The organism is Candidatus Eisenbacteria bacterium (assembly GCA_005893275.1).
In the GTDB taxonomy this organism is placed as follows: domain Bacteria; phylum Eisenbacteria; class RBG-16-71-46; order SZUA-252; family SZUA-252; genus WS-7.
This window is the reverse complement of sequence record VBOW01000020.1, coordinates 56,850-114,520: the sequence shown is the minus strand read 5'-3', so window position 1 is coordinate 114,520 and position 57,671 is coordinate 56,850. Positions and strand designations below refer to the sequence as shown.

The following is a 57,671-nucleotide window of genomic DNA, read 5'->3' as shown; positions in this document are numbered from 1 at the left end:
GCGAGGCTCACGGTCAGGCCGGCCGCGAGCAGGAATCCCAAACGGTCCGGGGCGCGACCGGCGATCCTAAGGCCGCGGAGGAAGAGGACGACGTACGCGACGAGCACCGACGCCGTGCCCACCAGGCCGAGCTCCTCGCCGATCACGGCGTAAATGAAATCGGTGTGCGGATCGGGGAGAAAGAAGAACTTCTGCATCCCCCGGCCAGGGCCTTCTCCGAGGATCCCTCCCGACCCGAGCGCGACGATGGATTGGTGGAGCTGCCAGCTCTTCCCTTGCGCGTCGACCGACCCCGTCGCCCAATGCGAAAGCCACCCCTGCACGCGGTCCATCATGTACGGATGGCGCAGGACCTGGATCAGGGCCAGAAACACCCCGGCGCCGACGAGGAGCCCCAGATGCCTCGGCCGGGCTCCCGCGAGGTGCAGCATGAGGAAGCCCGTCGTGAGGAGCGCGATGGTGCTTCCGAGATTGGGCTGCTTCAAGATCAGGACAGCGATGCCGCCGAGAACCGCCGCGGCGGGAAACACTCCGTCCCGGAACGAGCGGATTCGATCTCCTTTTCGGTCGAGGAGCTTCGCGAGGTAGATCACGCACACGCACCGCGCGACCTCGGTGGGCTGGAGCGTGAACTCCGCCACCGAGAGCCACCGGTTCGCCCCGCGCACCCCCGCGCCCCCGAGGACGACGAGCGCCGCGAGGAGCACCACGCTTCCCGCGAGGGCCCAGGGGGAGAGCGCGACCAGGCGATGGTAGTCGAGTCGCGCGAGAAAGAGCATCACGACGAGCCCGAGCAGGAGCCGCACCGCCTGCCGCTTCAGGAAGAAAAACTGCGAGTGGTAGCGGTCCGCGCCGAGAACCGCGCTCGAGGAATAGACCATGACGAGCCCGAGGGCAAGCAGGCCGACCACAGGAAGAAGGACGGCCCAGTCCAGCCTGCGGGGCGCCGCGATCGCGGTGCTCATCGGCGCGCCTTCGCCAACGAGCGCTTCATCTCGAGGACCGCGGCCTCGAAACGGGCGCCCCGTTCTTCGAAATTCCGGAACATGTCATAGCTCGCGCAACCGGGCGAGAGAAGCACCACACCCCCCTGGGGCGTGCGGGCACGCGCCGCGTGCACGGCGTCCTCGAGCGTGGGGGTCCTCTCGTGCGGGACGTCCGGCCACGATTGCTCGAGCTTCGAAGCCGCTTCGCCCACGTAGACGGCGTGGCGCACGCGCTCCATGACGAGCGCGCGGATCGCGGCGAAATCCCCGTCCTTGTCCCTCCCGCCGGCGATGAGCGTCACGGGCGGAGAGAAGGATTCGAGCGCCCGCCGGAGCGCGTCGACGTTGGTGGCCTTGGAATCGTTCACGTAGCGGACTCCGTCGATTTCCGCGACCAGGGTGAGCCGGTGCGGCAGCCCGCGAAATTCGCGAAAGGCCTTGGCGATCGCGCGCTCGGAGATGCCGACGGCGAGAGCCGCCGCCGCGGCCGCCGCCATGTTCTCGGTGTTGTGAGGGCCGGGCAGAGCCGCTTCCTCGCGGCGGATGAGACTCCCCGCCCGTCCCTCGAAGCGGAAGCGGAGCGAGCCTCCCTCGAGCCACACCCCGTCCCCCGTCGGGTCGGCGAATCCGAACCAGAGCGGCCGCGACTTCATCGGGCGAAGCAATAGTTCGATCCTCGCGTCGCCGAGGGGCTGAACGCGGAATTCCTCCTCGTTTTGAAATTCGAAGAGACGCCCCTTGAGGCCGGCGTAATGCTCCATGTTCCGGTGGCGGTCCAAATGATCCGGCGTCACGTTGAGCAGCACTCCGACCTTGGGATGGAACCGCGTGCAGGCCTCGAGCTGGAAGCTCGAGATCTCCACGACCAGGAGCCCGTCCGCCGGAACCGACTCCGCCCGTTCCGACAGCGCCGTGCCGATATTGCCGAGCACCTCCGTTTTCCTCCCCGCGGCCTTTCCGACCGCGCCCAGAAGCTCCACCGTCGTGCTCTTCCCGTTCGTACCGGTTACCGCGACGATCGGAGCCCGCGCGACCCCGAACCCGAGCTCCACCTCCGCCGCGATCGGAATGCCGCGTCGCTCGGCCTCGGTGAAGAGCGGTAGATCGAGCGGCACACCCGGGCTCACGACCACCAGGTCCCGGTCATGGAGCTCCGACGGATTCATCGAGCCGAAGTGGAGCTCCGCGCCGAGATCCCGAAGCTCCTGGGCCACGGCCCCCAGATCCTCGGCATGCCTCCGGTCCACGCCGCGAACGTTGCAACCGTGGCGCACGAGCAGTTTCGCGGCTGCGTACCCGCTCCGCGCGAGCCCCACCACCAGCACCCGCGACCCCTCGAACCAAGCCCGGACCGGTTTCGTCATTGCAGTTTGAGCGTGCTCAATCCCAGAAGCGCCGCGAGAGCCGCCGCGATCCAAAACCGAACCACCACGCGCGGCTCCGCCCACCCGCCGAGCTCGAAATGGTGATGAAGGGGCGCCATCTTGAGGATCCGCTTCCCGGAAATCTTGAACGACAGCACCTGCGCCATGACCGAGAGCGCTTCGGCGACGAACACGGCGCCGACGATGGCGAGGAGAAACTCACGCTTGATCAGGACGGCCACCGTGCCGAGAGCCGCCCCCAGGGAGAGCGACCCGGTGTCGCCCATGAAGACGTCCGCGGGATGGCAGTTCCACCATAGGAATCCCAGCGTGGCGCCGACCACCGCGGAGCAGAAGACGGTGAGCTCCCCGGCACCCTGGAAATAGGGAATCTGAAGGTACTGGGAGAATTTCACGTGGCCCGTGACATAGCACATCCCGCCCAGGGCGAGGGCGGCGAAGGTCGTCATGCCCGCGGCCAGCCCGTCGAGCCCGTCCGCCAGATTCACCGCGTTCGAGGCGCCGGTGACGACGAGGATGACGAACGGAAGATAGAGCCAGCCGAAGTCCACCACCGTGCGTTTCAGGAACGGCACGTTCGTTTCGGCCGGATCCAGGACGCCATGGCCGGGATAGAAATAGACCGCCGAGAACACGGCGATCCCGAGCACCATCTGCCCAGCCAGCTTGTAGCGTCCCAGGAGCCCCTTCCGCATGCGTTTGACGACGCGAAGGTAATCATCGATGAAGCCCACCAAACCCATCCACAGGGTCGCGAGCAGCGCGATCCAGACGTTCCTGTTCTCGAGGTTCCCCCAGAGGAGCGTCGGGATCACGATGGCGATCACGAGCAGGACCCCTCCCATCGTGGGCGTCCCGGACTTCGGGAGGTGACTCCGGGGGCCGTCGTCCCGCACCTGCTGGCCGATCTTGAGCGCCCGGAGCCTCCGGATCACCGGAGGGCCGAGCATGAACGCGAGGAGGAGCGCCGTCGCGGCCGCGTAGGCGGAGCGGAAGGTGATGTACCGAAAGACGTTCAGCGCCGGGAATTGCTCGTGCAGCGGATAGAGGAAGTGATAGAACATCCTAGTTCCTCCCCGCGGCGTGCAAGGGATCGAACGTGTCCTTCCGTCCAGGTACCAGTCGGTCCACCACCTGCTCGAGCCGCATCCCTCGCGAGCCCTTCACCAGAATCAGATCCCCGGGCCGCGCGTCCTTCTCGACGGCCGCCGCCATTTCGGGCACGGCCGCAAACTGTCTGATCCGCGCGGCCTCCACCCCCGCCGCGCGCGCGCCGCGCTCCACCGCGCCGGCGTGCTCTCCCGCGACGTAGAGCCATGCGCCGCGCGGCACCTCGCGGCCGGCCTCCTCGTGGAAGCGCTCCGAATCGGGACCCAGCTCCAGCATGTCCCCCAGCACGGCCCGGCGCTCCCCTCGGGTCTCGATCGCGGCCAGGAGCCGGAGGGCCTCGCGCATCGACGCAGGGTTCGCGTTGTACGCATCGTCGAGCACGAAGACCCCGCCCGACTCGAGAAGCTCGAGACGGTGGCGCTCCGGACGGAGCCCGCTCAGGGCCTCGGCCGCCTGCGCGCGCAGGATGCCGAAATGATCCCCCACGAGGATGGCCCCGAGCGCGTTTCGCACGTTGTGCCGCCCCAGAAGCATCAGGCGGAACTCCGTCCCGTCCGTCAGCGCGAAAGACGCGCCCCCCTGCGCGCTGAGCGAGATCCGCGCCGGGACGAGATCCGCCGCGCGATTTTCGAGGGCGTAGCTTTTTTGGGGGACCGGCCGGCCCCGGTTCATGCTCCAGAGACGCTCGTCGTCCGCATTCAGGACCAGGAATCCGTCCCGGGGCAGCGCCTCCGCGAGCTCGCTCTTCGCCCGCGCCACCTCCTCGACCGTGCGAAGCGAGGCGAGGTGTGCCGGCGCGGCGTTCGTCAGGACGCCGACGTTCGGAAGCGAGAGGAGCGCCAGCTCGCGGATCTCGCCGCGCGCGCTCATTCCCATCTCGATCACGAGCATCTCGTGCTCCGGCCTGAGTCGGGTGAGCGTCAACGGGACCCCGATGTGGTTGTTCAAATTTCCACGATTCCTGTGCACCCGGTAGCGCGCGCCGAGCACCGCGGCGATCATCTCCTTCGTAGTCGTTTTTCCGTTCGAGCCGGTGACCGCGGTCACGGGAATGCCCGATCTCACGCGGCAGTGGCGTCCCAGAGCCTGAAGCGCCCGGAGCGGATCCCGAACCACGATGACCGGCTTCCCGGACCTGGCCCAGCCGGCGTCCCGCGGCCACGCGTCCGAGACCAGGCTCCCCGCCGCCTTCCCGTCGAGCGCCGAGGCCACGAAGTCATGACCGTCGGCGCGCGTCCCCGGGAGCGGAACGAAGAGCTCGCCGCCCGAGAGCGACCGGGTGTCGATCGAGCATGCGGCGAAGGTCACGGAAGCGTGTCGCTCTTCGATGGTGTGGGCAAGCCGCCCCCAGGTCACGCGGATCACGTCCTCGAGCGTGAGCCAGGGGCTCGGGGTTAGATTCAACGTCCGAATCCTCGGTGACGGAGCGCCGCCCGCGCTACCTCCCGATCATCGAAAGGAAGCGTCCGGGCGCCGATGATCTGGTAGGTCTCGTGTCCTTTCCCCGCGATCAAGAGCGCGTCGCCGGGAGCGCACGCGTCGATCGCGGCCGCGATGGCCGAGGCCCGGTCCTCGATCGTCCGAACGTTGGCGGCCCCGCCGACCCCCGCTTCGATTTCGCGCAGGATCGAGGCCGGATCCTCGCCCCGGGGGTTATCCGAGGTGAGGATGACCTGATCCGCGAGCCTCACCGCGGCGGCCCCCATCAGCGGGCGTTTGCCCTTGTCACGGTCTCCTCCGCATCCGAAGACGCAGAGAAGCCTCCGCGGGCCGAACTCACGCACGGCGCCGAGGGCCCGGGCCAGCGCGTCCGGCGTATGGGCATAATCCACGAGCACCTGGAACGGTTGTCCTTCGTCCACCGGCTCGAGCCGCCCCGGCACCGACGCGAGCCGCTCGAGACCCGCGACGATCGTGGCGGTAGGAATTTCGAGCGCGCGCCCGGCCGCGAACGCTGCAAGCGCGTTCATGGCGTTGAACGCCCCTCGAAGGCGCAGGGAGACTCGGGCGCTTTCGCGCCGCTCCCGAATCCGAAGCTGCGTGCCGTCCGATCCCGAGCGCACGTCCTCGGCCCGGATGTCGGCTTGAGCGCCCATCCCGAATCCGACGATGGGACAGTCGGCGCGGGCCCGGATCCAAAGGCCGGCGGGATCGTCCACGTTGACGGCGCCCGAGAATCGCTTCGTCCGGTCCCCTCTCGCCTCGGCGTGGAAGAGCCGGGCTTTCGCCTCGCGGTAGGATTCCAGCGTTCCATGAAAATCGAGATGATCCTGCGTCAGGTTCGTGAAGACGCCGACATCGAACGCCACGCCGTACGTTCGCTCGAGAGCGAGCGCGTGCGATGAGACCTCCATCGCGACGGCCGTCGCGCCTCGCGCCCGCCAGGCCCGAAGCATGCGCATGAGATCGGGCGCTTCGGGCGTGGTATGGGGCGCCGACTCGCGCCGGCCCTCGAATTCGTACCCGACCGTGCCGATGAATCCGGCGCGGTGCCCCGCCTCCTCGAACACCGCCCGGATCAGATGCGCGGTGGTCGTCTTTCCGTTGGTGCCGGTCACCCCCGCGAGCACCATCTCGCGTGAAGGGTGCCCGGTTTCCTCCCCCGCCAGGATCGCGAGGGCCCGGCGCGTGTCCGCGACGAGAACTTGTGGGAGGTCGGCCTCCGGAACGAAGCGCTCGACGACCGCCGCCGAAGCGCCGCTCCGGGCCGCCGCCTCGACGTACGCGTGGCCGTCGTGCCTGAGACCCGGGACCGCGACAAAGAGATCGCGCGGGTTCACCTCGCGCGAGTCGTAGCGGACCATCTCCCACTCACCCCGAAGCGCTCCGGTCGTCTCCGAGGCGCCCAAGAGCCCCGGGAGCGCATCGGTTCGCAGCACGGCGATCCCGATCACAAGCTCCGGGGCGCGCACCGGATCGCGCAGGATTGGCCGGTCTTGATCGCCGTGCCCGGGGGTGGATCCTGCTCCACGACCTGTCCGCTCCCGGAGACGTCCGCGACGCGAATCGAGAGCGCGCTCACGCGGACCAGAGCGTCGCGCAGGGAGAGGCCACGGAGATCGGGAAATCCCAGGTCCGGCGCGGGGTCGGTCGAGAGGACGATCCGGACTACTTCGCCCGACCGCGCGTTCGCACCCGGCTCCGGCGACTGGACCGCCACGCGCGCCCCGTTTCCCTCGACGGCGCAATCCATCCCCGCGGAGCGGAGAACGAACCGGGCCTGCTCGGCCGCCATGAGCCTTACGTCCGGCACGCGGACCGCGGGCTCCTTCCGCTTGGCCGCGGTGAGGAGTGTCTGCGCCGGGAGCCGGACCGGGCCCTTGCCCAGCGTGGCCCAGGTCGCGACGATGTCGCGGAAGACGGGCGCCGCAACGGTGCCGCCGTAGTATGCGCCGCGCGGCTCGTCCAGAACGATGAGGCCCACGATCTGCGGATTACGCGCCGGAGCCATTCCCACGAACGACGACACGTAACGCCCCTGCCCGTATCCGCGCCCGCGCTCATCCGATTTTTGAGCCGTCCCGGTCTTGCCGGCGACCTCGCACCATGGAAGCGAGGCGTCCTTCGCGGTGCCCATGGTGACCGCGTCCCGAAGGAAGGAGCGGAACGTCTCCGATGTCTCCGGGGAGATCACCCGGCGCACGCGCTCCACCGGGTAGAGCCGCACAGGCTCGCCGACCTCGTTCACGAGCGCCGAGGCGATTCTCGGCCTGAAGAGGATGCCGCCGTTCGCCACCGCGCAGTAGGCCATGAGCATCTGGAGCGGCGTCGCGGTCACCTCCTGGCCGATGGAGATCGTCGCAAGGGAGCGGGCCGACCACCGGGACGGGTTGCGGATCTGCCCCGACGTTTCCCCCGGAAGCTGGATCCGCGTTGGCTGGCCGAAGCCGAACAGCCGGGCGTAGCGATAGAGCGTGCTCGCTCCGACTTTCGTCCCGATCTGCGCGTAGCACACGTTGCTCGAGAGCGCCGTCGCCTCGCGCACGGTGTACCAGCGCGTCTCCGGATGCGCGTCATGCATCGTGAACCCACCCAGATCCACCTGGCCGTGGCTTACGAAAAACGAATCCTCCGGTGTCAGGACATGCTCCTCGAGCGCCGCGCATCCGACGAGCAGCTTGAACGTCGAGCCGGGCTCGTACTGGTCCGCGATGACCCGGTTCCGTCCCGGCGAGCCCTCCGGCGGGTTCGCGCCGTCCACGGTCGCCATCGCGAAGATGTCGCCGGTGTGCGGATCGGCAAACACCGCCATTCCGGCCCGCGCGCCGGTTCGGGCCACCGCACGCTTCAACTCCATGACGAGGACCGATTGCGCATCCCGATCGATCGTCGTCACGAGGCTCAATCCCGCCTCGGGCACCTTCACCATGCTCTGCGGGAGCTGGTGCTCGAGCCCGCGCCCGTCCCTGAAGAGAGTAGCCCACCCGCTCACGCCGCGTAGCTCCCGATCGAACACGCGCTCGATTCCCTCGAGCCCTACCCCGTCCACACCCACCACCCCCACGACGGGGCGTGCCAGCTCATCCAGCGGGTAGACTCGCGCGGGGACATCCTCCACTTGTACCCCGGCGGGCAGCGCCGATTTCCTGAGGGCGATCTCCTGCTCCGGCGTAACCTGGGAGGTGATGCGGATATAGGCGCTGCGGCGTCCTTTCCGGAGCCGGTCCAGGCCGCGCGGGCCCACCGCGGCGCGTATGAAGCGCTGGGCCGCCGAGACGTTCCTCACCTCGGCGGGACGGACCGAGATCTGGCTCACGTCCACGTTGTCGGCGAGCGGGAGAAGGTGGCGGTCGTAGATGCGGCCGCGCTCGGGCTCGAGGATGACGCGCGAGGTCTGTTGCCCCCGAGCCTCCCGATCCAGCTTGCCGTGACCGAAGACCTGGATCGAAACGAGGCGGGCCAGAATCGCGCCGTAAAAGAGGAGCCCCAGAACCGCCAGGAGCTTGAGACGCCGGAGATGGAGAGGGCTCATCGGGTTACCCCGGCTTCCACGGGGGCCGCGGGCAACCCCACGACGCGCTCGGTCAAGGAGGCCGGCAGCGCCCGCCGCACCGATCCGAGAAGCCTCGCCGCCAAGCCGACCCGCGCTCGGTGGCGACCGCGGGGCTCCACGATATCGACGTCGACGACCCGGGCCGGCTCGGGGTTCTGGAAGCCGAGCTGGCCCAGGCTGACGGGGTCGATTCCGGTACGGAACGCGGCCTGCTCCTCGAGATCGTGCGTGATCCGGATTCGATTCACGAGCGTCCGCACCTCCCGGGCCAGCCGGTCGCGCTCCATCGAGAGCGAGTTCGAGACCGTGCGCTCCCAGACTTTCAAGAAGAGGAGAGCCGCGGCGAGCAGGAGGAACGCGATCATGCGCGGGCTTACGCGCCGCTTGGGCTGGGCCCGGAACGATCGCAGATACGGTCCGTGGAGCTCGCGCCCTTCATCCGGCGCGTCGTCGGCATACCCGGGCTCGACCCGCGAGCGCCGCCCCGGCGAAGGTCCGGCGCGGGGGCGCCTTGAGGCGCGCGTCGCGGGGCTCACGCCGCCTCCGCCTTGAGTCGCGCCGCGCGAAGCCGCGCGCTGCGGGCGCGGGGATTCCGGCGGCGCTCCTCGTCGGAGGGACGGATGGGTTTTCTGGTCAGTGGAACCCAGGGCGTCTCGGCCATGGGTTCCCTCGGATCATATGGACGCGGCGGGCGGAACGCATTTTTGACAATACGGTCTTCGAGCGAGTGATACGCGATGACACATAGCGTCCCGCCCGGCCGCAAAACTTGCGTGGCTTCCTGAAGGAGCGATTCCAATTCTTCGAGCTCGCGGTTCACGGCGATCCGCAGAGCCTGAAACACCTGGGAAAGGCGCCGCGGTCGCGCGGGCCCGGGGTAGAGCGGCTCGAGGGCCTTACGGAGCGTCTCGGCGGTGAGGGGATTCTCGACCGCGAGCGCGCGGCGGATCGCACGTAGAGCGGCGCGCGGTCGCGGCACCTCGCCCAGCTCCGCCAGCACGCGCGTGAGCTCGTCGTCGTCGCTCGCGCGGAGCAGCGCGTCGGCGCTCCATGGCAGCGACGGATCCAGGCGCATGTCGAGCGGACCCGAGGCGGCGTGGGAAAGCCCGCGGCGCGGGTCGTCGAGCTGCAGCGAGGAAATCCCGAGATCGGCCAGGATTCCGTCGACCTGGCCGATCCCCAGACCGCGAAGCGCGGGCCCGATCTGGGAAAAGCGCGCGCGCCCCGCCACGAACCGGGGTTCCGGCGCGGGCGGATTGGCGCGCGCGTTATCAAGTACAGCCGGGTCACAATCCAAACCCACCAGCCTCCCATCCACCCCTAGCGACTCGAGAATTGCGGCAGCGTGACCGCCGCCCCCCAAAGTCGCATCCACGTAGGTCCCGTTCGGATCTGTCAGGAGCAACTGGACGGCCTCCTCCTTGAGAACCGGGACGTGACCCGGCATTCAGCTCCTCTGATTCTCCCGCTTACGACCGAATTTCGCGGCGGCCACCAGGGAATTGCATCGTCGTGCTCGCAAACCCCGGCGGCTCGCGGTGCGGCGCTACGGCCTCCTCCACCGGCATCCACTCCAGGCGGCGCAGGGTAGGTCCCAGCCCCGCTACGTCGAACAAGCCCTTGAGATAGGCGCTCAGGCCCGCGAGGCACACATTCGCGCCTCGGTTTCCTTGCCGGGCGAGCGCGCGCGTGAACTCGGCGAGCGCGCGATAGTCAAGATGGGTGACCTGCTCGAATTCGAGGCAGACGAGGTCGCGCGGCGAACGGCCCCGGTCCGATATCGCCTCGGCGATCTGCCTGAGCTCCCGTTCTCCCAGGCTCCCGAATAGCCGCACGACGAGCGCCCCCGCCCCGCGGCGTACGTCCCACTGGAGAACCGGACGGTCAAATGCGAACGGAAGGCGCGCAGCCCCTTGAGCCGTGATCACAGGAGCAGCTCCCCGGCCATGTCCTCGTAGCTTCGGTTCGAGCTTTGGAGGTATTCCTCGAAGCGCGCCGGATCCCAGATCTCGATGTGGTCCACGACGCCGTTCACCATGGCCTCCCGCTTGAGCTGCGCATGGGCGAGAAGCCGAGGAGGGATCGCGACCCGTCCTTGGGCGTCGAGGGTTCCTTCGTTCAGATCCAGCGACATGATCCGCAGGAAGCGGCGATTGGTTTCGTCGTGAAAGGAGCGGCCGCGGAGGCGTTCCTCCATCCGCCGCCATTCATCGAGCGGATAGAGTGCCGCGCACGTTTCGAGGCCCCGGAGGATGATGAAGGTGTCGGAGGCCTCGCCGGAGAGGAGGCGGCGAAACCGCGCGGGGATGCTGATCCGACCCTTGTGGTCGATCGAATGCCGGTAGCTCCCCCGAAACGTCGCCATCCACCGTCCCTATCCGCCATCGGGCTGGCCCCCGTGGCAGTTCGGATTCCCACTATTCCCCACAAATCACCACGGCGGCATCCTACAGCCTGTAGGAAAAAGGTGTCAAGCCGATTTCATGGACAGGGCAAAATTTTTATTTCGTTGAAAAATATAGAGTTGGGCGAGTAGGGCCGGGTGGGTCGAGAAAGGCTTAGTGGGGGCGGATGGGTAGAATTTCGGAGAGAATCTCCGCGGCGTCTGACACCATGTTCCGCCGCTCCCATACGGAAAGGGATTCCTCCTGGAGGTGGGTGGAGAGGTCGGCCCCGCCGCGCCAATCGCGAAGCCACTCGAGGATCGTCCTCGCCGCCCCCTCCTCGTCCCCGGGCGGGATCACGGCCCCGGCGTTCGAGCCGCGGATCAGAGCCGCACCGGGGCCTGCATCGAGGATCCCGAGCACGGGACGACCGCTGCTCAGGTACTCGTAGATCTTCCCCGTGTAGAGGAGCGAGTCCGCTGCCCCGCCATGCCCCAGCAGCAGGAGCGCACCCGCGCGCCGCATCGATACGAGCGCCTCCACGTGCGGCTGCGAGGGGTGAAGCTCGAGCACCTCGCCCAAGCCGTATCGCTTCCGATCGCGTGCGCTCAGCTCTTCGTTCCCGCCGATGAACCGGATCCGCAGATCATCGCGGGCGCCGGGATCGCGCTCGAGCACGCGCCGCGCCGCGCCGAGGAGGGTTCGCACCGTCGGGCGGTGGGCGAGCTGCCCGGCGTGGAGAAGCACGAATCGTCGAGGCTCCCGCAAGCCGCCGGCGATCCGGTCCTCCTCCTGCGCCGCGCGCGCCGCGCGACGCCAATCATCGGAATCGAACCCATTGGGCAAAAAAATGAAACGCGAAGGGTCGACCTCGCGGTATCGCTCCCGATAGAGCGCCACCATCGCTTCGCTCACGAGCGTGACCCGGTCCGCTTCCCGAACCACGCGGCGCTCCAGGGCGCGATTCCTCGCGTCGTGCCAGGGCGTCGGAGGCCGATAGGTAACGCGCCCCACCCAGGGATCGCGAAAGTCCGCCACCCAGGGCACGCCGTGCGTCCGCTTGAGCGAGAGCCCCGCCACGTGCGCGCTCTCGGGAGAGGATGTCGTCCAGAGCGCGTCGATGCCGCCGGCTCGGATGCGCGCGTCCGCGGCGCGGCGGGCGGCGTCCGCCCACCCGCGATATCCGTCCGGGAGGAAGACCCAGCGCTGGAGCGCGCGTAGCGCCCGGAACGAGGCGGGGCGACGGGAGCCTTGCGGCTCATGGACGGGGACGCCCGCGTGCGTCAAGAGTCGGAGGACGCCCAGGGCCGTGAGCCCTCCGACCCGGATCACCTCCGCGCCCGCGGGGATCTCGGGGAGGAGGCTCGGGTCGAGGATCCAGTAGTCGCGATTCCGGGTGGTGACGACCGAAGAGCACCATCCGAGAGGCTCCAGGTAGCGCACCAGCTTGAGCGTGCGCTGGCACCCCCCGCCTCCCAGCGGTGGAAAGAAATAGGCGAGAAGAAGGACCCGTCTCAGCGCGCGCTCCCCGATCGAGCGAGCGCCGCGAGCTTTGCCTCGAGCTGCTCGAGCGTATCCGCAAAGCGCGCGCGCGCGCTCACCGCAGCACGGGCGCGGGCGCGATAGGTAACCGCCTCCGGGTCCCGCGACGCCTCGGCGATCGCGCACGCGAGGGCCTCGGGATCGCCCACCGGAACCAGGTAGCCCACGCGGCGGTGCGTCACCCACTCGCGATTTCCCGCGATGTCGCTCACGATCGGGAGCAAGCCCGCGGCCATGGCCTCGAGGAGGGACTGGGAGGTCGAGTCGGAGCGCGCGAGCGAGACGTAGAAGTCTCCTTCGCGGTGGAGCGCCCGGAGCCGGTCCGGACCGACGAATCCTTCGAGCACGACATGGCGCGCGACATCCTCGGCCCGAATCCGCGCCTCGACCGACGCGCGGAGCGACCCCTCCCCCGCCATGGTCGCGTGGAACGGGAGGCCGCGCCGCTTGAGGATGCCGAGCGCGCGAACGAAGGTCTCCGGGTCGTAAACCGGCTCGAGCTGGCGGGTCCAAAGAAGGCGGATGGTCCGGGCCCCGTTCCGCGCGGCGCGGAATTCGCCCGCGGGCCCGAACGCGCCGGCGTCCACACCCCAGGGTCTCGTCCAAACCCGCGCCGGAGGCGCGCCCAGCGCGACGGCGGCCTCGGCGAGCACCGCCGCGTCCACGTGGATGAGCCCCGCGCGGCGCAGAACGTAGCGGGCGCGCGCCCGGTGGAGCGGCGAGAGGCGCGCGTTCGTGAGGAGATCGGAGCCCCAGCAGACGAGCAGCCACGGGTGGGCTTGCGCGAGCGCCGCGAGGAACCCGTAGTTCGGCAGAAAATGCGCCACGGTCACGTCGGGCCGAAAGGCCCGCATCTCCCGCCGCACCGCGCCGAGAGCGCTCCAGTAGCGGAGAGCCTTCACGGGCCAGGGGCTGCCGACCACCCGCGCGGGGATCCCCGGGTCGGCGCATTCGTGGGCGGTCAGGAGGAGCATGTCGTGCCCGCGCTCCCGAAGCGCCGAGGCCCAGCGGCGGGTGTGGACCGAAGGCCCATGCGCGAGAAGGAGGATGCGCACGGCCGCGCTACCCCCGGAGCTTCCGGTGCGCCGAGCTCCGCCGCCCGGCCACGACGAGCGGCCGCGGTGTCGCGCCCCAGCCCTCCTTGAAGCGGATCAGGCCGGCGGCGTCGGAGGGAGAGCCGCCCAAGTCGTACTCGAGGTATCCGGCGTCGCACAGGGTCACCAAGATTCCAGCGATAAGGAAGTTGTTGGGACGCAGGGGCCAGCTCGCCTCGGAGGAGACGGTGAGCCAGTTCATGGCGACCCCCTGGTGGAACAGGTGAAGGCTCCCGGCGACCGGCGTCTCGCCGTGGTGGACCAGGTGATACCGGGCGAGCCCTTCGGGCCCGAAGGAACGATAGATCCGCTCGTAGAGGGAGTAGGGCTTCGCTTCGCCGCCGCGGCGACGAACGGTTTCCACCGCCATATCGTAGTACGCGCGCACGTCCGATTCGTCGGCCGCGGAGCGGATCGTGAGGCCGCTCTCGGCGGCTTGCCTGACGAGGCGGCGGGTGGGCGGCGCGAACCCTTGGGCCAAAGCCTCGAAATCGCGCTCCAGCTTAAGCACGTGCGTGATTCGCTCGACGGCCGGAAGCCGCGCCGGGATCTCGGCCCGGTTCCCCCGATACCAGGTCAGCTCCGAGCGCAGCGTCCAACTCCCTCCGGCGAGCTGCGCGAAGGACCCGAGCAGCTCGCGCCGCACGGACGCAGGGTCGGGATGGTCCGCGCGCACGAGCGGCCCGCCGTAGGTGCCGAAAGGCATCGAGAAAACGGCCCGGCCGATGCCCCGGTTCCGGACGATGGCGGGAACCCCGCCGGCGTATCCTTTCTCGTCCTCGAGGACGAGGGCGACCCACCGCGATCCGCGCCACTCCGCCACCCAGAGCTCCGCCCACGCCGAGGTATGGAACACCGTCGCCTCGGGAGCGCTCGCGACGAGGCCGTCCCACGCCGCGCGGTCGGGCGGGGACAGACAGGCGACCCGCGATTTGAGCTTCACCGCACCACCGCGACGCGCAGGATTCGCGATTGGCTCTTGTCCCGAAGCACGACGAGATAGACACCGGGCGGGGCGAGGCCGCCGTCCCGCTTCCTCAAATCCCAGATCTCGTTCGCGGCGGGATCGCATCGGAAACGGTGGATCACGTTTCCCGCTAGGTCGCGGATCTCTCCGTCGATCGCGTTTCGGATGCCGCCCACCTTCAGGGTTCCGAGGATCGCGCGCGAGGGGTTCGGATAGAGGTAACTCTGATCGGTGAGGCCCGGCTCTCCTCCCGTCGTGGGAACGACGCGGGAGACCCCATGGGCCGTTCCCACCCAGAGCGCCCCTCGGGCGTCATCCCAAGCGAGCGCGCGGATATCGTCATCGACCAAGCCGTCCCGCGACGTGAACACCTCGATCGCGCCCGCCCCGGCCGCGTCCGCCCGCGCCAGACCTCCCGACGTCGCGATCCACACGCTCCCCTTGGAGTCGAGGGTGAGATCGTTCACCTGCACGCTGGGAAGCCCGGGACCGCCGAACGAGGGGGCCAAGGTCAGGACGCGGGTGAAGACCCCGTTGTGGATCCGGCCCGCCCCTCCCTGTGTGCCGATCCAGGCTGTCTGGGGATCGAGCACGGCGAGCGAGGACACCTGGTCGCTGGGCTGCACGGTCACATGGGTCCAGACATCGTCCGAGTGATCCGGAGTTCCTCGGCCGTCCCAGATATCGACGCCGTTGAAGGCCGTTCCGAACCATGCCCTCCCCGCGGAGTCGAAGCGCACCCCCCGGAGGTTATTGCTCGTGAGACCCGAGTTCATAGGGGTGAGGGAGTCGAGGAGGGCTCCTGTCCCCGCGTCGAGCTCGTAGACTCCGTTCTCGTGCTCCACGCTCACGGCGTAGACCCTACCGGAGGGCGACCGGTCGATGGCCCATATGTTGTGCACCGCGGGCAGGTCCCAGGTCCCGGTTCCCGGATCATACCGATCCACGCGTGGACGCGGGCTCCCGTCCGAGCAGCAATGGCCAATCCAGAGCTTCGAGGAGCCATCGTAGAAGATCGCGAAGACGTCGGCCTCCTGCAGCGCGCCGCCGGTCGAGGCGTTCGTGAGCGCGTTCCACGACGCCCCGTCGAAATGGAGCACGACGCCGCGTCCTGAGCCGGGCGGGAAGGCGTTGCCGGTCGAGAACCAGACTCCGCGCGGATCCACCGCGGCGCGCTGCGTTCCGTTGACGAGCGGCCCGTCGGAGAGATGAGGCTCCCATGCGGCTGTCGTGGGCAGGAGGAGCCGCGCGGTGCCGCCGAGGGTGCCCACCCAGAGCCTCCCATCGGGGCCTACGCGAAAGGAGGTCACCCGCAGGCTTGGAAGCCCGGTGTTGAGGGAGCCCCACGAGGCGGTCTGCGGGTCGTACTCGTAGGCTCCGAGGGTCGTGGCCCCCGAGAAGAGGCTCCCTCCGGCCGTGTACAGAACTTGGCTCGGGAACCCGTGGCCGCTGTTCGCCGCCCGGAAGACGCCTCCGGCGTATTGATAGGGGCCCAGCGACGTGCCGGCCCAGAGCGTGTCCGCGTACAACGCGAAGGACGTCGCCGGGGACGAAAGCGTCGCCGTGCGGTCGAGCCACGCGCCGCCGGCGAAGCTCGAGAGCCCCGACATCGTCGCGCACCAGAGCGTGTCCCCGACTTGGATGAATGCCCGCACGTCGTCGCCGACGAGCGCGCCCGACGTGCTCGCGTTGGTGTAGGCGCGCGTCAGTCCGATCTGTCCGGTCGACGGGTTCTCGGTGAAGAGCGCCACCCCCGCGCTCGTGCCGACCCATACCGTATCCCCGCGGACATAGATCGTCTGGACGCGGTCGCCGGGGAGACCGTCGAAGGAGCTGAGCGTGCGGCGAAACCTCCCGTCGGGCCGGAGCCGGGCGATACCAGACTCGGCGGTCCCGGCCCACAGCGCGCCCGAAGGGGAAACTTCGATCGAGAGAACGCGGTTCGAGGGGAGCCCTCCCGGCGAGCGGAGGATTTTCGTCGCGGCGCCGGTCGCGGGATCGATCGTCACGATCCCCCCGAGGGTCCCCATGGCGAGGAGCCCCTTCCACGCCGTCAGGCTCTGGATCTCGTTCGAGTTGACGTAATTCCTCACGAAGAGCGATGTCCTGGATGCGGCCGACGCGGCTTCGCCGAGGCAGCAGGAGGCTATCGCCGCGAGCGCGAGCGCCATCCCCGGGGCCCGTCCGGAAAGGAGAGACAGGATCCACCTCAAAGGATGGTTCCCCTCGTGGCCCGGAGAAACACACGCAGGTCCTCGGCGAGCGAGAAGCGCGACAGGTAGGCGAGCTCGGCCGCCACCTTGGCCATGGGATCGCCGGAAGCCCCGTCCGGCGGCGTCACGACGCCGGGGCGGACCGACTCGAGCGCGAGCCTCGCCCAGCCGGGGACGCCGGCCCACCGGTCCGCTTCGTAGGCGCTCCGGCCGACCCAGCTCAGTCGTCCCGACCAGACCCGCCCCCAGGCTTCGGCGGGACCGTAGCGCTCGCCGCGCCCGGCGAGATACGCCCGCAGCGCACCCCAGCGAAACGGAGCGACGAAAATCGAGAGCAAAAGATCGCTCGCGCGTTTCCTCACCCGGAGCGAGAGGCCCCGGCTCGGGGAATGGAGCAGCACCGCGCGCAGCCGTCCGAGCGAGCCGAGGCTCTCTTCGGCGGCGAGCTGGGCCACCGAGCCCGCCCAGTAGACCGCCGCGCCCGAGTCGCGCAACGCCGTCGCGGCGGCGAGCAGGTACGGCACCTCGTCCGGCTGCGGCACCACGCAGACGATCTGGATCCGCTCGCTCTCGACGAGCGTCTTGAGCCTCGCGGCGGCGGCCTCCGGCGGCTCGCCGGGCTCGGCGGGCGCCGCGGTCTTCAGCGGCTCGAATCCCTCGCCGCGCGTTTCCTCCAGCGCCTCGCGGGCCCGCTCGGCTTCGCTCCCCGACCCCACGACGAGCACCCGGCGAAAGGCAAAGCCCTGCCGGCGCGCTCCGGCGCCCAGCCGTCCGACCAGAGTCCTCGTTGCGAGGAGGGCCCCGTAGAGAAGCGGGGCCAGGAGAAGCACCAGCACGCGCGAGTACCGCGGGGTTTGGAACAGAAAGGTCGCCGCCATCAGGAAGAGAACCGCTTGGATCACCGCTTGCCCGATCGAGAACGCGCGCTCGATCGCGTCCAGGAACGTGGACCGGCGGTAGAGCCCGTTGGCGGTGAGCGCGGCCAACGTGACGGCCACCGTGAAAAAGAGAAGCCCGCCGTAGCTCGGCAGCGGGTAGATCGGCTTGGCGAAGACCGGCGCGAGCGAAGCCCGAATGGCGTAGGCGCCGAGGAAGGCGAGAGCCGCCGACAGGACGTCTGTCGCCAGGGTCGCCAGAGCGAGAAGGCGCTTGCGATTCTGGCTCACGGCGTAGAGGACGGCGCTCCACTTCTCGGCGAAGCGGAGCAGCCCGGCCGCGTGCGCGCGGATCGAGCGCGCGCGGAGCTGGGCGCTCCCGCGGGTGTACTCGTGCACCATCGAGGCGTCGGCACAGTAGAGAACCTCGTACCCGTGGCGCCACATTCGCTGGCACCAATCCACGTCTTCGAAGTAAAGAAAGTAACGCTCATCCATCAGCCCCACGTCCCGCACCGCGCGCTTTGGCGCGAGCATCGCCGCTCCCAGAACCCAGTCGACGGCGCGGGTTTCCGCGTGGTCCCAGTCGGCCATGAGGTGGTTCCGGAGCGTGCGGCTCCGGGCCGCGTACGGCCCGAGCGGCGCCCGTCTCAAGAGGAGGGTCCTCCAATTGTAGAATCGGCGGGCGGAAAGCTGAAGCGTTCCGTCCGGGTTCAGGAGCCTGGGGGCGAGGATTCCGGCCCGGGGGTGCTCTCCGGCGCACCGGACCAGCGCTTCGATGGAGCCCGGCAGGACCTGGATGTCCGGGTTCAGGATCAGGACGGCCTCCTCCCGGGCCGCCCGGATCCCCTCGTTCACGCCGCGCGCGTAGCCGAGATTTCGTCCGGGGACGAGGATTCTCGCCGGCACCCCCTCCACCAGATCTTCGATCGGCTCTCCGGAGTTGTTCACGATGAGAACCTCGCGGAGCGGCTCGGGAGGCGCCTCGCGGAGCGATTGGAGCAGGCGTCCGAGCGCCGCGCGGGTGTGATAGTGGATGACGATCAGGGAGAGGTGCATGGGGCGGTCCCGGCTAGAGCGCGCCGAGCAGGTCGAGGATGCGGAGCCGCCAGACCATCCATGCGGCCTCCCAGACGATCCGCCGTGACATCTTGGATTCCCCCGCGCGGCGGTCGACGAAGAGGATCGGAATCTCGCGGATGCGGAATCCCTTTCTCCACGCCTTGAAATTGATCTCGATCTGAAAGCCGTAGCCGTCCGATTTGACGCGGCTCAGGTCGAGCGACTCGAGCACCTGCCGGCGGAAGCACTTGAAGCCGCCGGTGGCATCCTTGATCGGCATTCCCGTGATGACGCGGCTGTAGACGTTCGCGAGGTAGGAGAGGATCAGCCGCTTCAGCGGCCAGTTCACGACCGTGACCCCGTGCAGGTAGCGTGATCCCACCACGAGGTCCGCCTTTTCGAGCTCCCTCAGAAACTCCGGAAGGGAATCCGGATTGTGCGAGAAATCGGCGTCCATCTCAAACACGGCGTCGTAGCCGTGCTCGATGGCGTGTCGGAAGCCGGAGACATACGCGGAGCCCAAGCCCATTTTCCCGGGACGGTGCATCACGTGGACCCGCGGATCCGCCGCGGCCAGCGCGTCCGCCGCCGCGCCGGTTCCATCGGGCGAATTGTCGTCGATGATGAGCACTTCGAGCGGCAGACCCTCCGCGAAGATCCGCCTCAATAGCTCGGGCAGATTCTCCCGCTCGTTGTAGGTGGGGATGATCACGAGCGCCCTCACGCGGCCGGTTCCCCCGCGGGCTCGCCGTTTTTCGGATTCGACCGGCGCGCGGACCGGCGCCGGATCAGGCCCGCGCCCGCCAATCCCACCGTGAGCGCCAGCGACACGATCGAGATCCGGACCCCCGCTTGGAGCGCGGACGGCTCGTAGCGGAAGCGAATCCGATGCACCCCCGGCCCGACCAGGACGCCCCGCATCAGGTAATCCACGCGATGGATCGTCTCCGGGACGCCGTCCAGGGTCGCCCTCCAATCCGGGTCGTACTGATCTGAAAGGACGAACAACCCCGGCGCCGAGGTCGAGACGAGAAACTCGGCTTCGTTGAAATCGTATCGAATCACGCCGACCGAGTCCGGCACCCCCGGCTCCTCCATCGGGGGCAAGGGATCTGGACCGGTCCAGAGCGCCTCACCCGCCGGATTGAAGTTGCCGGTCCGGATGATCGCGAGCGTGACGGAGTCGTTCCGCACCGGTTTCAGCCGGTGCACCACGTGGGCGCGGGGCAGAGCGCCTTCCAGCTCGTAGACTTTCACATCGCCGTCGTGGCGCAGGGCGAGCCCGGGCGCTCCCTGCGGAATGTAGCCGTCCGTGAGCACGTACTTCACGTTCAGGAAGCGAAGCATGTCCAGGCTGGACAGGATCTGCGCGGTGTCGGCCAGCGCCTGATACAGCTTGGGCTTCGCCGGGTGATACCCCAGAACCGACGCGATCCCGTAGGCCGCAAGCCGGCTGTCGTTCCACTGGAGCGGGTAGACGCGGAAAAGGCTCCGGTCGGATTTGAGGAAGGTCACCTCGGGCGTTTCCTTGAAGTACTCCGCGTATTCCTGTGGGGATCCCACCTCGGGGTCGATGATCTTGCGGTCGATCACCCAGAGATCGACCGCCGTGACGGTGAGAATCAAAACCCCGGCCGCGAGCCGGCCGATCCGTCCCCGCCGCGCGAGGGCGATGACGAAAAATCCGAGCCCGAGCAGGACCCCCGACTTGATCGCGTCGAGCGAGGCCAGGTCGAGCGCCTGCCGGGCCGCCTCCGCGCTGAAAGAGGGACGGCTGTGGATCGCGGCGATCTCGAGCGGCCCCGAGAGCGCATGAAGGAGCGCGACCACCGCGACCCCGCCCGCCGCCGACAGCACGGCCGCCCGCATCCACGAGGCGCCGGGGTCCGCCGCCTCCCTCCCCTTGGTCGGGGCCCCGCGCTCGAGGGCCCTCGTGAGACCGAAGGCGGCGAGAGCGCCCGTCGCGAACTGGACGAGCACCAAGACCATCACCGGGACGCGGAACTTGTTGAAAAACGGGAGGTGGTCGTAGAGAAGCGCGTACAGCGGTTTCAGGTGCTTCCCGAACGACATGGCGAGGGCGATCCCCGCCATCGTCACGAGGTACCACCGCACCTTCCCGCGCCATCGCATGGCGCCGTAGATCGCCAGCGCGAGCGGCACGATTCCCATGTAGTTCGGGTAGTCGGTGAAGGGCATGCTTCCCCAGTAGGTCCGGCCCCCGAAGCCGAACATGCTGGGGATCACGAACGTGAGGATCTCGCGCGGGTGAAACGACCAGGAGGTCGCGTACTCGAGACCGGCGCCACCCCCCTCGCCGCCGCCGCGGACCGAGAGCTTCGCGTACTCGTGCGTGGGAAGGTAGAGGAAGGCGCTCATCCCGAAACCGAGGGCAAGCCCCCCGACAAGCCCGCCGAGGGCGCGGGCCGCCTCTCCCCTCCGGCCCTCCCGGACCCCTTGGACCGCCAGAAAGACCGCGTAGCCGCCGAGCGCGAGCCATGTGTAAAAGACGATCTGCACGTGCCCCCGGAGCAGCTGAAGAGCCGCGGCCAGCGCGAACCCGGCCAGCGCGGGCGGAGATCCGCGCCGCACGAACCGGTCGAGCAGGAGGATCAGGAGCGGCAGGTACGCCGCGGTCATGATCTGGCTCCCATGCCCGAACACGCCCACCGCCACAAGATTCGGGGTGAGCGCGAACGTGAGCGCCCCGAGGGCCGCCCCTTCCGCCGAGGCGCCGAGCGCGCGCAGGAGCGCCAACATGGAGACCGCCAGCAGGAGGTAGTGCGCGAGAAGCCACGTGAGATCGGGAAAATGGAGCGTCTTGTTCAAGAATCCGAAGACCAGATCCAATGGATAGACGTAGGGCACGAACGTGAGGCTCCCGAAGGAAGGCATTCCCAGGAAGTGATACGGATTCCAAAGCGCGTACACGTGCCGCTTCTGGAGCGCGTCGAGCGCGATTCGCGCGAATCCGGCGGGAGCGACCGAATCGGGAGTGAGGAAGACTTTTCCGAACGCAATCGGGTAGAAGAAGACGAGGACGAGGAGCGCGACGAGCGCCCAGGCCCAGCGCGAAAGGTCGGCCGCGTCCTTGGGTTCGCGGGGACCCGCCTGCCGCGCTCCGATTTTTGCCCCTCGCGAGGGGCGCGTCACGCGGCGTCCTCCAGACAAAACGCGACGAACTCCCGCGCGATCTCGTCCCAATCGTGGGCTCGCGCGAACGCGACCAGAGGCGCGGGATCGGGGGGCGAGCTCGCGAGCGATCTCACCGCGGCGACAAAGCCCTCTTCCGAATCGGCGACGCGCGCCGCCTCCCCCCACGCGCCGACTTCATCGGTGAAACGCGTCGTGACACACGGGACGCCGGCCGCCGCGTACTCGTAGAGCTTGACCGGGTTCACCGCCTCGGTCAGCGGGGTGCGCCGGAACGGGATCAACCCCACCCGGAACGCCCGCACGATCGATGGAATCTCGGAGTAGGGCTTGGGGCCGAGCCAGAAGAGATTCGGCGTCGACTCGGAAGCCCGCTCCAGCTCTCCGCGCGTCGAGGGGTGTGCGGGACCGACCAGAACGACCCGCGCCTCCGGGAGCGACCGGGCGAGCGTCGCGACGAGCGGCACGTCGAACCAGGAGTGGAGGGATCCAACGTAGCCGAGAACGGGCGCGCCGGCCTCCCCGGGCAGGAAATCGGCCGGCGGCGCCGCCTGGAACCGGGCGACCTCCACCCCGTTCCCGATCGGACGGGGCTTCCGGGCGCCGCCGGAGCGGGCGAGCTGGACCAGCGGCCCCGACGTGACGCACACACGGTCCGCCTCGCGGAGGAGCCGCTCCCACTGCGGCACGAGGCGCGGCGGAACGGGAGCGAAGTGGAGCGGGGCGTCGATCATGTCGTACACGACACGCTCCGGTCGAAACGCGCCCAACGAGGGGCGCGCGAGGAAATTCTGCACGAGCGCCAGGCGCCTCGCTCCCGGCCGGCCGAATCCGCCGAGAGTGTGCGCCCATGCGCGCTGGGCCCCGAAGAGGCATCGCGTCGCGAGGGCCGAGCTCCCAATCCTGTACGCGAGGCGTCTCAAGCGAGGCGACCGCGCGTGGAGAGGGAGAAATGGAAACGAGACGCGGGAGATTCGCTCCGTGACGGGCGTGGGCCGGAAGGCGGCGGCATGGCCGAGCGTCCAGGGCTCCACGAAGAGAATCCGCGCGTCGGGCGGGAACCTCGTGGCGAGCTGCTGCGGCCTTTGCCAGAGACTCCCCCATGGAATATCACTGAGCCAGACGACGTCCCAGGCGGGACGCACGTGAGCCTCCGGGGTCGCGCATCGTCTCAGAGTACGGGGAGCCGCAATCGAGCGTCAAGACGTGAGATGCGCGGACTCGTTGACCTTTCGCCGGGCCTCCCGTAGCGTGCCCTCGCGTGCCCCGCCCGATCCGAGTCGCGATCGACCTGAGGCCCCTCGCGCGGGGGCCGGCTACCGGCATCGGTCTCATTCTGACTCAGATTGTGCACGAGCTCTCGCCGCGCGGTTTTGAATTCATCGGCGTGAGCGACCGGCCGGTCGAGCCGGCCTCTGTTTCCGAGTCGATCGAGGTGAGGGTCTCCGGACCGGAAAATGGCCGAATCCGCTGGGAAGCGCTCGAGCTTCCGCGGATTCTCCGCGCGATCGAGCCGCCCCCCGATCTCTATCACGCGACGTGGAACCACGGCGTTCCCTCGGGGCTCCCCTTCCCATCCCTGCTCTCTCTTCACGATGTGATTCCGTGGGTCATGCCTCGGCTCGTCCCCTGGCCGAAGCCGGCGCTCCTCCACCGCTGGCTCTACCGGCGCGCCGTCCGCGCCTCGGCGCGAAACGCCTCCACCATCGTCACCCTGAGCGATGCGAGCCGCCGCGACATCGCGGCCTTGGTCCCCGAGGCCGCCTCGCGGATCGAGGTGGTCCCGTGCGCGGTTCCCCGCTGGCTCAAGCCCGCGTCCGCGGACCAGGTCTCGGCCCCGAGGGCCCGGTTCGGCGGCGCGCCTTACTGGCTCTACTTCGGCGGCTTCGATCCCAGGAAGGGAGTGGATCTCCTCATCGAGGCCGTCGCGCGCGCCTTCCCCGACCGAAGGAACGCCCCCGCGCTCGTTCTGGCCGGCGCCCGCAATGCTCTCGCCGATCGACTCGCGCGATCGGCGAAGGCGGAAGGATTGCGCGCCCACTGGCCCGGATACGTACCCGATTCCGAGCTGGCCGCTCTCTTGGGCGGAGCGAAGCTGCTCATCTACCCTTCCCGATACGAGGGGTTCGGCATCCCTCCGCTCCTCGCGATGGCGGTGGGGACGCCGTGCGTCACGAGCGACTCCGGGGCGCTCCCGGAAGTTGTGGGGAAGGCCGCCATGCTCTTTCCCTCGGGAGATGTCGCGGCGCTCGCGGAGAGGCTGCGGACGGCGGCCCAGGACCCGGGCGCGCTGGCCGAGCTCTCCCGCCTCGGGAAGGAGCGGGCGGCCCAATTCAGCGTCGAGCTTCTGGCGGAGCGAATGACTCGGGTCTACGAGGCGGCGGCGACGCGCCGAGGAGGATCCGCGTGAAATCGGCGAAGCCGAGCACGAGCGCGCTCGCGGACCGGAGGTTCATGCGCGCGATCGAGCGGAGAACGAGCCACGCCGTCCACGCAAGATAGGCTCCCCACGAGGGAACGCGTTCCCAAGGCTTCGCGTGGCGCGCGAGGAAGAGCGCGCCGCTCCGAAGCCGAAAGTAGGCCTTGAGCGGCGTCAAGCCGCCCCCGCTCGTCGCGGACACGTGGTGCCACGCTTTGGCCGAGGGCTCGTACCAAAGAATCAGACCCCGCTCCCGGGCCCGAGCGCACCAGTCCACGTCCTCGACGTACATGACGTAGCCCGGATCCAAGAGGCCGACTGCTTCGAGCGCTCCCCTGGATAGGAGCGAGGCCGCGCCCGACACGTAGTCGACCGCGCGGGGCGCGTCGCGAAGCTTCTCGTCCTTCACGTTGACGCCGCGGTGGCGGATCAACCCGAGACCGCGGCCGACCACGCCCCCGGCGAACCAGATTACATCCGGAGAATCGTAGTAATAGATCCTGGGGGACACCGCGGCCCGCGCCGGGCTCGCTTCCAGCGCCGAGCGCAGCTTCTCGAGCGCCGGGCGCTCCAGCACCACGTCGTTGTTCAGGAGCAGGATCGACCCCGCGCCGCCTTTGAGCGCCGCCCGGATTCCCTCGTTCACCCCTCCCGCGAAGTAGAGATTCCTGTCGAGGCGGAGCACCTCGACCTCCGGAAATTCGGCCCGCACGGCCTCCGCCGTCCCGTCCGTGGAGCCGTTGTCCACGAGGAGCACGTGCTCGGCGGCCGGCTCGAGCGCCAAGACCGAGGTGAGGCATTCGCGCGTCATCCCGAGCTGGTTCATGGCCAAGATGACCGCCCAGGTCGGGCGCGCGGTCACGACAGGCACTCCGCCGCGAGCGATTCGAGCGCCCCCGCGAGCGCGTCCCACCCGAAGCGACCCCGGCTCCGCGCCACGCCGCCGCGGAGCCGCTCCGCCATACCGCCGTCGAAGAAACGCTCGATCGCCCGGGCGAGGGCCGGAGGATCGCCGGGCGGCACCAGAAGCCCCGAGACACCCTCCTCGACGACATCCTCCAATCCGCCGACGCGGGTCGCGATCACCGGCACGCCCGCGCCGAAGGCGATCTGGGCGATCCCGGACCCGGTCGCCTCCCGATAGGGCAGGGCGACCACGTCGGCGGCCGCGAAATACCGCGCGACCTCCTCGTTCGCAACGTAGCGGTTCACGAGGCGGACACGGGCTCGAATCGACGGATCCTCGAGGGGCGCGCGGTAGCGGCCGAGCGGCTCGTAGAATTCCCCCACGATCAGCGCGCAATCCCACGTGTCGCGACGCGCGAGCTTCAGGGCAAGGAGCAGGTCGGCGAGCCCCTTGTACGGGCGCACGTAGCCGAAGAAAAGGAGCACCCGTCCCTCGACGCCGAGCGCCAAGCGCGCCTCCTCCCGGCTCGGCGCCCGTTCGCTGAAGATCTCGTAGGAGGGGTGCGGATGCACGCGAATCGGTCTGCCGCGCGCGACGCGGTGAAGCTTTTCCGCTTCCGACCGCGCGTGAACGAGGAACGCGTCCGCCCCGCCGAGCCCATACGCGGTGAGCGCCCGGTCGATGGGCGTCGCTTCGTGCGGCGAGACGTTGTGGCAGAGGAAAACCCGCGCGGTGCGCCGCCCCGGGGGGCGGGCCCGCCGCGACGCCGTCCCGAGCGACGGACCGAAGAATGGATGCCACCAGGGAACGACGAGGGCGTCCGGCGCGATGGCCCGGAGCCTCGCCCCGGCGCGAAGCCACGACAGGGGATTCAGGCTGTCCAGGATCGGCTCCGGACGGACGGGGGGCTCGATCCTGATCGTGCTCGTATCGAACTGGGTCGTTCCAGGGAAGAGGAGCCCCGGATAGAGCCGCGCGAAGGAAATCATCGCGAGATCGTGCCGCCCGGCCAGCGCGCGGGCGAGCAGGGTGGTGTAGTGCGCGATCCCACCCCGGTGCGGGTAGGTGGGGCCGAGGATCGCGACCTTCAACGCTCCCCTCGCCCGCCGAAGGCTCGGTTAGAGCCGCTCGCGTATTGCGTAGTCGGGCTCGTGCGCGCGGGTGCTGGCGATGAGCTCGCCCAGGAATCCCATCGAGATGAACTGGATTCCCAGGATGACCAGCACCGCCCCGAATAAGAGCGCGGGTCTCAGCCTGAGCCCTTCCCCGAGGACCCAGCGCCAGGAGAAACCGACCGTGATCGCGGCCCCGACCAGGGCGACGAAGACGCCGACCCGCCCGAAGAGATGGAGCGGGCGCCTCGCGTTGGTGGTCAGGAACATCACCGCGAGCAGATCGAGAAAGCCGTTCAGGAACCGGGCCGCCCCGAATTTCGTTCTCCCGTGAAGCCTTGGATGGTGCGCCGTCCGAACCTCGGCGACGCGGAACCCGTCCCAGTGGGCCAGCACCGGGATGAAGCGGTGCAGCTCGCCGCGGAGCCGGATCGTCTTGACGACCTCGGCGCGGTAGGCCTTGAGCCCGCAGTTCATGTCGTGGAGCCTGACCCCGGTCATCGAGGAGGTCACCGCGTTGAAGAGCCTGGAAGGAATCGTCTTCGTGATCGGGTCCTTCCTCTTCTGTTTCCAGCCCGAGACTAGGTCATAGCCCTCCTCGAGCTTTCGAAGCAAGGGTCCGATCTCCGCGGAATCGTCCTGGAGATCCCCGTCGAGCGTCACGAGATGACGGCCGCGCGCCTCGGCGAACCCGACCGATAGAGCGGCCGACTTGCCGTAGTTTCGCCGGAACGAGACCACGCGAAGATGCGGGATGCAGCGATGTAGCTCCCGGAGCCGGTCGATCGTGCCGTCGGTGCTGCCGTCATCGACGACCAGGATCTCGTACGGCTTGCGCAGGGCGGCCAGGTCCGCCGTCAGCTTCTCGAGGAGCGGTTTCAGATTCTCCGCCTCGTCGTAAACGGGAATCAATGCCGTGATCTCCACGGCGTACGACGGCTTCCCCAGCGACGACTCCTTCTCCATCACCTGTTCCGTTGCCATTCCCATTGGCGTTCGAGACCCCGCTCCAGAGCGGTACGCGGCTCGTATCCCAGATCGCGCCGCGCGAGTCTCGTGTCGGCCGAGGTGTCGCGCGGATCCCCGTGCTGGGGCTCGATGTGGCGGCGCTGCATCGGGCGGCCGACCAGACGTTCGATCTGATCGAGCACCTCGCGGAGCGTCACGCGATGCCCTCCGCCGACATTGTAGACCAGCTCCTCGGCGGGGCGGGTCAGGCTCGCGACGGTGGCCGAAACCGCGTCCTCGACGAAGGTGAAGTCCCTCGTCTGGGCGCCGTCGCCGTAGATGGTCACCGGCTCTCCGCGGCGGCACGCCTCGAAAAATCGGTGAAACCCCATGTCGGGCCGCTGCCGGGGGCCGTACACCGTGAAGTAGCGGAGCGCGACGGCCGGCAACCCCTGCTCGTGCCGATACGCGTGGACAAGCGCTTCGGTGGCGAGCTTGGTCACGCCGTACGGGGAGATGGGCCGCCGGGGCTCATCCTCCGGCGTCGGAAAGCGGGTCGGCACGCCATAGACGGAGGAGCTCGACGCGACCGCGACGCGCTCGACCGTCCGACCGCGCAGGGCGTCGAGCAGCCGCTGGGTGACGACGATGTTGTGTTCGGCATAGGCGCGAAATGCGTCCCCCCAGCTGGATCTCACCCCCGGAAGCGCCGCCAGGTGCGCGACGTGAGTCACCCCGTCGAGCAAGGGTTCGAGCGCGACGTTTCGCAGATCCGCCTCGACGAACCGAAATCCCGGATCGCGGAGCAGCCCTTCGAGGTTCGCGCGTTTCCTCGCGGCCTCGTAGTTCGGCGTGAACGCGTCCACCCCCACCACGTCGAACCCCGAGCTCCGGAGTGTCTCCGCCAGCGTCGAGCCGAGGAATCCCGCGACACCGGTCACGAGCGCGCGCATCAGCGCCTCCCGCCCGCCGCGCGCCCGCCCGCGCCCCCGCGTGGAGGGGCCGCCGAGAGCACCTTCAGCGAGTCCTCGTAATTCCGGAGCCACGCGGCCCCCTGCGGATCTTCGGGATGCGCGCGCGTCCAGCTCCGCAGCACGTCCACGGCCTCCTCGTGATGCCCCTCGAGCCAGAGCGCGCTGAAGAGGCCGCCGAACCAGTCGAAGTAGCGCTGGTCGAGCGAGCACGCGCGCCGGAGCTCCTGAAGCCCCTGGTCGACCAGATCGGCGCGGCGCTCCTTGTGCCCCTTCTGCCAGTGGATCACGCCGAGGTGAAAATAGAACTCGGCCGAGTTGGGGAAACGCCGCAGGGCTTGCGTGAAGACGCGCTCCGCTTCGGCGGTGTCCCCCGTGTCCTGGTAGGATTTCCCAAGGTACTCGAGGAGCCCCGGAAAATCGGGGGTCATCTTGACCGCGTCCCGCAGCAGGGAGATCGCGTCCTTGCCCTGCCCGGCCTTCTGCATCTCGTAGGCAACCTGGACGTGGGCCGCGCTGTAGTTCTGCACGAGCTTGTAGGCGTTGTCGTCCTTGTACACGGTCGAGTCGTAGTTGCGGTTCTTGTCGAGCAGGCCCACATACCGGAACACGTGGTAGAGATTGTTGAGCGTTTTCCCGGCGTCGACGCTATGCTCCCCGACCTCCTTCGGGTAGATGCGGAAGACGAGTCCCTCCAGCATGAGGTGCTTGTCGAACCCGAGCTGCTCGGGCACCGTGACCGCCAAATAGACGGGCCGCTTCCACTGGTTGGCCCGGACCATGTCCGTCACGGCCTGGTCTTTGACCCAGATGATCCTGCCGCTCTTCTCCTCCTGATAGGGCTGGAGCGCGTCGAGCTGCGCGTTGGTGAACGAGAACGGAACGCGCGGCTCCTGATCGCGGAGCTGCTTGATGTACCAGGGCGTGTTGAGCAGGCTCAGATTCACGACCCGCACGTCCCTCCGCACGTGTTCCACTTCCTGGATATACCAGAGCGGGAACGTGTCGTTGTCGCCGTTCGTCATCACGATCGCGCCCGGTTCCAAGGGCGTGAGCATGTTGTAGGCGTAATCGTGGGCGATGTAGAAACGCGACCGGTCGTGTTCGTACCACCCTTCCTTCATCGGAAGGAGCGAGATTCCGATCAGCGCCGCGGCCCCGAGCGCCACCCCCGCCCGGTAGGGCATGAAGCCTCCGGTTGCTCCCGCGGGAGCCGGGGCCCCGGACGGAACCCCGGCCGGGGCCGGCGCCTTCGCCGGCTCGAAAGCGCTCGCGAGCCACTTCACGACCCCGGCCGCGCCCATCCCCATCCAGATCGCGAGAAAGTGGTAGGAATTGGTGAAGAAGTAGTCGCGCTCCCGAACCTCGTGGTCCGTGAAGTTGAGATAAAAGATGAGTGCCGGTCCCATGACGAAGTTCTGCGTCAGGAAAAACCAGAAGGTCTTCTTGTCCCGCTTCCAGTTCCAATAGGCGCCGAGAGCCAACAGGAGATACGGGATCGCGTTCACGGCCATCACCCAGAAGGAATCGGGTCCAAACGGCCCCAGCCCCCTGGTGAGCGCAAACTGCATCCCGACGTACCGGAAATACATGTGATTGATCTGATACCAAAGATCCGCGCGGCGTTCGAACGGGTTCGAAGGGCCGTATTGCTTCCGCAGCAGGTAGTCCTTCCACGTGTTGAATGTCTCCGGCGCGCCCTCGTTCACGGCGGGGTGCTGCTGGCTCCGCACCAGCAGAAAGAGCTGCACCGTGAACCCTACGACCAGCGCGATCGTCCACCACGTGAAGAGATTGTTTTTCACCAGCTTCTTGGAATTCAGCGCGTACACGACGAGGAGCAGCGCAAGGATGATGAGGATGAGCGGGAGCGGCACGTCGACGTCCGCCGAAAACTCGTTGTACCAGAGAAAGAGGATGAACCCGCCGAGCAGGGCCGCCGAGGCCCAGAACCGTCCCGTGGTGAAGTAACGGGTCCGGTTCATCGCGAAGAGCAGGAGGAGCCCGGGCGCGACCAGGATCGTGCCGAGGTGCACCGCGGCGGAGATCGACAGGATGTAGACGATCAGGACGAGCAGGCGGTCGTTGTTGGTTTCCCCCAGATGATCCCACCAGTTGAAGGCGAGCCAGATCGAGAACACCACCAGGAACGACGAAAGCGAGTAGACCTCGGCCTCGATCGCGCTGTCCCAGAAGGAATTCGAGAACGCGATGAAGAACGCGGCGACGAGCCCGCCCACCTCGCAGGCGAGCTCCCTCGCGGGAGTCGGGGCCTGGTCCATGAACCAGCGTCGAAGCGAGCGGACCGTAATCAGGAAGGTGAAGAGCGCCGTGAGGGCGGACGCCAGCGCGCTCATGAAATTCACGCGCCATGCGACGGTCTCGATCGGGAGAAAGCTCATGATCCGACCGAGCATCGTGTAGACCGGGTTTCCCGGCGGGTGCGGCAGACCCAGAATATAGGACGTGGCGATGAACTCGCCGGAATCCCAGAACGGCACCGTCCGGGTGAGCGTGCAGAGATAGACGAAGAGAGGCAAGCCGAACGCGAGCGCCGCGGCGACCTGGTGCCAGCGCTTTCCGGAAGTCATGCCCGGCCCTCTCCGGGGGAGGCGCCGCCCCCACCGGTACGGGCGAGCTTTCGGCGTTGGAGATGCTTCCCGAGCGCGCGCCGCGGCGGTCGCGAGATGAAGATGAGCCCTCCAAGCAGGCTGATCAGTACCGACAGAATGTACGTGAGGAACGGAATGCTGAACGCCTCCTCGCGCGTCAGCCCGGCAAGCCGGAACAGCACGACCGCGGCCCCTTCACGCACGCCGATTCCGTTCAGCGAGATTGGAAGCGAGATGAGCGCGGCCAGCACGGGCACGAACAGGAAGTAGTACGCGAGGGAGATTCGCACTCCAAGCGCGAGCCCCACCAGGGAATGGACGTAGATCCGGCTGATCTGGACCAGAGTGGAAGCGGCGAACGCGGCCAGAAGCGCGCCCCGCTCGCTCCGGAATCCGTGGAGGTCGTCCATCAGACGGGCGATCCCGCGCTCGATCTTGCGGGCGCCGATCGCGCGGAAGGGACGCTCGAAGGCCTCGAGGATATTCCGGTTGAAGATGCTCGCGAAGAACGCGGCCGCCACGAGAAAGACGATCAGGATGGCCCAGTAGATCGCGTAGAGATGCAGACGGTCGATCACCGCGACCGAGGCCACCACGGCCAGGAGCCCGATCGCCAGAATGCCGATCAAGCGATCCATGACCGTCGCGGAGAAGACGGGGCTCACGTGATCGGCGTGTTTCGCGGCATCGGAGATTCGCGCGATGTCGCCGCCGATGTTCGATGGCAGGAAGTTGTTGAAGAAAAGCCCCACAAAATAATACGAGGCCGCCTTGGCATACGGGATCGAGACACCTTGGGCGCGTAAGAGCCTCGCCCAGAGCCAGCTCCCGATGAGGCTCGAGACGAGGAATAACCCCGCGGCGGCCGCGAGCAGCTTCGGGTCCGCGTGTTTCATCGTGACCCAAACGTTCCGCGGCGAGACCTTGGCGATCACATAGGCGAACAGGGCGAAGCTCAACATGATCTTGAGCGCGATGAGCGGCAGCTTGAGCTTTCGAAAAACCCCCGAAGTCGCGCCGGTCACGCGGCCCCCGCCGCGCGCGCGATCACCGCCCTGCTCTCGCGGTAGCAGCGGTCCCAGGTGAACCCATGGGCCCAGCGGAGCCCGGCACCCGCCATGGAAAGGCGAAGGTTCGGGTCGGTGAGAAGGCGGATCGTGGCGCGTGCGAGCGCGCCGGCGTCACCGTGCGGAACCAGGAGACCCGTCTCGCCATCGCGGACCGACTCGACCAAACCGGGGCTCTTGCTCGCCACGACCGGCGCGCCGCACGCGTTCGCCTCGATCACCGTGAGCCCCCAACCCTCTTTGGGCGAGGGGGCGGCGGCGACCTGGGCCCGGTTCAGCGCGGCCACCTTGTCCCGCTGGCTGAGCGCTCCGAGGAACTCGACCTTCTCCCGAATCCTCAGGGAGCGAGAGAGTCGTTCCAGGTTCTCCCGGTAGGGGCCGTCCCCCACGATCCGGAGCCGAGCCTCCGGCACCGCCCGCAGCACGTCCGGGAACGCCCGGATGAGGTATTGCGCCCCCTTGTACTTGCGAAGCCGGCCCACGAAAACCACAACCGGCTCCGTCCGGTCCCCCGGTGGGACGGTCACCGTGTAGCCGCTCTGATCCAGGCCGCAGCGAACCACCGAGATGTTTTCGCGGCGCAGGCCGCGGCGGACGAGGTCGTCACGGGTGCTCTCGGAGATCGCGAGGAAGGGGACATCGCGGTACACGAGCGGGATCAAACTCTCGTGTGCCCAGACCAGAGCGCCGACGGCGGGCGACGCTTCCCGGAACACGGTGGCGCCGAAGAGGTGAGGCACCACGGCGAGCACGGGCGCGCGGACGTACCACGGCGTGAAGAATGGAACTTTGTTGATGTCTTCCAGGACAAGATCAAACCGCTCTCCCCGAAGCCTCCGTCGATAGAGCTGGGCCAGAGCAAGGTGCGCATTGTACCACGACCCCCTCCGGAGAATGCGGATGCCCCGGTGCTCCTCCTCGGGCTCCGAGCCTGGGAAGGCCTCGGCAAGCCAGGTCACTTGGTCGCCGTCCTGGACCGCCCGGCTCAGGATTTCCACAAGGTGAAGCTCGGCGCCGCCCGCCTCCGGATGCTTGGGATCACGCCAGTTGAACGCGAGCAGCTTCACCCGATAGGTACACCGGAGCGGGGCGGATCCGCCGTCTCTTTTCGACCCAGAACGCCGATGACGAAGTAGGTATAGAAGGACACCCGGGTGCGGCGGAAACGCTCGCGAAACGAGCCCGCGAGCTTCGACAGGATGGGAACAGGCGGTGGATACAGCGGGAGGCGCGCGACACGCGAGCGAAGAAGGACCAGGCGGAGCGAACGATAGAACAGACCGGGCACCATCCAGTTGCCGTATCTCCGCGTGACCGTGACCCCCGCCGCGCCCAGGAGCCGCTCCAGCTCGTCGATCGTGAATTCCGTCTCCCATCCGGCGAACCATCTTCCGACCGCGATCAGAAGGTGCTTGAGGACCGTGTAGAGATGGAAACGCTGCGGCACATCCACAAGGAGGATGCCGCGGTCCCCGAGCGCGCGAACGTTCTCACGCAGGAGCGGCAGCGGATCGCGGAAGTGCTCGAGAAGCCCCTGGTGGAACACGACGTGGAAGGAGCCGTCCCGAAAGGGCATCCGGAGCGCGTCCGCGCGAACCAGATGCACGCTCCGGCCCGCTCGCGAGGCCACGCCCCGCGCGACTTCGAGGGAAGGCGCCGAATAGTCGAGGAGAACCGCCGTCGCCCCCGCCTCGGCCAGGGCGACGCTGTCGCGCCCCGATCCGGCGCCGACCTCGAGAACCAGCCTCCCCGCGACCGGCCCCTCCCCGAGGATCTGTTCCACCACACGGCCTTCCGTCGGGTACACGTCTTCGATCTCGGAGCGCTCGCGCCAGAAGCGCGACCAGTGGGCTTCGGTGGACGTTCGCACGCCGCCTACTCTCCGGTCGCGAGCCGCGAGGCCAGCACCGCCGGCAGCCGCGCGGCCCGGATCTTCCCCTGCGCGGCCTCGATATCATAGGGCACACGAACGAATTCGATGTCCCCCGCGGACTCGTTGAGGAGGACGAAGCAGGCCCTCGGATCGTGGTCCCGGGGCTGTCCAACGCTCCCGACGTTCACGATGTAGCGGTAGGCGGGATGGAACAGGAGGCGCGTGGGCGGCAAGAAGACGCACCCCGAGTCGGAGCGCTCGAAGATGGCGGGCTGGTGGGTGTGGCCGATGAAGCACGCGGGCTCGGTGAAGAATTGAAACTGGGGCTCGGCGTCGAAGCGATCGAAGATGTATTCCCAATCACGCGGTGCCGCGGGCGATGCGTGAGTGTAGAAATACGGCTCGACTCTCTCGCACGGAGAGAGCCCGCGCAGGTAATCGCGGTGATCGGGCGTCAGGGTCTTGGCGGTCCAGAGCGCGGCCGCTTTCGCGTTCGGGTTGAATCGCGCGGCTTCCGGTCCGCCGCTCGCCGCGGAATCGTGATTTCCCAAGAGAACCACCTGGCAACGCTCGCGGATGAGCTTGAGACACTCGTTCGGGCTCGCGCCGTAGCCGACGGCGTCGCCCAGGCAGAGGATCCGGCCCGCGCCGCGCTCGTCCACGGCGTTGAGGACCGCCTCCAGCGCCTCGAGATTGGCGTGAACGTCCGAGAGAAGAGCCGTCTTCATCCAGGAGGCCGCACGTCGTGGGCCAGGCGATCCAGGATACCGTTCACGAACGCGCCGGACGTTTCCATGCCGTATTTCTTGGCGATTTCGATCGCTTCGTCAAGCGTAACCCGCACCGGCACCTCGGCGTGGTAGAGAAGCTCCGCCGCGGCGAGCCGGATGACCGAGCGATCGGTGGCCGCCATGCGCGAGAGCGACCAGTTCTTGGCGATCCGGGAGACCACAGAGTCGATTTCGGGCTGATGCCGCGCGAGCGTGGACACGAGCGAGGAGGCGAATTCCTTGGTCTCGGGATCCGCCGCTTGTTCGAGGTCCTCCAGAATCTCCTCGAGGCAGCGGTCGATTGGATCCCCGGTGACGTCCGCCTGGTACGCGGCCCGAAAGGCGAGCTCGCGCGCCTGTCGCCGGCGGGTCAACGCTGTTTCGCGGCGAGCGCGCGCACGAGCCTGGCCATCTCGATGGCGCCCTCCGCGACCTCCGCGCCCTTGTTCCCATGCTTCCCTCCCGAGCGGTCGAGCGCCTGATCGAGGGTATCGACGGTGAGAACGCCGAAGAGCACGGGCACACCGGTTTCAAACGACGCGCGCGCGATCCCGTGCGAAGCCTCTCCGGCGACCCGATCGAAGTGCGGCGTCTCCCCCCGCAGCACGGCGCCGAGGCAGATCACGGAGTCGTGGCGACCCGAATCCGCCAGGAGCCTCGCGACGGGCGGGATCTCAAAAGCTCCCGGGACCTTGATCACGACGGTGTCGCGCGCCCGGACTCCGTGGCCCTCGAGGGCGCGGAGCGCGCCGTCCAGGAGTCGATTCCCGACGAACTCGTTGAACCGCGAGACCACGATCGCGATCCTGAGCCCCGCGCCGTCGAGGGAGCCTTGGATCACTTCCGGGAACTCGGCAGCCCTCCGTGGCGAACGGCGCGCCGGCGCGGGGCGACGCGCAGGGCTCACGCCCGGGTTCCCCGTTTTCCGTTGGTGTGCGCCGGGGCGGCGCCTCCGAGAGCGGGATGGTGAAGCAGATGCCCCAGCCGCTCACGCTTCGTCGCGAGGTAACGGGCATTGGCGGCGTTCGGTATGATCTCGAGCGGCTCCCGGGCGACGACCTCGATCCCGTACTCGCGGAGCGCATCGATCTTCCGCGGATTGTTGGTGAGGAGCCGGACTCTCGCGTAGCCCAGATCGCGCAGGATCTGCGCGGCCACGCCGTAATCGCGCAGGTCGGGAGCGAATCCGAGCTTGAGATTCGCCTCGACCGTATCCAGCCCCAGGTCTTGCAGCTCGTAGGCTCGCAGCTTGTTCGCGAGACCGATGCCCCGTCCCTCCTGGCGCATGTAGAGGAACGCGCCCGCGCCCTCGCGATCGATCCGCTCGAGGGCGGCTTCCATCTGCTCGCCGCAATCGCACCGCAGCGAGCCGAACACGTCTCCGGTCAGGCACTGGGAGTGAACCCTCACGAGCCGCGGCTTGCCGCCGCCCGATCCCTTGACGAGCGCGACGTGGTGGTGGCCATCCACCAGGCTCTCGTAAACGACCACGCGGAAATTCCCGAAGCGCGTCGGGAGCCGCGAGGACGCGACCCGCTTGACGTGGCGCTCGTGGCGGTACCGGTAGCGGATCAGATCGCGGATCGTGACGAGCTTGAGCCGGTGGCGCCGGGCGATCCGGATCAGCTCATGACCGCTCGCCATCCGCCCGTCCGGCGAAAGGATCTCGCAGAGGAGCCCCGCCGGACGCAATCCCGCGAGCCGCACCAGATCGAGCGCCGCTTCGGTGTGCCCGGGTCGCTTCAGGACCCCCTCGTCCAAAGCCCGGAGCGGGAACACGTGCCCCGGCCGGGCCAAGTCCTCGGGCTTTGTCTTCGGATCGGCGAGCGCGCGAATTGTGAGCGCGCGGTCATGAGCCGAAGAACCGGAGGTCGTGCCCCGAAGCAGATCGACCGAGACCGTGAACGGAGTGGAGAAACGCGCCGTGTTGATCGGCGCCATGAGCGATAGCCCCAGCGCGCCGAGCCTCCCGCTGGTCATGGAGACGCAGATCAGGCCGCGGGCCTCGCGCGCCATGAAGTTGACGTCGGCGGACGTGGTCTTCTCGGCGGCCATCACGAAGTCCCCCTCGTTCTCGCGGTCTTCGTCGTCCACCACCACGACCATCCTGCCCGCCTGGATATCTCGGAGCGCCTCTTCGATCGTCGAGAGAGACGCGGCGAATCCCTCGGCGCGCCCCGCGGGCGCATCGCGACCACCCGCGCGGCCGTGCAACGAGCCCGCGCGCTTCATGACCGCCTCGCGTCCGCCGCGGCGGGGCGGGACGGTGCGACGATCCCCCGAGACACCATGAGGCGCTCGAGGTATCGCGCCAGGATATCCACCTCCAGGTTCACGATTCCCCCTTCTTGGTATTCCGATGCGATGGTGTGCTCGAGCGTGTAGGGCACGAGCGCCACGGTCGCGTGAGGCTCCTCCCACGCGGCGACCGTCAGGCTCACTCCGTCCACCGCCAAGGACCCCTTCGGGGCCACGTACGGTCGGAGCGCACCGGGAATCTCCACCGCGAGGAGCACGTCGCTTCCCGTACGCCCGATCGAGGCGACCCTCGCCGCGGCGTCCACGTGTCCCTGCACCCAATGCCCGCCGATCTCGTCGCCGACCCTGAGCGCGCGCTCGAGGTTGACCCGGCTGCCGGCCGAGAGCCTCCCCAGCGTCGTCTGGCGGAGCGTTTCCGGCACGGCCGTGGCATGGATGAGGTCGCCGTGCGCGCTCTCGACGGTGAGGCAGACGCCGTTCACCGCGACGCTAGCCCCCGGCGGAGGCGGCGTCCCGAACCCGGCTCGTATCGCCAGCCGAGCCGAGCCTTCCGGCGTGCGCTCGACCCTTTCGACTCGCCCGATGCGCTCCACGATGCCGCTAAACATCGCGGGGCCCCTGCGTGCGGAGCGACCCCTCGATCCAAAGATCGCGTCCCACGCGCCGCATCACGAGCGAGTCGACCTCCAAGGCCTCGTCTAAGCGCGGGCGTCCCAGGTCCCGGGTCCAGGTCGGAGCCTTCGTGCCGCCCACGATGAGGGGTGCCAGGCCGATCGCAACGCGGTCGGCGAGCCCCTCGCGCAGGAGGGCGGTATGCACCGTTGGCCCCCCTTCCACGAGGATGGAGAGCACCCCCTCCCCCGCGAGCCGCTTGAAGAGCGGGCGCAGCGGCACGCGCCCCGTTCCATCGCCCTCGAAGCGCCAGATCCGGGCTCCGCGGCGGGCAAGGGCGTCGCCCAGGTCGCGATCCTCCGACACGGTCGCGATCAAAAGCGGAACCCACGCGGCCGATTGGACCAGCCGCGAACCGAGCGGAATGCGGAGATGCGAGTCGAGCACGATCCGAAGCGGGCTCCTCCCCCGCGCGAGGCGAACCGTCAGCTCGGGGTCATCGGCGAGCACGGTCCCGATCCCGACCAGGACCGCGTCCTGGCCGGCGCGCAGCTTGTGGCACAGCTTGAGCTCCGCCGCTCCCCCCAACCCCCGCGAATCGCCGCTCTCGCTCGCGACCCGCCCGTCGAGCGACACCATCGATTTGAGCGTCACCCACGGAAAGCCGGTCGCGAGGAACTTCAGATACGGAAGATTCAGGTCTCGGCAGTCCGCGCTCAGCACGTCCTCGACGACCTCGATGCCCGCCGCCCGAAGACTGCTCACGCCGCGTCCGTCCACGAGCGGGTTCGGATCGCGCATGCCGAGCACGACCCGCCGAACTCCGGAACCAAGGATCGCATCGACGCACGGCGGGGTGCGGCCCTGGTGCGCGCAGGGCTCCAGGGTCGAGACGAGCGTCCCCCCTCGGGCACGGGCCCCCGCTTCTTGGAGCGCCCGCACCTCCGCGTGTGGCTCGCCGGCGCGCGCGTGGTAGCCCCGGCCCACGACTTCTCCGCCGCGAAGGACCAAGGCTCCGACGCGCGGATTGGGATGGGTCGTGCCGATGCCTCGCCGCGCGAGCCGGATCGCCGCGCGCATCATGCTCTCTTCGGCCGTCGAGACGGGACGGGACGGCCCCTTCTCCCGGGAGTCCTTGCCGATCGGTGCGACCCGGATATTCATGACCTCCTCATAAAATAAACGCCCCGCAGGCAGACACCCGCGGGGCGCACGCGGCCAGGGGCCGGACGCATCCGTCCAAATGTGGCCATCCTTCTCCCATCCAGACTGTAACTGTCGGCTCCGGAATCTCGCCGGATCTGCCGCCGGGTCCTCGACCCTTTGGCTCGCGGGCTGTCACCGCCGGTGGGGACTTTCACCCCGCCCCGAAGGATGTCTGCTGATCGAGGGGATCTTAGAGCGAAACGGCCGTCAGCGCAAGAGGATGAGCTTTTTGGCCTGGGCCTCCCGGTCCGCCTCGAGCCGGTAGAAGTAGGCGCCGCTCGCCAGGTCTCGCCCGCGGTCGTTCTTCCCATCCCAGGTGATGTGATGGTCACCGGCCGGAAGCATCCCGTCGGCAAGGCTGCGGACCCGGGCGCCCGAGACGTCGAAGATGAGGAGCCGGATGCGCGCGGGGCGTGAGAGCGTGAATCGGATCGACGTCCGTGGATTGAACGGGTTCGGCGCGGCCCCGAAAAGGCGCGCGGTGGGCGACGCGGCCTCCGCGGACGTTTCCTCGACCCCCGTCGCGACGTAACAGCCCGGGACCTCGAACTCCCCGACGATCGTCCGGTAGAGAAGCAGGTTGCGCCGCGTGGAGCTGGAAATGCCCGCCAGGCTGAACCCGAGCAGGACGGAGCGCGAGGAGTCCGCGACGACGCCGACGGAATCTCGTTTCTCGATCGAAGCAAGCATCGCGTTCGGATACGCGATCCAACCCCGTGCCTTGGGCCCGGCGCAAGAGGACGTCGCCAGCGCGTCGAATCGGTTGAGCGACGGGCATCGTCCGTCCAGCGGGAAGGGCTCGGACGTGATCCGGGTTCCCGCCGCCCCCGCCAAGGTCGGGGTGAGCGAATCCTGGGGCGTGTTCTCCCAGATGTCCCGGACGTACGTGGTCCCGAGCGTGCAGGTGAGGAAGGTGCCGATATCCTGCGCGTTGACCACGAGGTCGTACGCGAGGTTGTCGCCCGCGGCCAGGAGCCCCCGATTCTTCCCGGGACGCTTGACCCACGCTTCCAGGAGCTGCTGATCTTCCCGGGTGAGGGTGGAAGAAGAGCGCTCGCCGACATCCCAGATGATCGCCGAGTACATTCCGAGCGTGGCGGCCGTCGTGGCCGGCCAGGTGCGCGTCGGGCCCGGCGTGCCGCCTCCGGGCGAGTTGCCGAATGAGTTCGCCGCTGCGTTCACGTCGTAGCGGTCGAAGCGCAGGCCCAGCGCCGTGAGAGCCTGATCCATGGAAGCTCCGCCGTCCGGTCCCGAGAACGCGTTCACGTAGAGCACCTTGGCCGTGTCTCCCGCGCAGGCAGCGGACGGGGCCTGGATCGCGGGCAGCACGGTCGCGTCGAAATAATGGGATGCCGCAAGCGCGTCCGACGGGAGCGTGACTGTCTCGTTGAGAGAATCGGTTACCGAGAAGTAGTATCGAAGCCGCGTGCCCCGCGGGTAGGAGCCCGCGGGAACGTCGGCCGAATAGGCGGCCGGGATCGAGGGGCCGAAGGGCGCGAGCGGGAGGCCCGCGAAGGAACCGCCGTTCAGGCTGTAGAAGAAGGTGGCCTGCTTGAGCCCGCGGGACGCGGAGAGCCGGACCGACGTGCTGTCCCCGGCGGGGGAGTTGAAGTTGTCGTCCGCCCAGAAGGGGGCGGTGTTGAACGTGTCCTGGAACAGGTCCTGTTCCGACACGAGGATCGACGGCGGGGCGAGCCCCCGGACCCCGAGCGCCAGGTTATCGAAATAGACGGCGGTCCCGCTGGGCGTGGAGACGCCGTCGCAGTAGACCTGGGAGTAATCCTTCACGTTCAACATGAACTCCACCGAATCCTTGCCGGCGGCGCCCGGGAGGGCCACCGTCTGCCGCATCCATTCCTTCTCGGTCCCGAAATAGATCTGGCTCGAGGACTGGCTCCACAGGGACCACGCCGCGCCCGCGTTCCGCGTGCGGAACTTGACGTTGTAGTAAAAGCAGGAGAAAAGCGGCAGATTCCGGTAGACGTCGAATGCGGCAAACACCTGGTCGGCCCGGTTCACGAAGACAGGCGGGCTGATCAGCTTGTCGTCCATCCGGGGGATGAGCGCCCCGGTCGAAGGGCTGGTCACCGTCCAGACCTTGCTGGTGTTGCTCGTGCACACCTGCTCCCCCGGGACGTTCGCCTGAATCCGCCAGTTGTCCCCCACGGCGGGAAAGGTCGATACGGTCCAGGTTCCGGGGCCGGATTCGAAATCATCGAAGAATCGAAGGTCGGTGGTCCCCGCTTTCACCGTCACGTTGTCCACGGACCAGCCATCTGCCGGCGCGGAGATGCCGTCCGCGGCGGACCCTTGGATATCGCTCGTGAAGACGAACCGGAACTGGACGGGGTTGTATTTCGCCATAATCGAGTCGGGGATCTGGATCGTGAACGTATCGCAGGGCGCGCCGCTCTGGCCGTGGACCGACCCTGTCCAGGTCCTCAGGGGGAGCCAGCCGGCGTCCAGATCGAGCACCTCGAGGGTCCCGTAATCGAATCCTGATTCGGCTTCCAGTTGGTGTCGGAACGAGATCTTCACCGGGCTCGCCGCCGACAAGAGATTCACGTAGTTGCTCAGCATCTGCGTCCAGCTGTTGTCGTATCCGCGCCTATTCGCGTCATTGACCCAGCTCGAATCGATCCGGCCGCACCAGAAGGAGTGCCCCTCACAGCCGTACACCGTGTCGATGTGCCAGGCGGCGGGCTGAAACGAGGCGTCCTGGTGGGTCCAGCCACCCTCGTTCGAGGGGCTGGACCTGGTCTCCAGGCTGTCGCGGAAGACCCAGACGGTGTCGCCCGCCTGGTTCGCCTGGCCGCTGCGATAGGTGCGCGCCGACGGCGCGCGTGCGCGAACAGGGCTCACGCTGCCGAGGCTCGGCTGGGGGTAGGCTTTGGTAGAGGCTAAAGCGGAAGTACCTTCAAACGAAGAAGATGCGTCAACACCCGCCCGCCCCTGCCCTGGTGCAAGGCCCCCCATCGCGCAAAGCGCGATGACCAGCGGGGAAGCAGCGGCGCGAGGGAGGGTCACGCCCTATTTTACCATGCCCTCCTTGCCCGGTTCCCCCGGAAGAACGGCCTCGACACCCACCGTCCGCGCGAGGCCCTTGAGCGCGGCGAGCGCCTCCGATCCGGTTACCGACGCCCAGGGCTCGAAGCGCCCTTCCGGACGAAGCGGGAGGCCGACCCGCACCGCCTCCTGCGCAGGGCGGAAGAGGTAGTGGCGGGTGCCAAGGTCGGGAAATGGATCGGGCGTCGAGAGCCCTCCTGCCGCGGCCGGATCCTCCGCCCGCGCGCCCGACGGGGCTGCCCGCGACCCGGACGCACCCTGCGCCCAGCCCCTCTCGATGTCCGCGATCAAGAGCGCGAGCGCTCCGCGCGTGACCGGATCGCCCAGATGATAGGAGCCGTCGGGAAAAGGAGAAATCCATCCGCGTGCCAGCGAGACCCGGACCCAACGCTCCCCCCAGGCACCGCGCGCCTCCTCCGTGTCCGATGGATAGTCCTTCGCGCCGCGCCAGCTCGGCCGCTCCGGATCGGCGCCCAGCTCCGCGGCGAGCATCACCCCCAGCTCCCCGCGGGAGACGCTCGGATGGGTGCGCAGCGCGCCGTAGCCGGCCGGCAGGCCCGCGGCGAGATAGCGCGAATCCAAGAGGGTGCTCAGAGCCTCTTGGGATGGGGCATGCCCCGGATCGCGTCCCAGGGCGCGGGTGAGCGCCTCGGCGGCGAGCTTCGTCTCCCCCGCCCCAATATAGGCAAGGCCCAAGCGATAGAGCGGTTCCGCGCTCAGCGAGTCCAGAGCCGCGGCGCGATCGAATTCCTCCTTGGCGTCTTTGTAGTGGTGGATCGCGGCGTGGTAGCGCCCGAGCGCCACGTGCGCCGCCGCGTTATTCGGATCCAATTCGACCGCGCGCAGAAGGGAGCGCCGGGCGGACTCGGCGTCGGCGAGCGCGAGCGACATGAGGCCCGCGCCCAGCTCCGCGCGGATCTCGAGCGGGCGCGCCCCCGAGCGCTCCGCCGCCCGCGCCGCGCGCGCGTAGATGCTGCGCGCGTCCGCCGCGTTCCCCCGCGCGGCGGCCGAATCGGCCTCCGCGAGCAGCCCCGGGATCGCGACCGTCCCCTCGGGAATCGAGGGGCCTGCGCCGCGCCCTCCGGCACAGCCCGCGACGACGGCGCAGAGGATGACACCGAAAAGGGTCGCCTTAGCCATGAAGCAGCTTTCTTTCCTTGAAGCTTGCGTACGCATCCCTCGCGACCACGACGTGATCCAGGATGTCGATGCCCAGGATCCGCCCCGCCTCCACGAGGCGGCGGGTGATCGCCAGATCCTCCTCGCTGGGGGTCGGGTCTCCGCTTGGGTGATTATGCGCGAGGATCAAGCTCGCGGCCGAGACCGCGATCGCGGGCTGATAGACCTCACGCGGGTGGACGATGCTCGCGTTCAGGCTCCCGATGGAAATGATCTCGCGGCGAAGCACCTGGTTCCGCGAGTTCAAATAGAAGCCGACGAAGTGCTCCCGGTTCGCGGTGCGAATGTCCCGCGTCAGATCGAAGACCGTCTCCGGACCGCGCACGAGGGGCGCGGGGTCCCCATCCGGCCACAGCCTCCGCCCCAGCTCCGCGGCGGCGAGGAGCTGCGCAGCGCGCGCCTTGCCCATCCCGCGTATTTGTAGAAGCTCCTCCACCGGCACGCGATGGAGCTGGCGAAGCGGGATCGCCCCGGTGACCCGCGCCGATAACTCGAGAATTCCTTCGCCGGGCCCGCCCGTGCCGAAGAGCACGGCCACCAAGTCCGCGTCCGTCAAGACGCCGGGGCCCGAGCCGAGCAGCCGCTCCGGCGGCCGCTCGCCGTCTGCCATGTCTTCGATCGTGGATCGCTTCGTACGCCGCATCCCAGTGTTCTCCCCCGGGAGCGGGACCGCGGTGGTGTGAAGCGCGAGGTAGCCCGGATGCTAGGGAGGAACCGGACCCGGCGCAAGCACGATCCTATTCGAGCTTCAGGTCCTTCCGGTAGATCTGGATTTTCCCCTGCGCCCTGAGCCGGTCGGTCCAGGCGGCCGATCGCTGCTCGAAGAGCTCCTCCCTCAGCTCCTCCCGGTGCTCCGCGTATTGCTTCGGGCTCGGCGCGATGAGCGAGTCCACCACGGCGTAAAGCCTTCCGAGCGATCCGGTCCGCGGCTTGAGCACGTTCCCCGAGCGCGACGAGAAGATCTCGTCGTAGAGGGTGGAATCCCTCGAGAGAAGCGAGTCACGCGCCAGATCCGGGATCGGCCCGTGCCGCGGGAAGAATCGCGATACCCTGAGGCCGCCGAGCGGCAGAGCCAGGGTTTCGAGATCCTTCCCCGATCGGAGACCCTGCGCGAGCGCCGCGTCGATGGAATCCGCCAGCGCGCGCTTCCTCTCGGTCAGCATGTCGCGAAGCACTTCCTCCTTCACCTCGCGGAAGACGGCCGGGCGGGGCGCCACGGAGCTCGTGAGCCGGGCCACGACGTAGCCCGCCTCCACGGCGATCGGATGCGAGACGCCCCCCTCCGGCAGGGATCCGATGACCGACTCGATCGCGGGAAGAGGGCCCAAGCCGGGAATCGGCTCGAGCCGTGCGAGCGGACCGCTCGTCGAGGCCCCGCCGTACGGCTTGGCCAGCTCCTCGAATCGCGCCTCGGGCTTCGACGCGGCCGCCGAAAACGCCGCCGCCTCGCCGCGCGCGAGCGAATCGGCGACGCCCTCGCCCAAGACGCCGTGGATCTCCGCGCGACACTCCTCGAGCGTGCGGAGTCGCTGGGGCGTCATGCCCTCGAGCCGGATGATGTGGAAACCGTACTTGCTCTCGAGGAGCTCGCCGGTTTGCCCCGGCTTGAGCGCGAACACGAAATCGCCGAACTCCTTCGCGACCTCGCCGCGCGTGATCTCGCCCAAGTCCCCCCCTTTTGCGGCCGTGTCCCGGTCGTCGGAGTATTCCCTGGCGAGCGCGCCGAAATCCTCCCCGTCCTTGACCCGCTTCAGGAGATCGAGCGCCTTTTTGCGGGCCGCGCCTCGCGCCCCCGGTCCGTCCCCAGGACGGTAGGCGATCAGAATGTGCCGCGCGTGCGCCCGGGCCGGGACGGTGAATTCGAGCGGGTGCTGGTCGTAATAGGCCCGGATCGAATCCTCCGGGACCGGCACGGAGTCCGGCTTCGATTTCCGGAACAAGACGTAATCGAACGCCCAGCGCTGAGGCGTCCGGTATCGCTCGCGGTGGGATTCGAAATAGCCCTCGGCCTCCTTTTCCGTCTCGGTCCGGCGCATCAGCTCGGCCTCGGCGCGGGCGATGCCGCGAACCGCCTCGTACGCCGGAAGGAACTTGGCATCCACGTCCGTTACGCGGACGACGAAAACCGAATCGCGGAGGACGCGCGGGCCCACCAGCGTTCCAGGGCTTTTCTTGTAGAGGGAATCCAGCAGCCCTCCCTCGACGAGGCTCGGCGCCTCGGGAGGCTGCCCCTGGTAGATCGAGACCTGATCCAGCGTGGCGCCGAAACGGCGGGCCACCTCCTCGGGGCGCTCGCCACGCTTGAGGCGCGCGGATGCCTCTCCCATCGCCTTGAACGCAAGGTCGAGCCGGCGCTCCTTCCGGACCAGGTCCGGAAGGGTTTTCAGGACTGAGTCCGCCCAGGCGTGCGCCGTGTCCGGGATTCCCGATGATCTTCGGATCCGCTCCAGCGCCCTGGCGATGTCGTGGTCTGAAGCGGGACGCGAATCCAGAAACGAATCCGTGGCGCGTGCGATGACCGAAGCGCGGAGGAGCGGCACGCGATAACGGTCGGGGCGCGAGGCATAATCCAGGCGGGCCAGCGAGTCGAGCTGCGCCTCGCGGAGCAGACCGTCGGCGCGTCGTTTCGCGAGACCGACCGCCTCCCGAAACGGCCGCACGGCCGGCTCGTGGTGCTCCTCGAGCCTGGCCACGACGTAATCGGGTCCCACGCCGATAGGTTCCGGGAGCCATTGCTTCGGCTGGGCCGCCCGGATCGCATTCGTCAGCGCGTCCGACCTCCCGAGTCCCCGGATCGGCTCGCCTACCCGGAATAACCCCGTGTCCTTGACTCCGCCGAATTCCCTCGCCGCGGCATCGGCGGATCGGGCGGCCTTCACCGAGGCGAGAAGGCCCTTCGCTGCGCCGAGGGCGCGGGCTCGGGCGATGGCGCGGAGGGTGTCCGACGTGAGCCCCGTCGTTTCGATCGGCACGCGGATATAGGTCAAGCGGGCTTCCTCGGCGCCCTTGAACTCGTCGGCATGACCGTCGTAGTAGGCGCGCATCTGCCCGACGGTCGCCTGCGCCTCGAGCGAGACCACGTCGGGCGTCAGCCAGAGGTAACGGATCGACGCCTGCGCCGTCCTCTTCACGAACTCTTTCCTGAGCTCTGCCTCGGGCACGGCGTAACGGGCCTTCATCCAGGCGACGTACTTATCGAGCAGCACCGCGTTTTGGACCTGGCCCACGATCTGCCGGTAGTTGGACGCCGGCGAGAACTTGAACTCCCGGAACTTCGCCGGATCGAATTTCCCCTTCGTCTTGAAGTAGTCGTTTCGCTGAAGCCGCGCGTCGAGCTCCGCCTCGGTCGCCGTGAATCCTCGCCGCTTGGCGTCCGCTACCCAGAGCCGTTCGCGGACAAGCTCGTTCAGAACGTTCTTGCGAAGCAGCCCCTTCTCCTCGTCGGTGAGTTTTCGTCCCGCGCGAGCCTCGATCTCCGCGAAGTACGGATCCGCGAGGCGGTCCCACTCGAGATTGGTGATCGGGATCCCATCGACGACGGCGATGAGCTCCGAGGCGCCGCGTCCGGGTGGAGGAGCCTGCTTCGCGGAAACGCTTTGCCGAGGGAGGACGCCGAGAAGGAGCGGAATGGCCGCGACAAGGAGGCGTAGGTGCGGGGAATGTCTCACGGGATCGCTTCAGTCTATTCAGCCGGCCCGGCGCTGTCCACGCGAAATGAAACGGCCCGAAGGCGATGGACCGTTCCTCATAAGTAGCCTATTACAAACGGGTTAACCAAGCCGCGGTTGATGCCCGGCCGATCGATCCACTAGGATGTGCGCCCGCGCTCTTCGCCGGAGAGCGATACCCGACCGTACCAGGGGGATCCCATGCCGCCTCCCAATCCCGAGTCCAATGTCGCCGAGCGCCTCGCAGCCGAGGATCTTCTCGAAGCATGGAACCTGCTCGTCCCCGAGGACCGCTTGGAAAGCTTTCAGGCATTGCCGCGCCCCGAGGCCGAGGATCTTTTCCTGAGCTTGAGCGCGCGCGACCAGGCGGAGCTTCTGCGCGCGCTGCCTCACGCCGAGCGCCGCTCCTGGATCCGCCTTCTCGCGCCGGACGACGCGGCGGACCTGATTCAGGAAATCCCGCCCGAAGAGCGGGAGGAAATCCTGGCCCTCCTCGACGACACGACTCGAAAGGAAGTGAACGGGCTGCTTGCGTACGCCGAGGACGACGCGGGCGGGCTCATGAACCCACGCTACGTCCGTGTCCGCCCCGACATGAGCGTCGATGAGGCGATCACCTACTTGAGACGTCAAGCTGCGGATCGCGCCGGGGCGATGTATTACGCCTACGTGCTCGATCCCGAGCAGAAGCTGCGCGGCGTCGTTTCCTTCCGAAAGCTCTTGTCGGCGAGACCGGAGCAGCGGGTCGAAGAGCTGATGCAGACCGACCTGATCACGGTGCCCGAGGCGATGGACCAGGAGGACCTGAGCCGCCTCTTCGCCACATATCGCCTCGTGTCGTTTCCGGTCGTGGACGCAGAGGGCCGCATGAAGGGCATCGTGACCCTGGACGACATCGTGGACGTCGTCCGCGAGGAAGCCACCGAGGATATCCAGAAGATCGGCGGAACGGCCGCGCTCGACGCGCCCTATCTCCGGATCGGGATCATGGACATGATCAAGAAGCGCGCCGGCTGGCTGGCCGCCCTCTTCATCGGCGAGACGCTGACCGCGACGGCGATGGGGTACTTTGAAGCCGAGATCGGCCGCGCCGTCGTTCTGGCGCTCTTTGTTCCGCTCGTGATCTCGAGCGGCGGGAACTCGGGCGGCCAGGCGACGACCTTGATCATCCGGGCCATGGCGCTGGGGGAGGTCCGGCTGCGCGACTGGTGGCGCGTCGTGCGCCGCGAAATTTTTTCCGGTTTGGGCCTCGGGCTGATTCTCGCCACGATCGGCGTGATCCGCATTCTCACCTGGCAGGCGCTGTTCCATACCTACGGCCCGTACCACCTGCTCGTGGCGCTCACCGTGGCGGCCAGCCTGGTGGGCGTGGTGCTTTGGGGCACGCTCGTGGGCTCGATGCTTCCGTTCCTTCTGCGAAGGCTTGGGTTCGATCCGGCGAGCGCGTCGGCGCCCTTCGTGGCGACGCTCGTGGACGTGACGGGGCTCGTGATCTACTTCACGACGGCGCGGATCGTCCTCTCCGGGACGCTCCTCTAGCGGGCGGCCTAAGCCCGGTCAGGAGACGAGGATGGTTTCGCCCGCCTGCTCTTCGGCGTGATACGAGCTGCGCACGAGGGGCCCCGAAGCTACCTGGCGGAACCCGAGGGCGAGCCCGTACTCCCGGTAATGGGCGAATTCCTCCGGAGGAGCGTAGCGCTCGAGCGGCAGGTGCGATCCCGAGGGCGGCAGGTATTGCCCCAGCGTCACCATCGAGCACCCGTGTGCCTTCAGGTCACGCAAGAGCTCCTCCACCTCCTCCACGGTCTCCCCCACGCCGAGCATGATCCCCGACTTGGCCGGGATCTTCGGCGTCATCAGCGTGACCCGCCGCAAGAGCTCGAGCGAACGGTCGTACCTTCCGGCGGGCCGGACGCGCGGATAGAGCCTCCGGACCGTCTCCATGTTGTGGTTCAAGACGTCCGGCCCGGCCGTGAGCACGCTCCGCAACGCGTCGCCGTTTCCCAAGAAGTCGGGAATCAGAACCTCCACCCGCGCGGCCGGGATCTCGGACCGAATGGCGCGGATCGTGGCGGCGAATTGGAAGGCCCCGCCGTCGGGAAGCTCGTCCCGGTTGACCGAGGTCACGACGACGTAATGGAGCCCGAGCCGGCGCGCGGCTTCGGCCACGCGGCCGGGCTCTTCGGGATCGACCGGGAGCGGCTTCCCGCTCCGGATGTCGCAGAAGGGACAGGCACGCGTGCAGATGTTTCCCAGAATGAGAAAGGTCGCGGTGTGACGCGAGAAACAATCGCCGATATTCGGGCAGTTCGCGCTCTCGCACACGGTGTGGAGATCGAGCGTGCGGAGAATCGCCTTGGTCTCGAGGTACTCCTTGCCGGCCGGAATCTTCGCCTTGAGCCATTCCGGCCGTCGAGGGGGAGGCGCCTCGGCGCTCAGCCTGTGATAGGAGCGGAGCGGCTTTCGCTTCTCGCCCGCCTCGCTTCGTCTATCGGAGGCGAGCCCGAGCGGAATCGGCGCGCCCCGCGGCGGGGCGGGCGAGGAGGCTCCGGCCGGCGACGCGAGCCGCTCAGAAGTGGATCGATCGTCCATCGGTCGCGAACATGGCCTCCATCGTCGCTTCCGCCAGCGTCGGGTGCGCGTGAACGACGTCGGCCAGCTCGAGCGCGGTCGCCTCGAAGTGGCGCGCGACCACGGATTCCGCGATCTGCTCGGTCGCCAGCACACCGATGATGTGAACCCCCAGAAGCTCCCCGCTCGAGGCATCGGCGACCGCCTTCACGAAACCGTCTCCTTCCCCCAGGATCCCGGCCTTGGAATTCGCGATGAACGGGAACTTGCCGATCTTGACCGCCCGCCCCGAAGCGCGCGCCTGCGCCTCGGTCATGCCGACGCTCGCGACCTGCGGATGGCAGTAGGTGCAACTCGGGATCGCCTCGTAATTCACCGGGTGCGGGTGCCTGCCGGCGATTTTCTCGACCGCGGCGATGCCCTCGTGCGAGGCGACGTGCGCGAGCGCCGGGCCGGGGACGATGTCCCCGATCGCATAGACCCCGGGAACGCTCGTCTCCATATACTCGCTCACGCGAACGAACCCGCGTTCCACCGTGACGCCCAGCGCCTCGAGCCCGATGCCGTCCGTGCGCGGCTTCCGTCCCGCCGCCATCAGCACGCGCTCGGTATGATAGCGCTCGACCTTGCCCTGGGTCTCGACCTCACTCCACGCTTGATCCCCTTCCACGCGCACGCTCTTGATCGAAGCGCCGACCAGGACCTCCATGCCCTGCCGTGTGAACGAGCGCTGGAGCGCCTCGGAAATGTCGGCGTCCTCGAGCGGCACGAGCCGAGGCTCCCTCTCGATCAGGATCACCTTGGAACCGAACGAGTGATAGATGGACGCGAATTCGACTCCCACCGCTCCCGCGCCGATCACGAGCAGCGATTCCGGGACCCGGTCCAGGCTCAAGATGTCGTCGCTCGAAAGCACGACGCGGCCGTCCACCGGCACCATGGGCAGCGAACCCACGCGCGATCCGGTCGCGAGCACGATCGCCCCCGCTTGGACATCGCTCGTCCCGCCGACGGCGTCGGTCACCGCGATCCGGTCCTTGGCTTTGAGCCGGCCCTCTCCTTTGATCGTGACGACCTTGTTCTTCTTGAGCAGGGACTCGGTGCCCATGAGGTTCTTCTTCACGACGCGGTCTTTTCGCTCCATCGCGGCCTTCAGATCCAGGGAGGCCTCCGAGACTCGAACCCCGAACTCCCCGGCGCGACGGGCGAGCAGGAGGACCTCGGCGGTCTCGAGCAGCGCCTTCGTGGGAATGCAGCCCAGGTGAAGGCACGTGCCGCCCACCTTCTCCTTCTCGACGAGCGCCGTCTTGAGCCCGAGCTGGCCCGCCCGGATCGCGGCGACGTACCCGCCTGGTCCGCCGCCCAAGATGGCGACGTCGAAGCGTTCGCCGTTCATCAGACCTCCTGGTTACGTTTTCGGCTGGGCGAGCCTCGCCCGAATGATCGGCTCGAACAGATCGATGGGTATCGGGAAGATCGTCGTCGAGTTGTTTTCGGTCGCGATCTCGGCCAGCGTTTGAAGGTACCGGAGCTGCATCGCGAGCGGCTGCGTGGCGATGACCGCGGCCGCCTCGGAGAGCTTCTTCGACGCTTGAAGCTCGCCTTCCGCGTTGATCACCTTGGCGCGCCGCTCGCGCTCCGCTTCCGCCTGCCGGGCGATGGCACGCTGCATTTCCTGAGGCAAATCGACGTTCTTCACCTCGACGGTGCTTACCTTGATTCCCCACGGCTCCGTGTGGCGGTCGATCACGAGCTGGAGCTCCTGGTTTATCTTTTCGCGGTTCGAGAGCAGCTCGTCCAGATCCGACTCACCCAGGGTGCTGCGCAGCGTGGTCTGCGCGATCTGGGACGTTGCGTAGAGGTAGTTCTCCACCTCGAGGACGGCACGGTTCGCGTCGAGGACGCGGAAATAGATCACCGCGTTCACCTTGACCGTCACGTTGTCCTTTGTGATCACGTCCTGCGGCGGCACGTCCATGGCGACCGTGCGGAGCTGCACGCGCACCATCTTGTCGACCACGGGGATGAGAAGGATGAGACCCGGACCCTTGGCACCGATCGCCCGCCCCAGGCGGAACACCACCCCGCGCTCGTATTCGCGAAGCACCTTGATGGCGCTCGAGAGCACCAGGATCGCCAGAAAGATCAGCACCGCCGCGGAAATAGAAACCATCGCCTTCCCCCCTAAGCTCTCCGGACGCGCAGCCGCATGCCGTCGACGCGATCGACGACCACGGGCGCTCCCTTCTCGATTCGCTCGTCCGCTTCCGCCTCCCAGTATTCCCCGTGCACGAAAATCCTCCCCTCGTGGGGGCCAAGCTCCGTCAACGCCACGCCGCGCTCTCCCACGAGCCCTTCCCGGCCGGTGAGAGGTTTTCGCTTCAGCGCGCGAACTCCGGCGCCGACCACGAAGGCAAAGAATAGCATCGTCGCGACCGTCACCGTAACGATCACCGAGAGCGACACGCGCATCGCGCCTCCGTCTCCGCTCAACAACACCAGAGAACCGAGCACAAGGGACACCACTCCCCCCACCGCGAGCAGGCCATGGCTCTGCACCTTGATGTCCGCGGCGAAGAGCAGCATCGCGAAGAGAATCAGGAACAAGCCGGTCATGCTCACCGGAAGAGCCTGGAACGCGAGGAATGCCAGGAGGAGACAGATCCCGCCCACAATGCCCGGCAGGATCGCCCCGGGGTTCGAAAGCTCGAAAAGGATTCCGTAGAACCCGAGGATGAAGAGGATGTACGCGATGTTCGGATCGAGGATGCGGCCGAGGATCTTCTGCCGCCAGCTCGCCGCGACCTCGTGCGTCACGGCGTCCTTCGTGTGCAGGGTCCGCGTGAGCCCCGCGACCGTGACCCTCCTCCCGTCCATCCGCCGCAGGAGCTCGTTCAGGTCGCGGGCGATGTAGTCGATGACGTGGAGCCTCAGGGCTTCGTCTTCGGGGAGCGAGCCGCCCTCGCGCACGGCCTTCTCCGCCCAGTCGGCGTTGCGTCCGCGTTGCGCGGCGAGGGACCGGATATAGCTGACGGCGTCGTTCCTCACCTTCCGGGCCAGGTCCTTGCCGGTGTCCCCTCCCCCCAAGTTGACGGGGGTCGCGGCGCCGATCGAGGTGCCCGGCGACATGGCCGCGACGTGGGCGGCGTAGGCGATGAAGGTCCCCGCGGAGGCGGCACGGCTGCCGGCGGGGGCGACGTAGACGACAACCGGAACCTCGGAGACGAGGATGCGTTTGATGATGTCGCGCATGGCGGTGTCGAGCCCGCCCGGTGTGTCGAGCCTGATAATGAGCGCTTCGCGCTTATCACGTTCGGCCCGCGCGATCGCCTGGACGATCACCTGGGCCGAGATCGGCTGAATCGCGCCTTCCACCGTGAGGACGTCGACCACCGGCTTCTCCTTGGCGGGAGCGGTGGAGGTGGAGCGCGCGGGCGGGGCGGCTCCGAGAAGGAGGATGGCGGCCCACGCAGCCGCCGCGAGGCGCCGCATGTCAGCTCCGTTCCTTGGACGCCTGAATCGTCTCAGGGCGGCGGATTCGGTTCCGTTCGTCGACGTACACGATGGTCGGAACGTGCCGGAGGAGCTCCTCGCGCTCCACGAGCGCGTAGGTGAGGATGATCACGGTGTCTCCGACGTGCGCGAGGCGCGCCGCGGGCCCGTTGAGGCAAATGACCCCCGATCCCCTCGCGCCGCGGATGGCGTAGGTGTCGAACCGTTCGCCGTTATTGACGTTCAGGATCTGGACCTGCTCGTGCGGGAGGATGTCGGCGGCGTCCATGAGATCCGCGTCGATCGTCACCGAGCCTTCGTAGTTCAAGTCGGCTTCGGTGACGGTGGCGCGATGGATTTTCGACTTGAACGCGGCTAGGCGCACGCGAGCACGGCCTCCCTGGCGGCGGCGAAGTGGCTCTCCGGCGCGGTGGGTGGGACGGCGCAGCCGGGCCCCAGGATGAAGCGGGTCCCGCCGGACGCCTCGATCGCAGCGCGCGCTTGCGCCTGCACGGCCTCGGCCGGTCCGTCAACCATGACGCCCTCATGGTCGATCCCGGTAAGAAGGGTCTTTTCGGTGAGCGGCCTCAAGTCGGCGATCGAGGGATTGGTGGGCTCGTGAGCGGCCCACGAAAGGATCGAGACCGGGTAGTCCAGATGCTCGCGCAGAAACGCGCGCGGACCGCACACGTGAATCGCGTTGAGCGGGCCGCGCTTCGCCTCGTCGAGCACGCGGAGGTCATAGGGGCGGCCGAATTCCAAGAGCAGCTCCTTGTCGATCACCGTCGCGTTCCCATAATCGGTCGTCGCGAAGAAAATCCCGGAGCACCCTCGCTGCATCGTCTCGCGGACGAACGCGGCAAAGGTCTGCGTGATCGCCCGGAGCGCGCCGTGGACCCGCTCGCCGTGGCGGCGGAGGTGATCCACGAAGACCGCGTCGTCGTTCACCAGGTCCGCGGCGATCGAAATCGGATTGAACACGGTCATGAGCCAGTCGGTGTCCCCTTGAACCTGCGCCGCGATCCGCTCCTCGGCGTCGAGCATCTCTCCCAGCGTCCCTTTCGTGGGATCGAGGGGACGGATCCTGTCCCAGTCGCCGGGTTCCCGCACGGGGGATGCCACCACCGTGGGCTTGTCGAGCGGCCCGTTGCCCGGCCTCTCCGTCCGCACTCCCCAATCTTCCACGTGATACGAGGCGCGCGGGTTCACCTTCATGAAGTCCCAGTCGTACGTCTTCTGGAATGAGAGCATGGCCTCGGCCAGAGCCGCCGCAGAGGCCTCCCGGTCGTAGAAATGCCGCCACAAGGACATCGCGGGCCGGTCCACGCGGCCGCCCTGGAGGGTCGTGCGAATCCGCTCGCGTCTGGTCATGGGTTTCCTTTGCAAACGGTGGCCGCGGACGTCGTTGCAATTTCGTGAGGGACGAGCGTAAGGTATGGATCGTACACGGTATAAGCACCCCCCACAAGTCCGCTCGAGACCACGCCGGAGCCCCGGGATCGGAGGCAGCCATCGTGCAACCCCTTCGAGGACGGCCCTTTCCGCTATCAGACTTCCGCGCCCTTTTGATGCTGCTGACGCTCGCCGCGCTTCCGTCCGCTCCGGACCGGGCGGCCGCGTCCGTGGGAGCGGGGGCACGCCCGGCCTTGGTCTCGATCGTGGGCGGGTGGAGGATTTTCAGCTCGCAGCTCGGCCTAAGAGACGACGCCTCGGCCGGCTTGAGGCTCGGGCTGGGAGTCGCCCCGCGCGTGGTCCTCATGACCGATTTCACCGTGAGCGGCGCGAACCGCAGCGTTGGAACGGGGACCGCGACCGTCCACGCGCTCCGCATGCTTGCCCGATTCGACATCCTCGGGGGCAGCACGCGGCCTTATGTCGTGACCGGCGCGGGCGGGGTCCTCTTCGACTTCAACGACGCGCAGGATTACGCGACCGGGACTTTGACCATGGGGTATGGCCTCGAGCATCGATTCGCGGGCAGCCCGCGCGTCATGCTCGAGGGAGATCTGGACCTCTACCGCAACCGCACGATCGTCTACAGCTCGACCGGACAGGAGCTGAGGCGCTCGCCGAAGACCACGCAGGGGCTCGGCACGATTGCGCTCGGCCTGGTTTTCGGGTTCTGATATGGCCGCTCCCGGTATCGCGCGCGTGGCACGGCTCCGATCCGCCCGAAGATTCGCGACCGCCTTCACGCTGCTGCTCCTCGCATCGGCCTCTCTCTCCTGCTCCGATATCGCGCTCAAGCCCAAGGTTCCCGTGCGGGTCAGCGGGATGATCGCGGATCGTGACGGAGCGCCAATGGCGGGTGCGTGGATCGCCTTCGACAACGCCGACCCCACGTATCCCTATGATCCCTCGACCCATGCGCAGGTCCAGACGGACGCGGCAGGCGCGTACGCCGTGACGCTGGTGGCCGGACGGTACGACGTCTCGGCGCAGCCGCCGTTCTCTTCGGGGTACGCCACTGCCCGGGTCCGCGGGGTCGAGCTCCGCACCGCCCCCGCGACGTTCAGCTATCGCTTCTCAGGACTCAAGGTGACCGGGGTCGTAACAGTACCCGGCGGGGCACCTCTCGCCTCGGGAGCCGCCAGCGCGTACGGGGGGAATTCCGTCGCCAGCGCGTACATCGCGTCCGGCGTTTTCTCGCTTTTTCTCCCTGCGGGATCGTATCAGGTCACCGTCGGACCCTCTGATTATGAGTCCGGGATTCCGACCCGGACCTATTTCGGCCTCCGGTTCGCTTCGGACACGACCCTCACCTTTTCCCTGGATGGGTATCTCGTAGGCGGAACGGTCACCGGTCCAGGCGGGCAGCCTCTGATCGGGGCCCGGGTGGGGGGCACGAACCTGCGCGCGCGATCGACAGCCCGAACAAACGCCAGCGGCGCCTACGAGGTATACGTTCCCGGCGGTGATTACGATTGGTTCGTGCAACCCGGGATCCTCAATTCGAATATCGTGTCGCGGATTTTTCCCACGACGACCGTCACGGCGCCGCAGACGAAGGACTTCGATCTCTCCGGCGTGACCTGGAGCGGCACCGTGCGCTTGGCCTCAACCGGCGAGCCTGTCCCCTCGATCCCGGTCTCGGTGTATGGGCGCTCGGCCTATGGAACCGCGTACGTGACGTCGGGGCCGGCCGGCGACTTCAGCTTCGTGGTCAAGCAGTATGGGATCTACGATGTCCGCGCGGAGTCCTACGAGCAGGGCCTCGAGGGCCACCTCGAAGGCATGGAGGCGGTGAACGATTCGATCTTCGACGTGCTCCTTTCGCCGTCGAGCGGGCGGGTGCTCCTCACGCGCCGTCAGGCCAGGGCATCCGGCGGCGTGAACGGCTCGGGGACCCGCACCGGCTGGCCCAGCACCCGCCCATAGAAATCTTCGTAGAGCGGGATCACGCGTTGGGCGTCGAAGCGCTCGATCGCGTCGCGGCGCGCAGCCTCGGACATGGCCGCGTAGCGCTTGGAGTCCGATAGGATCTCGATCGAGCGGCGCGCCATTCCCTCCACATCGCCGACCGGAAGCAGATAGCCGGTTTCCTCGGACCGCACGAGCTCCGGCAGCCCTTCGGCCGTCGTGCCGATGACCGGCACCCCCGCGGACATCGCCTCCAGCGCGGCCAGGCCGAAGCTCTCGTTCTTGCTCGTCAGGATGAACAGGTCCGCGAGCGAGATCACGTCCTCGACGGCGTCGAGCTGCCCCAGCCATCGGACCCACTTCTCGACGCCGAGCGCCTCGGCGACTTCCCGGGAAGGAACCCGATCCGGCCCGTCCCCCACCAGGAGAAGCCGGCCGGGCACCTCGCGCCGCACCGCGGCGAAAACCCGCACCACGTCCTCGACGCGTTTGCTCGGGCGGAAGTTTGAAATGTGGAGCAGCACCCGCTCTCCTTTCTTCGCGAACCGCTCCCGCGGACACGAGCCCTCCCGGCGCGGGGCGAAGCGGGTCGTGTCCACGAAGTTCGGGATCACCTCGATTTGGCGATCCAGATCGAAGACCTCGAGCGTCTTCTCTTTGAGGTAGCGGGATACCGCGGTCACCCCGTCGCTTTGCTCGATGCCGAATCGTGTCAGCGGCCGGAACGAGGGATCCGCGCCGACCAGGGTGATGTCCGTCCCGTGGAGCGTGGTGACGATCTTGAGCTTGGTCGATCGCGCCACCTGCCGCGCGAGATACGCGCAGACCGCATGCGGCACCGCGTAGTGGGCGTGCAGCACGTCGAGCTGGATCTCGTCCGCAACCTCGGCAAGCTTCGCCGCGAGCGCGAGCGTGTACGGGGGATATTGGAAAAGCGGATACGCGAGCATCTGCACTTCATGGAACACCACGTTCTCCTGGAACCTCTTGAGCCGGAACGGGAGCGCGTAGGAGATGAAGTGCACCTCATGCCCGCGCCTCGCGAGCTCCATTCCCAGCTCGGTCGCGACCACGCCCGAGCCGCCGTGCGTCGGGTAGCAGGTGATTCCGATTTTCACGCGATTAACCCCCCACCGAGACGAGCACGTGCGCGCCCGGCTTCGTTACCTTTTCCCGGAGCTCCTCGATGAGCCCCGGCCCGTGATGCGCCTCGTAGCCCAGAATCGACATGCCGCGCTCCTGGAGGCCGGCTCGGGGAAAAAGGCTTCCCCTGGCGCGGCGGATTTTCTGCACGGATTCTTCGTGGCGCCGTTTCCAGACCTGCATGAGCTTCTTTTCCAAGACCTGCCCCTCGTGGATGACCTTGCCCGTCGCGGTCTCGACGGCCGCTTGGAGCGAGGGGTCGAACGAGGTCACCGCGGCTTCGAGCCTCCTCATGCTCTCGATCCACCCGGATCGCTCCCTCTCGAAGAGAGCGGGGAAATCGACCGGCAGGAAGCGGGAGAGCGCTTCGCGGATCACGACCTCCACGTCCCCCGCCAGAGAGCTCCATTCCACCCCAAAGCGCTCGAGCGTCTTCGCAACTCTTGGCTCGAGGATTGTGGCTCCGGCGCGCGGCACGATCGCCGGCGGGTTCATCCCGAACAGCGGATACAGGGCGTTCACCTGAGCCCAATACGCCACCTCCGCGGGGCCGCCGACGTAAGCCGCCGTCGGAAAAATATGATCCTGCATGAGCGGCCGTAGGAGCACTCCGGGGCTCACATCCTCCGGCCGCTTGCGCGCGTTCGCGAGGAGCTCCCGGGACGCCAGCGC

The 57,671-nt window shown here is 68.0% G+C and carries 48 protein-coding genes and 1 riboswitch (2 of these 49 cut by a window edge); of the genes, 4 read left to right on the top strand and 44 right to left on the bottom strand.

Going from position 1 to position 57,671, the window contains the following annotated elements:
• The 18 genes from ftsW to E6K76_04275 all read right to left on the bottom strand — a co-directional run.
• A protein-coding gene (gene ftsW, locus E6K76_04360; GenBank protein TMQ59730.1) for a putative lipid II flippase FtsW crosses the window boundary here: on the bottom strand, positions 1-965 show its 5' portion. Its footprint begins 211 nt before the window's first position; 965 of the gene's 1,176 nt are visible here — the first part of the coding sequence; its start codon is at positions 963-965; its stop codon lies off the left edge, out of view.
• On the bottom strand, positions 962-2,350 hold the full coding sequence (gene murD / locus E6K76_04355; GenBank protein TMQ59729.1) for a UDP-N-acetylmuramoyl-L-alanine--D-glutamate ligase: 1,389 nt from the start codon (positions 2,348-2,350) through the stop codon (positions 962-964). Before murD ends, ftsW begins: the two co-directional genes overlap by 4 nt.
• Entirely contained in the window at positions 2,347-3,435 is a 1,089-nt protein-coding gene (locus tag E6K76_04350) for a phospho-N-acetylmuramoyl-pentapeptide-transferase (protein ID TMQ59728.1), read from the bottom strand. The genes murD and E6K76_04350 overlap by 4 nt, the downstream gene beginning before the upstream one ends.
• 1 nt (position 3,436) lies before the next feature.
• A complete protein-coding gene (murF, locus tag E6K76_04345; GenBank protein ID TMQ59727.1) occupies positions 3,437-4,894 on the bottom strand; it encodes a UDP-N-acetylmuramoyl-tripeptide--D-alanyl-D-alanine ligase in 1,458 nt (485 codons plus the stop codon).
• Complete coding sequence (locus E6K76_04340) at positions 4,882-6,375, bottom strand: UDP-N-acetylmuramoyl-L-alanyl-D-glutamate--2,6-diaminopimelate ligase (protein ID TMQ59726.1); 1,494 nt, start codon at positions 6,373-6,375, stop codon at positions 4,882-4,884. The genes murF and E6K76_04340 overlap by 13 nt, the downstream gene beginning before the upstream one ends.
• Positions 6,372-8,453: a PASTA domain-containing protein gene (locus E6K76_04335; protein TMQ59725.1), complete on the bottom strand. Its 2,082-nt coding sequence runs from the start codon at positions 8,451-8,453 to the stop codon at positions 6,372-6,374. Before E6K76_04335 ends, E6K76_04340 begins: the two co-directional genes overlap by 4 nt.
• Positions 8,450-9,010, bottom strand: coding sequence for a hypothetical protein (locus tag E6K76_04330; GenBank protein TMQ59724.1), 561 nt, complete (start codon positions 9,008-9,010; stop codon positions 8,450-8,452). The genes E6K76_04335 and E6K76_04330 overlap by 4 nt, the downstream gene beginning before the upstream one ends.
• Positions 9,007-9,921: a 16S rRNA (cytosine(1402)-N(4))-methyltransferase RsmH gene (gene rsmH, locus E6K76_04325; protein TMQ59723.1), complete on the bottom strand. Its 915-nt coding sequence runs from the start codon at positions 9,919-9,921 to the stop codon at positions 9,007-9,009. Before rsmH ends, E6K76_04330 begins: the two co-directional genes overlap by 4 nt.
• 22 nt (positions 9,922-9,943) lie before the next feature.
• Positions 9,944-10,402, bottom strand: a complete 459-nt coding sequence (locus E6K76_04320) for a hypothetical protein (protein TMQ59722.1) — start codon at positions 10,400-10,402, stop codon at positions 9,944-9,946.
• Positions 10,399-10,839 carry a division/cell wall cluster transcriptional repressor MraZ gene (gene mraZ, locus E6K76_04315; GenBank protein ID TMQ59721.1) on the bottom strand — a complete coding sequence of 147 codons (441 nt, stop codon included), beginning with the start codon at positions 10,837-10,839 and terminating at the stop codon, positions 10,399-10,401. Before mraZ ends, E6K76_04320 begins: the two co-directional genes overlap by 4 nt.
• A 193-nt stretch (positions 10,840-11,032) precedes the next feature.
• Positions 11,033-12,586: a glycosyltransferase family 4 protein gene (locus tag E6K76_04310; protein TMQ59720.1), complete on the bottom strand. Its 1,554-nt coding sequence runs from the start codon at positions 12,584-12,586 to the stop codon at positions 11,033-11,035.
• Complete coding sequence (locus tag E6K76_04305; GenBank protein ID TMQ59719.1) at positions 12,373-13,455, bottom strand: glycosyltransferase family 4 protein; 1,083 nt, start codon at positions 13,453-13,455, stop codon at positions 12,373-12,375. The genes E6K76_04310 and E6K76_04305 overlap by 214 nt, the downstream gene beginning before the upstream one ends.
• Positions 13,456-13,462: 7 nt before the next feature.
• Complete coding sequence (locus tag E6K76_04300) at positions 13,463-14,437, bottom strand: GNAT family N-acetyltransferase (GenBank protein TMQ59718.1); 975 nt, start codon at positions 14,435-14,437, stop codon at positions 13,463-13,465.
• Complete coding sequence (locus E6K76_04295) at positions 14,434-16,674, bottom strand: hypothetical protein (protein TMQ59717.1); 2,241 nt, start codon at positions 16,672-16,674, stop codon at positions 14,434-14,436. The genes E6K76_04300 and E6K76_04295 overlap by 4 nt, the downstream gene beginning before the upstream one ends.
• The gene (locus E6K76_04290; GenBank protein TMQ59716.1) at positions 16,671-18,608 is read right to left on the bottom strand and encodes a glycosyltransferase; all 1,938 of its coding nucleotides are present in this window, start codon (positions 18,606-18,608) and stop codon (positions 16,671-16,673) included. The genes E6K76_04295 and E6K76_04290 overlap by 4 nt, the downstream gene beginning before the upstream one ends.
• A gap of 13 nt (positions 18,609-18,621) precedes the next feature.
• The gene (locus E6K76_04285; GenBank protein ID TMQ59715.1) at positions 18,622-19,335 is read right to left on the bottom strand and encodes a polyprenol monophosphomannose synthase; all 714 of its coding nucleotides are present in this window, start codon (positions 19,333-19,335) and stop codon (positions 18,622-18,624) included.
• Complete coding sequence (locus tag E6K76_04280; protein TMQ59714.1) at positions 19,332-21,764, bottom strand: YfhO family protein; 2,433 nt, start codon at positions 21,762-21,764, stop codon at positions 19,332-19,334. Before E6K76_04280 ends, E6K76_04285 begins: the two co-directional genes overlap by 4 nt.
• The gene (locus E6K76_04275; GenBank protein ID TMQ59713.1) at positions 21,761-22,909 is read right to left on the bottom strand and encodes a glycosyltransferase family 1 protein; all 1,149 of its coding nucleotides are present in this window, start codon (positions 22,907-22,909) and stop codon (positions 21,761-21,763) included. Before E6K76_04275 ends, E6K76_04280 begins: the two co-directional genes overlap by 4 nt.
• A 116-nt stretch (positions 22,910-23,025) precedes the next feature.
• Between E6K76_04275 and E6K76_04270 the strand changes: the two genes are divergently transcribed.
• Complete coding sequence (locus E6K76_04270) at positions 23,026-24,174, top strand: glycosyltransferase family 4 protein (GenBank protein ID TMQ59712.1); 1,149 nt, start codon at positions 23,026-23,028, stop codon at positions 24,172-24,174.
• Here the strand turns inward: E6K76_04270 and E6K76_04265 are convergent.
• From E6K76_04265 to E6K76_04180, 18 genes are all read right to left on the bottom strand, one after another.
• Positions 24,098-25,045 carry a glycosyltransferase family 2 protein gene (locus E6K76_04265; protein TMQ59711.1) on the bottom strand — a complete coding sequence of 316 codons (948 nt, stop codon included), beginning with the start codon at positions 25,043-25,045 and terminating at the stop codon, positions 24,098-24,100. The two genes, E6K76_04270 and E6K76_04265, sit on opposite strands and share 77 nt — an antisense overlap.
• A complete protein-coding gene (locus E6K76_04260; GenBank protein TMQ59710.1) occupies positions 25,042-26,181 on the bottom strand; it encodes a glycosyltransferase in 1,140 nt (379 codons plus the stop codon). Before E6K76_04260 ends, E6K76_04265 begins: the two co-directional genes overlap by 4 nt.
• A gap of 27 nt (positions 26,182-26,208) precedes the next feature.
• Positions 26,209-27,192, bottom strand: coding sequence for a glycosyltransferase family 2 protein (locus E6K76_04255; protein ID TMQ59709.1), 984 nt, complete (start codon positions 27,190-27,192; stop codon positions 26,209-26,211).
• Complete coding sequence (locus tag E6K76_04250; protein ID TMQ59742.1) at positions 27,168-28,106, bottom strand: NAD-dependent epimerase/dehydratase family protein; 939 nt, start codon at positions 28,104-28,106, stop codon at positions 27,168-27,170. Before E6K76_04250 ends, E6K76_04255 begins: the two co-directional genes overlap by 25 nt.
• Positions 28,103-30,712, bottom strand: coding sequence for a DUF2723 domain-containing protein (locus E6K76_04245; protein ID TMQ59708.1), 2,610 nt, complete (start codon positions 30,710-30,712; stop codon positions 28,103-28,105). The genes E6K76_04250 and E6K76_04245 overlap by 4 nt, the downstream gene beginning before the upstream one ends.
• Complete coding sequence (locus tag E6K76_04240; protein ID TMQ59707.1) at positions 30,709-31,758, bottom strand: flippase-like domain-containing protein; 1,050 nt, start codon at positions 31,756-31,758, stop codon at positions 30,709-30,711. The genes E6K76_04245 and E6K76_04240 overlap by 4 nt, the downstream gene beginning before the upstream one ends.
• Positions 31,755-33,188, bottom strand: a complete 1,434-nt coding sequence (locus E6K76_04235) for a glycosyltransferase family 4 protein (protein TMQ59706.1) — start codon at positions 33,186-33,188, stop codon at positions 31,755-31,757. Before E6K76_04235 ends, E6K76_04240 begins: the two co-directional genes overlap by 4 nt.
• Complete coding sequence (locus E6K76_04230; protein ID TMQ59705.1) at positions 32,864-33,670, bottom strand: class I SAM-dependent methyltransferase; 807 nt, start codon at positions 33,668-33,670, stop codon at positions 32,864-32,866. The genes E6K76_04235 and E6K76_04230 overlap by 325 nt, the downstream gene beginning before the upstream one ends.
• A gap of 5 nt (positions 33,671-33,675) precedes the next feature.
• The gene (locus E6K76_04225) at positions 33,676-34,401 is read right to left on the bottom strand and encodes a metallophosphoesterase family protein (protein ID TMQ59704.1); all 726 of its coding nucleotides are present in this window, start codon (positions 34,399-34,401) and stop codon (positions 33,676-33,678) included.
• Entirely contained in the window at positions 34,398-34,817 is a 420-nt protein-coding gene (nusB, locus tag E6K76_04220; protein ID TMQ59703.1) for a transcription antitermination factor NusB, read from the bottom strand. The genes E6K76_04225 and nusB overlap by 4 nt, the downstream gene beginning before the upstream one ends.
• Positions 34,814-35,284 carry a 6,7-dimethyl-8-ribityllumazine synthase gene (locus tag E6K76_04215; protein ID TMQ59702.1) on the bottom strand — a complete coding sequence of 157 codons (471 nt, stop codon included), beginning with the start codon at positions 35,282-35,284 and terminating at the stop codon, positions 34,814-34,816. The genes nusB and E6K76_04215 overlap by 4 nt, the downstream gene beginning before the upstream one ends.
• Before the next feature lie 62 nt (positions 35,285-35,346).
• Entirely contained in the window at positions 35,347-36,675 is a 1,329-nt protein-coding gene (locus tag E6K76_04210) for a bifunctional 3,4-dihydroxy-2-butanone-4-phosphate synthase/GTP cyclohydrolase II (protein TMQ59701.1), read from the bottom strand.
• Positions 36,672-37,310 (bottom strand): riboflavin synthase, encoded by a 639-nt coding sequence (locus tag E6K76_04205; GenBank protein ID TMQ59700.1) that lies wholly within the window; start codon positions 37,308-37,310, stop codon positions 36,672-36,674. The genes E6K76_04210 and E6K76_04205 overlap by 4 nt, the downstream gene beginning before the upstream one ends.
• Positions 37,303-38,478, bottom strand: a complete 1,176-nt coding sequence (gene ribD, locus E6K76_04200; GenBank protein ID TMQ59699.1) for a bifunctional diaminohydroxyphosphoribosylaminopyrimidine deaminase/5-amino-6-(5-phosphoribosylamino)uracil reductase RibD — start codon at positions 38,476-38,478, stop codon at positions 37,303-37,305. The genes E6K76_04205 and ribD overlap by 8 nt, the downstream gene beginning before the upstream one ends.
• An 84-nt stretch (positions 38,479-38,562) precedes the next feature.
• Positions 38,563-38,693, bottom strand: a riboswitch (FMN riboswitch).
• Positions 38,694-38,727: 34 nt separating this feature from the next.
• Positions 38,728-41,547: a hypothetical protein gene (locus tag E6K76_04195; protein ID TMQ59698.1), complete on the bottom strand. Its 2,820-nt coding sequence runs from the start codon at positions 41,545-41,547 to the stop codon at positions 38,728-38,730.
• A gap of 3 nt (positions 41,548-41,550) precedes the next feature.
• A complete protein-coding gene (locus tag E6K76_04190; GenBank protein ID TMQ59697.1) occupies positions 41,551-42,726 on the bottom strand; it encodes a hypothetical protein in 1,176 nt (391 codons plus the stop codon).
• Positions 42,719-43,375, bottom strand: a complete 657-nt coding sequence (gene radC / locus E6K76_04185; GenBank protein TMQ59741.1) for a DNA repair protein RadC — start codon at positions 43,373-43,375, stop codon at positions 42,719-42,721. The genes E6K76_04190 and radC overlap by 8 nt, the downstream gene beginning before the upstream one ends.
• Positions 43,376-43,502: 127 nt before the next feature.
• On the bottom strand, positions 43,503-46,433 hold the full coding sequence (locus E6K76_04180) for a hypothetical protein (protein TMQ59696.1): 2,931 nt from the start codon (positions 46,431-46,433) through the stop codon (positions 43,503-43,505).
• Between the two features lie 201 nt (positions 46,434-46,634).
• Here E6K76_04180 and mgtE point away from each other — a divergent pair, with 201 nt between their 5' ends.
• On the top strand, positions 46,635-47,972 hold the full coding sequence (gene mgtE, locus E6K76_04175; GenBank protein ID TMQ59695.1) for a magnesium transporter: 1,338 nt from the start codon (positions 46,635-46,637) through the stop codon (positions 47,970-47,972).
• Positions 47,973-47,990: 18 nt separating this feature from the next.
• Here the strand turns inward: mgtE and lipA are convergent, their stop codons facing one another.
• From lipA to E6K76_04145, 6 genes are read right to left on the bottom strand one after another with little or no spacing between them, the layout of a single operon-like run.
• Positions 47,991-49,025 (bottom strand): lipoyl synthase, encoded by a 1,035-nt coding sequence (gene lipA, locus E6K76_04170; GenBank protein TMQ59694.1) that lies wholly within the window; start codon positions 49,023-49,025, stop codon positions 47,991-47,993.
• Complete coding sequence (gene lpdA / locus E6K76_04165) at positions 49,003-50,400, bottom strand: dihydrolipoyl dehydrogenase (GenBank protein ID TMQ59693.1); 1,398 nt, start codon at positions 50,398-50,400, stop codon at positions 49,003-49,005. Before lpdA ends, lipA begins: the two co-directional genes overlap by 23 nt.
• Before the next feature lie 12 nt (positions 50,401-50,412).
• Entirely contained in the window at positions 50,413-51,177 is a 765-nt protein-coding gene (locus E6K76_04160; GenBank protein ID TMQ59692.1) for a slipin family protein, read from the bottom strand.
• Positions 51,178-51,188: 11 nt separating this feature from the next.
• The gene (locus tag E6K76_04155) at positions 51,189-52,496 is read right to left on the bottom strand and encodes a nodulation protein NfeD (protein ID TMQ59691.1); all 1,308 of its coding nucleotides are present in this window, start codon (positions 52,494-52,496) and stop codon (positions 51,189-51,191) included.
• 1 nt (position 52,497) lies between these two features.
• The gene (locus E6K76_04150) at positions 52,498-52,881 is read right to left on the bottom strand and encodes an aspartate 1-decarboxylase (GenBank protein TMQ59690.1); all 384 of its coding nucleotides are present in this window, start codon (positions 52,879-52,881) and stop codon (positions 52,498-52,500) included.
• Positions 52,872-53,867, bottom strand: a complete 996-nt coding sequence (locus E6K76_04145) for a hypothetical protein (GenBank protein ID TMQ59689.1) — start codon at positions 53,865-53,867, stop codon at positions 52,872-52,874. The genes E6K76_04150 and E6K76_04145 overlap by 10 nt, the downstream gene beginning before the upstream one ends.
• Positions 53,868-54,010: 143 nt before the next feature.
• Here E6K76_04145 and E6K76_04140 point away from each other — a divergent pair, with 143 nt between their 5' ends.
• Positions 54,011-54,622, top strand: coding sequence for a hypothetical protein (locus E6K76_04140; protein ID TMQ59688.1), 612 nt, complete (start codon positions 54,011-54,013; stop codon positions 54,620-54,622).
• Position 54,623: 1 nt separating this feature from the next.
• The gene (locus E6K76_04135) at positions 54,624-55,874 is read left to right on the top strand and encodes a carboxypeptidase regulatory-like domain-containing protein (GenBank protein TMQ59687.1); all 1,251 of its coding nucleotides are present in this window, start codon (positions 54,624-54,626) and stop codon (positions 55,872-55,874) included.
• Here the strand turns inward: E6K76_04135 and bshA are convergent.
• A complete protein-coding gene (gene bshA, locus E6K76_04130) occupies positions 55,805-56,974 on the bottom strand; it encodes an N-acetyl-alpha-D-glucosaminyl L-malate synthase BshA (protein TMQ59686.1) in 1,170 nt (389 codons plus the stop codon). The two genes, E6K76_04135 and bshA, sit on opposite strands and share 70 nt — an antisense overlap.
• Positions 56,975-56,978: 4 nt before the next feature.
• On the bottom strand, positions 56,979-57,671 hold the 3' portion of the coding sequence (bshC, locus tag E6K76_04125; protein ID TMQ59685.1) for a bacillithiol biosynthesis cysteine-adding enzyme BshC. The gene runs 969 nt beyond the window's last position; the window shows 693 of its 1,662 coding nt (coding positions 970-1,662); its start codon lies off the right edge, out of view; the stop codon is at positions 56,979-56,981.

Coding starts and splice junctions, on each gene's coding strand:
- mgtE (TMQ59695.1), top strand. CDS start 46,635: ATGCCGCCTCCCAATCCCGAGTCCAATGTCGCCGAGCGCCTCGCAGCC.
- rsmH (TMQ59723.1), bottom strand. CDS start 9,921: ATGCCGGGTCACGTCCCGGTTCTCAAGGAGGAGGCCGTCCAGTTGCTC.
- radC (TMQ59741.1), bottom strand. CDS start 43,375: ATGGCAGACGGCGAGCGGCCGCCGGAGCGGCTGCTCGGCTCGGGCCCC.
- E6K76_04210 (TMQ59701.1), bottom strand. CDS start 36,675: ATGAAGCGCGCGGGCTCGTTGCACGGCCGCGCGGGTGGTCGCGATGCG.
- E6K76_04145 (TMQ59689.1), bottom strand. CDS start 53,867: ATGACCAGACGCGAGCGGATTCGCACGACCCTCCAGGGCGGCCGCGTG.
- E6K76_04205 (TMQ59700.1), bottom strand. CDS start 37,310: ATGTTTAGCGGCATCGTGGAGCGCATCGGGCGAGTCGAAAGGGTCGAG.
- E6K76_04235 (TMQ59706.1), bottom strand. CDS start 33,188: ATGGTTCGCCGGATGGGAGACGGAATTCACGATCGACGAGCTGGAGCG.
- mraZ (TMQ59721.1), bottom strand. CDS start 10,839: ATGGCGACGTTTCGGGGGAGCTACCGGCATTCGATCGACCACAAGGGT.
- E6K76_04255 (TMQ59709.1), bottom strand. CDS start 27,192: ATGGGAATGGCAACGGAACAGGTGATGGAGAAGGAGTCGTCGCTGGGG.
- E6K76_04160 (TMQ59692.1), bottom strand. CDS start 51,177: ATGGTTTCTATTTCCGCGGCGGTGCTGATCTTTCTGGCGATCCTGGTG.
- lipA (TMQ59694.1), bottom strand. CDS start 49,025: ATGGACGATCGATCCACTTCTGAGCGGCTCGCGTCGCCGGCCGGAGCC.
- ribD (TMQ59699.1), bottom strand. CDS start 38,478: ATGAATATCCGGGTCGCACCGATCGGCAAGGACTCCCGGGAGAAGGGG.
- E6K76_04290 (TMQ59716.1), bottom strand. CDS start 18,608: ATGCACCTCTCCCTGATCGTCATCCACTATCACACCCGCGCGGCGCTC.
- E6K76_04245 (TMQ59708.1), bottom strand. CDS start 30,712: ATGACTTCCGGAAAGCGCTGGCACCAGGTCGCCGCGGCGCTCGCGTTC.
- E6K76_04225 (TMQ59704.1), bottom strand. CDS start 34,401: ATGAAGACGGCTCTTCTCTCGGACGTTCACGCCAATCTCGAGGCGCTG.
- E6K76_04350 (TMQ59728.1), bottom strand. CDS start 3,435: ATGTTCTATCACTTCCTCTATCCGCTGCACGAGCAATTCCCGGCGCTG.
- E6K76_04135 (TMQ59687.1), top strand. CDS start 54,624: ATGGCCGCTCCCGGTATCGCGCGCGTGGCACGGCTCCGATCCGCCCGA.
- murD (TMQ59729.1), bottom strand. CDS start 2,350: ATGACGAAACCGGTCCGGGCTTGGTTCGAGGGGTCGCGGGTGCTGGTG.
- E6K76_04155 (TMQ59691.1), bottom strand. CDS start 52,496: ATGCGGCGCCTCGCGGCGGCTGCGTGGGCCGCCATCCTCCTTCTCGGA.
- E6K76_04190 (TMQ59697.1), bottom strand. CDS start 42,726: ATGGCTAAGGCGACCCTTTTCGGTGTCATCCTCTGCGCCGTCGTCGCG.
- E6K76_04335 (TMQ59725.1), bottom strand. CDS start 8,453: ATGAGCCCTCTCCATCTCCGGCGTCTCAAGCTCCTGGCGGTTCTGGGG.
- lpdA (TMQ59693.1), bottom strand. CDS start 50,400: ATGAACGGCGAACGCTTCGACGTCGCCATCTTGGGCGGCGGACCAGGC.